At 65.8% G+C, this 57671-nt stretch carries 41 protein-coding genes and 17 pseudogenes (2 of these 58 only partly in view); 37 read left to right on the top strand and 21 right to left on the bottom strand.

The window, feature by feature from the left end:
- From G6N41_RS26130 to G6N41_RS26110, 5 genes and pseudogenes are all read right to left on the bottom strand, one after another.
- A protein-coding gene (locus G6N41_RS26130; RefSeq protein WP_259593338.1) for a PE family protein crosses the window boundary here: on the bottom strand, positions 1-1260 show its 5' portion. 432 nt of this gene lie to the left of the window's left edge; 1260 of the gene's 1692 nt are visible here — the first part of the coding sequence; it begins with the start codon at positions 1258-1260; its stop codon lies off the left edge, out of view.
- A 297-nt stretch (positions 1261-1557) separates the two neighbouring features.
- Positions 1558-2839: pseudogene (locus tag G6N41_RS26125) on the bottom strand (amidohydrolase family protein).
- A gap of 13 nt (positions 2840-2852) precedes the next feature.
- A pseudogene (locus G6N41_RS26120) lies at positions 2853-4066 on the bottom strand (amidohydrolase family protein).
- A gap of 2 nt (positions 4067-4068) precedes the next feature.
- Entirely contained in the window at positions 4069-4884 is an 816-nt protein-coding gene (locus G6N41_RS26115; protein ID WP_198966089.1) for an acetoacetate decarboxylase family protein, read from the bottom strand.
- Positions 4881-5818: pseudogene (locus tag G6N41_RS26110) on the bottom strand (SDR family oxidoreductase). Before G6N41_RS26110 ends, G6N41_RS26115 begins: the two are co-directional and overlap by 4 nt.
- Before the next feature lie 187 nt (positions 5819-6005).
- Here G6N41_RS26110 and G6N41_RS26105 point away from each other — a divergent pair.
- From G6N41_RS26105 to fni, 6 genes are all read left to right on the top strand, one after another.
- Positions 6006-6614 carry an AAA family ATPase gene (locus G6N41_RS26105; protein ID WP_198966087.1) on the top strand — a complete coding sequence of 203 codons (609 nt, stop codon included), beginning with the start codon at positions 6006-6008 and terminating at the stop codon, positions 6612-6614.
- Positions 6615-6755: 141 nt separating this feature from the next.
- Positions 6756-6998: a hypothetical protein gene (locus tag G6N41_RS26100; protein WP_198966086.1), complete on the top strand. Its 243-nt coding sequence runs from the start codon at positions 6756-6758 to the stop codon at positions 6996-6998.
- 43 nt (positions 6999-7041) lie between these two features.
- The gene (locus tag G6N41_RS26095) at positions 7042-8526 is read left to right on the top strand and encodes an amino acid permease (RefSeq protein ID WP_198966085.1); all 1485 of its coding nucleotides are present in this window, start codon (positions 7042-7044) and stop codon (positions 8524-8526) included.
- Between the two features lie 81 nt (positions 8527-8607).
- On the top strand, positions 8608-9210 hold the full coding sequence (locus tag G6N41_RS26090) for a helix-turn-helix domain-containing protein (protein WP_198966084.1): 603 nt from the start codon (positions 8608-8610) through the stop codon (positions 9208-9210).
- Positions 9204-9911, top strand: coding sequence for an RES family NAD+ phosphorylase (locus G6N41_RS26085; protein WP_198966083.1), 708 nt, complete (start codon positions 9204-9206; stop codon positions 9909-9911). The genes G6N41_RS26090 and G6N41_RS26085 overlap by 7 nt, the downstream gene beginning before the upstream one ends.
- A 116-nt stretch (positions 9912-10027) precedes the next feature.
- Positions 10028-11074: a type 2 isopentenyl-diphosphate Delta-isomerase gene (gene fni, locus G6N41_RS26080; protein WP_198966082.1), complete on the top strand. Its 1047-nt coding sequence runs from the start codon at positions 10028-10030 to the stop codon at positions 11072-11074.
- Between the two features lie 9 nt (positions 11075-11083).
- On the opposite strand, the gene G6N41_RS26075 is transcribed toward fni, so the two are convergent.
- The 7 genes and pseudogenes from G6N41_RS26075 to G6N41_RS26045 all read right to left on the bottom strand — a co-directional run bounded on the left by G6N41_RS26075 (position 11084) and on the right by G6N41_RS26045 (position 18385).
- Positions 11084-11635 carry a MarR family winged helix-turn-helix transcriptional regulator gene (locus tag G6N41_RS26075; protein WP_198966081.1) on the bottom strand — a complete coding sequence of 184 codons (552 nt, stop codon included), beginning with the start codon at positions 11633-11635 and terminating at the stop codon, positions 11084-11086.
- A gap of 45 nt (positions 11636-11680) precedes the next feature.
- The gene (locus tag G6N41_RS26070) at positions 11681-13990 is read right to left on the bottom strand and encodes an MMPL family transporter (protein WP_198966080.1); all 2310 of its coding nucleotides are present in this window, start codon (positions 13988-13990) and stop codon (positions 11681-11683) included.
- Positions 13984-14358: a lycopene cyclase domain-containing protein gene (locus G6N41_RS26065; RefSeq protein WP_198966079.1), complete on the bottom strand. Its 375-nt coding sequence runs from the start codon at positions 14356-14358 to the stop codon at positions 13984-13986. Before G6N41_RS26065 ends, G6N41_RS26070 begins: the two co-directional genes overlap by 7 nt.
- Positions 14355-14678, bottom strand: a complete 324-nt coding sequence (locus G6N41_RS26060; RefSeq protein ID WP_198966078.1) for a lycopene cyclase domain-containing protein — start codon at positions 14676-14678, stop codon at positions 14355-14357. The genes G6N41_RS26065 and G6N41_RS26060 overlap by 4 nt, the downstream gene beginning before the upstream one ends.
- Entirely contained in the window at positions 14675-15634 is a 960-nt protein-coding gene (locus G6N41_RS26055) for a phytoene/squalene synthase family protein (protein ID WP_198966077.1), read from the bottom strand. The genes G6N41_RS26060 and G6N41_RS26055 overlap by 4 nt, the downstream gene beginning before the upstream one ends.
- Positions 15631-17161, bottom strand: a pseudogene (gene crtI, locus G6N41_RS26050) (phytoene desaturase family protein). The gene G6N41_RS26055 and the pseudogene crtI overlap by 4 nt, the downstream one beginning before the upstream one ends.
- A 24-nt stretch (positions 17162-17185) precedes the next feature.
- On the bottom strand, positions 17186-18385 hold the full coding sequence (locus G6N41_RS26045; RefSeq protein WP_198966076.1) for a polyprenyl synthetase family protein: 1200 nt from the start codon (positions 18383-18385) through the stop codon (positions 17186-17188).
- 648 nt (positions 18386-19033) lie between these two features.
- Here G6N41_RS26045 and G6N41_RS26035 point away from each other — a divergent pair.
- From G6N41_RS26035 to G6N41_RS26030, 3 genes and pseudogenes are all read left to right on the top strand, one after another.
- Positions 19034-19905: pseudogene (locus G6N41_RS26035) on the top strand (IS5 family transposase).
- On the top strand, positions 19859-19987 hold the full coding sequence (locus G6N41_RS29670) for a hypothetical protein (protein WP_259593337.1): 129 nt from the start codon (positions 19859-19861) through the stop codon (positions 19985-19987). The pseudogene G6N41_RS26035 and the gene G6N41_RS29670 overlap by 47 nt, the downstream one beginning before the upstream one ends.
- Positions 19984-20274 carry a hypothetical protein gene (locus tag G6N41_RS26030; protein WP_198966075.1) on the top strand — a complete coding sequence of 97 codons (291 nt, stop codon included), beginning with the start codon at positions 19984-19986 and terminating at the stop codon, positions 20272-20274. The genes G6N41_RS29670 and G6N41_RS26030 overlap by 4 nt, the downstream gene beginning before the upstream one ends.
- A gap of 19 nt (positions 20275-20293) precedes the next feature.
- Here G6N41_RS26030 and G6N41_RS29295 read toward each other — a convergent pair.
- A pseudogene (locus G6N41_RS29295) lies at positions 20294-20620 on the bottom strand (cellulose binding domain-containing protein); the annotation flags it as partial.
- A 78-nt stretch (positions 20621-20698) separates the two neighbouring features.
- Positions 20699-21112, bottom strand: a pseudogene (locus tag G6N41_RS29290) (cellulose-binding domain-containing protein); the annotation flags it as partial.
- A 306-nt stretch (positions 21113-21418) separates the two neighbouring features.
- Here G6N41_RS29290 and G6N41_RS29285 point away from each other — a divergent pair.
- The 7 genes and pseudogenes from G6N41_RS29285 (at position 21419) to G6N41_RS25990 (ending at position 27607) form a co-directional block, all read left to right on the top strand.
- Positions 21419-21721, top strand: a complete 303-nt coding sequence (locus G6N41_RS29285) for a hypothetical protein (RefSeq protein ID WP_231608716.1) — start codon at positions 21419-21421, stop codon at positions 21719-21721.
- A gap of 107 nt (positions 21722-21828) precedes the next feature.
- The gene (locus tag G6N41_RS26015) at positions 21829-22614 is read left to right on the top strand and encodes a M15 family metallopeptidase (RefSeq protein WP_407663704.1); all 786 of its coding nucleotides are present in this window, start codon (positions 21829-21831) and stop codon (positions 22612-22614) included.
- Between the two features lie 60 nt (positions 22615-22674).
- Positions 22675-23487 carry a class I SAM-dependent methyltransferase gene (locus G6N41_RS26010; protein WP_198966072.1) on the top strand — a complete coding sequence of 271 codons (813 nt, stop codon included), beginning with the start codon at positions 22675-22677 and terminating at the stop codon, positions 23485-23487.
- A gap of 125 nt (positions 23488-23612) precedes the next feature.
- Positions 23613-25190, top strand: coding sequence for a methylmalonyl-CoA mutase family protein (locus G6N41_RS26005; RefSeq protein ID WP_198966071.1), 1578 nt, complete (start codon positions 23613-23615; stop codon positions 25188-25190).
- Positions 25191-25628 carry a cobalamin B12-binding domain-containing protein gene (locus tag G6N41_RS26000; RefSeq protein ID WP_198966070.1) on the top strand — a complete coding sequence of 146 codons (438 nt, stop codon included), beginning with the start codon at positions 25191-25193 and terminating at the stop codon, positions 25626-25628.
- A pseudogene (locus G6N41_RS25995) lies at positions 25613-26570 on the top strand (TIGR03564 family F420-dependent LLM class oxidoreductase). Before G6N41_RS26000 ends, G6N41_RS25995 begins: the two are co-directional and overlap by 16 nt.
- A gap of 47 nt (positions 26571-26617) precedes the next feature.
- The gene (locus G6N41_RS25990; protein ID WP_231609052.1) at positions 26618-27607 is read left to right on the top strand and encodes a CaiB/BaiF CoA transferase family protein; all 990 of its coding nucleotides are present in this window, start codon (positions 26618-26620) and stop codon (positions 27605-27607) included.
- A gap of 29 nt (positions 27608-27636) precedes the next feature.
- Here G6N41_RS25990 and G6N41_RS25985 read toward each other — a convergent pair whose 3' ends face one another.
- A complete protein-coding gene (locus G6N41_RS25985) occupies positions 27637-27918 on the bottom strand; it encodes a 2Fe-2S iron-sulfur cluster-binding protein (protein WP_198966068.1) in 282 nt (93 codons plus the stop codon).
- A 115-nt stretch (positions 27919-28033) separates the two neighbouring features.
- Between G6N41_RS25985 and G6N41_RS25980 the strand changes: the two are divergent.
- The 4 genes and pseudogenes from G6N41_RS25980 to G6N41_RS25965 all read left to right on the top strand — a co-directional run bounded on the left by G6N41_RS25980 (position 28034) and on the right by G6N41_RS25965 (position 32169).
- Positions 28034-29436, top strand: a pseudogene (locus G6N41_RS25980) (class I adenylate-forming enzyme family protein).
- Positions 29414-30319: an acyl-CoA dehydrogenase family protein gene (locus G6N41_RS25975; RefSeq protein ID WP_198966067.1), complete on the top strand. Its 906-nt coding sequence runs from the start codon at positions 29414-29416 to the stop codon at positions 30317-30319. The pseudogene G6N41_RS25980 and the gene G6N41_RS25975 overlap by 23 nt, the downstream one beginning before the upstream one ends.
- Positions 30306-31402 (top strand): annotated as a pseudogene (locus G6N41_RS25970) (acyl-CoA dehydrogenase family protein). The gene G6N41_RS25975 and the pseudogene G6N41_RS25970 overlap by 14 nt, the downstream one beginning before the upstream one ends.
- A gap of 1 nt (position 31403) precedes the next feature.
- Positions 31404-32169, top strand: a pseudogene (locus G6N41_RS25965) (enoyl-CoA hydratase/isomerase family protein).
- Positions 32170-32179: 10 nt separating this feature from the next.
- Here G6N41_RS25965 and G6N41_RS25960 read toward each other — a convergent pair.
- Together G6N41_RS25960 and G6N41_RS25955 are read right to left on the bottom strand one after the other, a co-directional pair.
- Positions 32180-33050 (bottom strand): annotated as a pseudogene (locus tag G6N41_RS25960) (IS5 family transposase).
- 78 nt (positions 33051-33128) lie between these two features.
- A complete protein-coding gene (locus tag G6N41_RS25955; protein WP_198966066.1) occupies positions 33129-33995 on the bottom strand; it encodes a proline iminopeptidase-family hydrolase in 867 nt (288 codons plus the stop codon).
- A gap of 114 nt (positions 33996-34109) precedes the next feature.
- Between G6N41_RS25955 and G6N41_RS25950 the strand changes: the two genes are divergently transcribed.
- The 6 genes and pseudogenes from G6N41_RS25950 (at position 34110) to G6N41_RS25925 (ending at position 40897) form a co-directional block, all read left to right on the top strand.
- A complete protein-coding gene (locus G6N41_RS25950; RefSeq protein WP_198966065.1) occupies positions 34110-35261 on the top strand; it encodes a thiolase family protein in 1152 nt (383 codons plus the stop codon).
- Positions 35262-35282: 21 nt separating this feature from the next.
- Entirely contained in the window at positions 35283-36161 is an 879-nt protein-coding gene (locus tag G6N41_RS25945; protein WP_198966064.1) for an ArgK/MeaB family GTPase, read from the top strand.
- A gap of 88 nt (positions 36162-36249) precedes the next feature.
- Positions 36250-36550, top strand: a pseudogene (locus tag G6N41_RS25940) (PE family protein).
- A gap of 130 nt (positions 36551-36680) precedes the next feature.
- The gene (locus G6N41_RS25935; RefSeq protein ID WP_231608715.1) at positions 36681-38213 is read left to right on the top strand and encodes an MFS transporter; all 1533 of its coding nucleotides are present in this window, start codon (positions 36681-36683) and stop codon (positions 38211-38213) included.
- A gap of 244 nt (positions 38214-38457) precedes the next feature.
- Positions 38458-39372, top strand: a complete 915-nt coding sequence (locus G6N41_RS25930) for a thiamine pyrophosphate-dependent enzyme (protein ID WP_198966063.1) — start codon at positions 38458-38460, stop codon at positions 39370-39372.
- A gap of 214 nt (positions 39373-39586) precedes the next feature.
- Positions 39587-40897, top strand: coding sequence for a sensor histidine kinase (locus tag G6N41_RS25925; protein WP_198966062.1), 1311 nt, complete (start codon positions 39587-39589; stop codon positions 40895-40897).
- On the opposite strand, the gene G6N41_RS25920 is transcribed toward G6N41_RS25925, so the two are convergent.
- Complete coding sequence (locus G6N41_RS25920; RefSeq protein ID WP_198966061.1) at positions 40842-41492, bottom strand: response regulator; 651 nt, start codon at positions 41490-41492, stop codon at positions 40842-40844. The genes G6N41_RS25925 and G6N41_RS25920 overlap by 56 nt on opposite strands.
- A gap of 221 nt (positions 41493-41713) precedes the next feature.
- Here G6N41_RS25920 and G6N41_RS25915 point away from each other — a divergent pair, with 221 nt between their 5' ends.
- A complete protein-coding gene (locus tag G6N41_RS25915; RefSeq protein ID WP_198966060.1) occupies positions 41714-42934 on the top strand; it encodes a sensor histidine kinase in 1221 nt (406 codons plus the stop codon).
- 6 nt (positions 42935-42940) lie between these two features.
- Here G6N41_RS25915 and G6N41_RS25910 read toward each other — a convergent pair.
- A pseudogene (locus tag G6N41_RS25910) lies at positions 42941-44555 on the bottom strand (FAD-dependent oxidoreductase).
- A gap of 14 nt (positions 44556-44569) precedes the next feature.
- Positions 44570-45247 carry an IclR family transcriptional regulator gene (locus G6N41_RS25905; protein WP_198966059.1) on the bottom strand — a complete coding sequence of 226 codons (678 nt, stop codon included), beginning with the start codon at positions 45245-45247 and terminating at the stop codon, positions 44570-44572.
- A 128-nt stretch (positions 45248-45375) separates the two neighbouring features.
- On the opposite strand from G6N41_RS25905, the pseudogene G6N41_RS25900 reads away from it, so the two are divergent.
- From G6N41_RS25900 to G6N41_RS25865, 8 genes and pseudogenes are all read left to right on the top strand, one after another.
- Positions 45376-46242 (top strand): annotated as a pseudogene (locus G6N41_RS25900) (alpha/beta fold hydrolase).
- The gene (locus G6N41_RS25895) at positions 46242-47876 is read left to right on the top strand and encodes a bifunctional 3-(3-hydroxy-phenyl)propionate/3-hydroxycinnamic acid hydroxylase (RefSeq protein WP_407663702.1); all 1635 of its coding nucleotides are present in this window, start codon (positions 46242-46244) and stop codon (positions 47874-47876) included. The pseudogene G6N41_RS25900 and the gene G6N41_RS25895 overlap by 1 nt, the downstream one beginning before the upstream one ends.
- A gap of 29 nt (positions 47877-47905) precedes the next feature.
- Positions 47906-48826: a 3-carboxyethylcatechol 2,3-dioxygenase gene (locus G6N41_RS25890; RefSeq protein ID WP_231608714.1), complete on the top strand. Its 921-nt coding sequence runs from the start codon at positions 47906-47908 to the stop codon at positions 48824-48826.
- A pseudogene (locus tag G6N41_RS25885) lies at positions 48823-50578 on the top strand (FAD-binding protein). The gene G6N41_RS25890 and the pseudogene G6N41_RS25885 overlap by 4 nt, the downstream one beginning before the upstream one ends.
- A gap of 2 nt (positions 50579-50580) precedes the next feature.
- A complete protein-coding gene (locus G6N41_RS25880) occupies positions 50581-51882 on the top strand; it encodes an LLM class flavin-dependent oxidoreductase (protein ID WP_198966057.1) in 1302 nt (433 codons plus the stop codon).
- A 34-nt stretch (positions 51883-51916) separates the two neighbouring features.
- Positions 51917-52739: pseudogene (locus G6N41_RS25875) on the top strand (coniferyl-alcohol dehydrogenase).
- Positions 52739-53728, top strand: coding sequence for a cyclase family protein (locus G6N41_RS25870; RefSeq protein ID WP_198966056.1), 990 nt, complete (start codon positions 52739-52741; stop codon positions 53726-53728). Before G6N41_RS25875 ends, G6N41_RS25870 begins: the two are co-directional and overlap by 1 nt.
- Complete coding sequence (locus tag G6N41_RS25865; RefSeq protein WP_198966055.1) at positions 53728-54546, top strand: alpha/beta fold hydrolase; 819 nt, start codon at positions 53728-53730, stop codon at positions 54544-54546. The genes G6N41_RS25870 and G6N41_RS25865 overlap by 1 nt, the downstream gene beginning before the upstream one ends.
- 30 nt (positions 54547-54576) lie before the next feature.
- Here the strand turns inward: G6N41_RS25865 and G6N41_RS25860 are convergent, their stop codons facing one another.
- A complete protein-coding gene (locus G6N41_RS25860; RefSeq protein ID WP_198966054.1) occupies positions 54577-56235 on the bottom strand; it encodes a multicopper oxidase family protein in 1659 nt (552 codons plus the stop codon).
- 129 nt (positions 56236-56364) lie between these two features.
- Here G6N41_RS25860 and lpqS point away from each other — a divergent pair, with 129 nt between their 5' ends.
- Both lpqS and G6N41_RS25850 read left to right on the top strand, forming a co-directional pair.
- Complete coding sequence (gene lpqS / locus G6N41_RS25855) at positions 56365-56772, top strand: putative copper homeostasis (lipo)protein LpqS (protein ID WP_269469270.1); 408 nt, start codon at positions 56365-56367, stop codon at positions 56770-56772.
- Positions 56773-56973: 201 nt separating this feature from the next.
- Positions 56974-57671 carry the 5' portion of a PLP-dependent cysteine synthase family protein gene (locus G6N41_RS25850; RefSeq protein WP_198968026.1) on the top strand. 424 nt of this gene lie beyond the right edge of the window, so only the first 698 of its 1122 coding nucleotides appear in the window; its start codon is at positions 56974-56976; the stop codon falls past the right edge of the window.

Raw genomic sequence — 57671 nt, 5'->3', positions numbered from 1 at the left:
GCCATCCCCGCCGGAGCGCCACGACGGGTCACCGGAATGGCCGTCACCTCCGTCGGCGCCGTTGCCGCCGTCGCCGCCGTTGCCACCCACACCTCCGGTACCGGCGGCGCCGTCGTGGAATCCCTCGGCGAGGGCATGACCGCCGGCGCCGCCGTTGCCGCCGCGCGCACCGGCCCCGCCGGAACCACCGCGGTCTCCCGGAAACTCCCCGTTCGCCCCGGCTTGGCCGTCGCCGCCGGTGCCGCCGTGGCCGCCGTGGCCGCCGATTCCGCCGGCGCCGCCGCTGCCGCTGAGTTGTCCACCGTCGCCGCCGATTCCGCCCGCACCGCCCCAGCCGCCAAGGCCACCCTGCGACCCAGGGTCACCCCAAGATTGGCCGGGTGAGCCGATGCCGCCGGTTCCGCCGGTACCGCCGTTGCCGTAGTCCCCGGCATTGCCGCCCTTGCCGCCGGGCCCGCCATCGCTGCCCCGCCCGCCGGGCGCTTCGGTGGCCCCGGGGCCACCATCGCCGCCACGGTCACCGTCACCGATCCCGCGGGCATCCCCACCCGGACCACCCGCGCCACCGGCCACGGTGGGGTCAAACGAGGCCGCCCCGGGACTACCCGGCCCGCCATCACCGAACACCAAACCCCCATCACCACCGGCCCCGCTGGCCATCATGGCCGCACCCGAGTTAGCCCACCCGGCCCCACCGACACCACCAGCACCGATCAGCCCGGCATCACCACCACGACCGGCCGCCGCCCCGGGGCCGCCATCACCGAACAACCAGCCCCCGGCCTGCCCGCCACCACCATCGACACCCGCGACCCCCGCCGCCCCGTTGCCGATCAACTCCCGGCCGGTCAACGACGCAAACGGCGCATTGACCAGCGGATCGAGCAGCTCACCCGCCGGACTGGCCAGCCAGGCCTGCCCCAGCGTTTGCACCGGCTCCGCCAACACCTGATACTGCCCATCGGCCACCGCCGCCGCCGCGGCGGTCTCGGTCTCCAGATAGGCGGTCTTGGCCGCATCCAGGATCTGCACGAAACGCTGATGGAACTGCTCCAACTGGGCGCCGAAGAGCTGGTAATCCTGCCCCAGACCGCGAAACAACCCCACCACCGCCACCGACACCTCATCACCGCCGGCGGGCACCATCGTGGTGGTCGCCACGGCCGCGGCCGCGTTGGCCACCCCGATCGAGGACCCGATACGCGCTAAATTCCCCACCCCGTCGCCCACCACCTGCGGGGCCACCCTGACCAACGACACCACACCCACCGCCCCTTCAGCCCACCACACCCAACACCGATCGGCCGACGATATCGACGCAGGTCAACGACCTATCCACGAATCACCAAGATCACCACAACACGAAAAACACCCACCCCGCCACTACCCCGACCCCCGTCGCAGCCCACCCACGACCGACTGCACCACCACCCCCCAACCACACCCCACAACGTCTCACCCATGAGAAAACGTGTGCGCTCGATGAGGCGCGCCCGGTCAGCGCGCGGCGACTAATGGCTGGACGACACCGCCTAAACCGGTGTCCCGTGAGGGGCCCTAGTTCTGCACCAGGTCAGCCAGCGGCTCGGCACCCGTAAGCCAGTGCCGGCCGGCCGGCCTGGCGGGCCGCCTCCCACTTGGGGACGCTCACCGCATCGTCTTGGCCCAGGTCCGCCGGGGTAGGACCGATGCGCCCGGCCAGCGGAGCCAGCGCGTCCAGATCGAAGTTGTACACCTCGGCCGCCGCCAGGCCCAGGATCTGGCGGGTCTCGTCGATGGGGATGTCCCAAAACGATCGCCGCAGCCATTCCCGGGTGTGCGGCCAGGTCCCTTCCGGATGCGGAAAGTCGTTGCCCCACAGCATGTTGGACACCCCGATCTCGTAGCGCCGCGCCAGCTCCCGGCGCTCGGTGGTGGTGGCCCCGATAAAACAGTTGCGGTCGAAGTAAGCCGAAGGGGGCATCGTCAGGTCGCCCTCCAGCAGATGGCTCATCTTCTTGGCCGAGTGCTCCCGCAGGTACCGCGTGTCCATCAGCCACAGCAGGTCGTTGGCCCAAAACGCGCCACACTCGGTGGCGCCCCAGCGCAGCCCGGGGAAGCGCTCGAACACCCCCGACCGCAACGCGAACCACAGCGGCCGGACTCCCCACCAGCGCACCTCGGTGACATAGATGCCCAGGTGCTCGCCGTATTCCTGCTGCGGGGCGGCGCCGACGTGTGTGTGTACCGGCATCTGCAGGTCCTGGCAGGCGGCCCAGACCTTGTCATAGCGACGGTCGTGGTAGGGCGGGTAGCTGGCCCACAGGGCGGGGATCATGATCCCGCCCCGCAGCCCCGACTCCGCCGCCCGGGTGATCTCGGCGACCGCCGCGTCGACGTCGGCCAGGATCGGCACCACCGCGACCCCCGCGCGGCGCTCGGGGCTGTGGCTGCACAGCTCGGCCAACCAGCGGTTGTGGGCCCGTGCCCCGGCCATGGCCCGCCCCGGGTCGAGCGAGCCCGACTGGGCCAGACCGGCGCCGAAGGGCGCGCCGGCGACCCCGGACACGGCGTCGGCGTCGGGGAAGATGACCTCGCCGACCACCCCGTCGCTGTCGAGCTCCTTGTCGCGCAGGCCCACATCCCAGCCACCGGCGATGCCCTCGCCATGCTCGGAGAACCAGTCCTGCGCGAACTGTTCGTCGATGAACCCGCCGACCTGCGACGCGGCGGCCTTCTCGGCCAGGTAGACCTCGAAGTCCTCCCGGTACTCAGGGTCGACGTACTCGCGGTACTGATCGGTCGGCAGCTCGGCATGGCAGTCCGCAGAGATGATCACGTAAGGGGCCAGGGGAGTCACGAGTGTCCTTTCGCTACCAGGCGCGGATGGGGTCGGGCTCGAACGCGGTGCTGCTCGCGTCGGCGGGGATGGCTGCCAGTGGCTCGGCGACTTCGGTGACGGTTGGGCCGATGCGGGCGGCCAGCGGCGCGAGGGCCTGCAGATCGAAGCCGTAGACGGCCGCCGCATTCCCGCCCACCATGGCCGCCACCTGGTCGGGTTCGACGTCGCTGAAGGTGTGGCGCAGCGCTTCTCGGCTGTAGGGAGCGGTCCCTTCCATGTGCGGGTAGTCGCTGCCCCACATGATGCGGTCGACACCGATTCGGTGGCGCTGTGCACACTCGACCGGGCGCAGGAAGCTGGCGCCGACGTAGCACTGGCGGGCCAGTACTGGCTGGGCTGCAGCGGCAGCGAGCCGGCGGTGGGCCCGGCGAAGCGGGCGATGGCCGAATTGGGCCGCCGGTAACGGGCTGCCGCTACGTCCAGTGAGTCGAGGGTCGCCGGTATCCATCCGGTGCCTTGCTCGGTCAGGACCACGGTGAGATCCGGATAGCGATCGAGCACGCCGCTGAAGATCAGATGCCAGAGTGCGCGATGTGCCCACCAGTGCGACTCGTATACCCACACCGCCAGCGAGCTACCCCATCCGTCGATCGGGCTGGGTCCGGCGTTGCCGCCGTGGTGGTTGATCACCAGGCCCGCCTGCGCGCACGCCGCCCAGAGCGGCTCCCAGTGCTCGGCATAAAGCGCGGGGATGCCGGTGCCGGGGACAACCCCGGGCAGCAACACGCCGCCGCGCAGCCCCAGCTTGGCGATCTGTGCCACTTCGGCGACGGCCTCGTCAACGTCCCCGAGCAGGATCTGGCCCACTCCGGCGCGCCGTTCGGGGGACAACGAGCAGAAGTCCGCCAGCCAGCGATTGTGTGCACGCAGGCCGGCCCACCGCAGTTCGAGGTCCCGGGCGGTACTCGGTGGGGGAGCGGCCAAGCTGCCCTGCGGGAAGAACGGCGGCACCGTATTGGGGAAGATGACCTCTCCCGCAACGCCATCGGAGTCCAGTTCTGCGTTACGACGATCGCTGTCCCAGTTGTGTTCGGCGTCCGGCTCGCTGAGGTCCCCGAACGGATTCACAAACGTCTTGGCCAAGCCGTCGAACTCGTTTCGGTACTTCGCCTCGAGATACTCGCGGTAGTCGAGCAGGTCCGCCCCGGCGTGGCAGTCAGCCGAAATAACCGTGTACCGGTCCATGGCTATGCCCGGGCCGGCTCAGGGCTGGGGGGTGTGGCCGGGGACGGGGCGTCATGGGGTTCGTCATAGCGCTGGTGCACATAGGGCAGCAGCCATTCCTGGGGTACCCGGGTGGCGATCCGCCCCACCTGGACGGTGCGCCGGCGGCACCAGGTAATCGACCTGATCTGGCGAATCGCGATGTCGGCCAACGGGTCCAGCGGAGACTCTCCGAGCTCGAGGCTGCCGTCGATGTTCTCCAGCAGCTCGTAGTGGCGGTGATATTCGCCGTAGACCAAGTGTGGGTCGGTGATGCCATTGCCGTCGGGGGAGCGCAGGAACTTGAAGTAGAACTCGGTGTTGACCTGGTCGGGCGGCAACGGCGCGCCGCCGCTCACCTGACCGCTGACGGTGATCAGCCGATAGCCCATCCGGTCAACGCTGGCGCTGACTCGGCTACCGTCATGGTCGACCTCGATGTTGGCCAATTTCTTTGGTTCACCGAATGTTTCGCGCCCACCTGTGACCGACTGTTCGGTGGACTGGGGCATGAAAAGGGGGTAGTCCCCCTGCAATTCGCCGTGCCGTGCGGTCACCGCAAACACCGCCGACCCGAATGGCGTCCGGCCCGCTATCCGGACCCGCTGCAGCTGGACCCGCACCAGCGGCTCGTCGGCCGGCTGCAGCGGTTTGGGCAGCACGGCCGCGACGATCTGCGGATCGGTGAGGTAGGTGACGGTCACCGCCTCGGTGGCGATGGGCGCCTTGGTGGCATCGATCTCATGGTCGACTTGCGCCTCGGGTGGGCGGGGACCATAGCGAAATGCGTTGGTAATCAACGCTTTCCTCCTTCGGTTTCCGGCTCCTTGGCGGCGCTGCGGCCGAGGACATCCACCAGGTAGTCGGGGTCGGCGCGAGCCACGATCGATGCCGCCTTGCGGGTGACCACCTCATCGGCCGGTGTGGGGGGCCCATCATCCAGAAGCGGTCGGCTCTTATTCCCTCCACCACTTGGTCGGCGACCGTGGCGAGCGGGGTGAACTCGACGCGGGCGCCGGCGGCCTCGAAGCGACCCACGACGTCGGCCAGGGTGTGCTCGGGTGTGCGGCGCGTTTGGGTCGCGGCGTAGCGCTGTGGTCGGTGCCGCCACGACTCCCAGATGCCGGTGTTGAGGAAACCGCCGGGGAAAAGGGCATGCGCCCGAACCCGCGTCCCGGTCAACTCCAGGTGGGTGTAGAGGCTCTCGGTCAGGCAGAGCACGGCGGCCTTGGTCATCGGATAGACCGCCATGGCGGGCCCGCCCATGGCCCCCCGGGCGATCGGCGCGAACCCGCCGTTGCCCGAGCAGGTGTTGACCACGTGTCCCTCGCCGTGCTCGAGCAGGATGGGCACGAAGGCTTTGATGCCGTGGATGACGCCCACGACGTTGACATCTATCCCCCAGTGCCAGTCGGCTAGGTCGTGTTCCCACATGTAGCCCTCGGAGACTCCGCCGGTGCCGGCGTTGTTGCACACCACGTGCACCGCGCCGAATCGGCGCAACGTCTCCTTGGCCAATGCCTCGACCGAGGAATAGTCGGTAACGTCGGTAACCACGCCGACCGCCTCGATGCCCTCGTCCGTGAGTGCGCGGGTGGCCTGGTCCAGCGGTTCGGCGAGGACGTCGGCGAGCACCACCTTCATGCCTTCCAGACCGAAGCGCTTCCCCAGGGCTCGGCCTATGCCTCCGGCCCCGCCGGTCACCACGGCCACCTTGCCTTGAAGGTCCCGCACTGAGGCTTTCACTGAGGCATCCATTGAGGCAATCGTCACATCTTGCAGATGTTGCCTCAAGGGGTTGAATCGGGAATGATCTCGGCTCCGGCCGCGGGGTCTCCCGTCGACGCCACCACCCCGTTGGGTCGCGTCCAGCCGCGCCCGCGGCAATTGTCGTCCACCGACACCGAGGAAACCAACGAAATTGACGCGCCGATACATTCTCACCGGCACGCCTGGAGCGGGTAAGACGTCGATCGTGCGGCGGCTCGCAGAGCTCGGACACGCCGTCGTGGCGGAAGCCGTCACCGACGTCGTCCTCGGTCGGCAGGCGCGCGGCGAAGACGAACCCTGGACGGGTGCGACCAATGCGTCGTTTATCGACGAGGTTGTGCAGACACAGCGCCGGCGCCAAGTTGCGGCCGACACGACGGGCCCCGGCGTTTGCTTCTTCGACCGCTCGCCGGTGTGCACTCACGCGCTCGCCGTCTATCTCGGGCTGCCCGTTTGCGCGGCGCTGACGGCCGAGCTTGACCGGATTGCCGCCGAACACACCTATCAGCGACAGGTCTTTTTCGTCCGCAACTTGGGCTTCTGCCAGCCCACCACGACCCGCCGAATCGACATAGCGGAGGCGTTGAGGTTCGAACGGATCCACGAAGACAGCTACCGCGAATTCGGTTATCAGCTCATCGATATCCCGGCCGACCGGCTCGACCGTCGGGTCGCGACGATCAGCCGGATGATCTCGCCGCTCGCGCCGTCACCGGCCCGCGGCCGACGCGAGCCGAAAGGCGACGCAGCTGATCGGTGACCATTGTCGCGGCAAAGGCGCAGCGGATTGGTCTTATAGCACAAGGGGTGGGTTGGCGGGCCGGTCGCCCAACAGGACATGATCGTCCACACCGTGTTTACTTAGTCCACATTCGTTCGCCACCCGACGAGGTTGTTATCCATGCGCTTTGTTGATTTCAAGGCCAAGACGCCGCTTATCGGAATGTCGATGGTCTTTGGTGCCATGGCACTCGTCGCGGTTACCGCATACCTGCACGCAGGTTGGTATTCGATCATCGGCTACGCGATCGCCGCCGCGGTGGCGGCGTTCGGCTTCATCTTTACGTTTCGTGATATTCCGACACCACCACACACTCCGGGCCCGGATGATCCCGTGGGCTCGGAACCTGCCCCCGGCGGCTGACCCCCACAGCCAGCGACCGAACTGGGAAAGAGGCATCTGAGCGTTGAGAACCCCGTCGAGCCCGACCCATCCCGATGACATCGCTCTCGCGAGCGAAGATGCCGGCTATCACAAGAGCCTTAAGCCGCGCCAGCTACAGATGATCGCGATCGGCGGTGCGATTGGCACCGGCCTGTTTCTTGGCGCCGGTGGACGGCTGGCCAGCGCCGGTCCAGCACTGTTTCTGGTCTACGCGGTCTGTGGAGTGTTCGTCTTCCTGATCTTGCGGGCATTGGGTGAGCTCGTGCTGCACCGGCCGTCGTCGGGGTCGTTCGTCTCCTATGCGCGCGAATTCTTCGGCGAAAAGGCGGCCTATGTCGCGGGCTGGATGTATTTCCTGAACTGGGCGATGACCTCGATTGTCGACTCGACTGCGATCGCCACCTACTTCCATTTCTGGCGGGTTTTCGAGGGCATCCCGCAGTGGGCGCTGGCGTTGTTCGCGCTGGGTATCGCGTTGAGCATGAACCTGATCTCGGTGACCCTGTTCGGTGAGATCGAGTTCTGGGCGGCCCTGATCAAGGTGGTGTCGCTGCTGACCTTCCTGGTCGTGGGCACCATATTCCTGGCCGGCCGTTACCCCGTCGATGGTCATTCCACCGGTCTCGGCCTGCTCGCCCACGGCGGCGCACTCTTCCCGTATGGCGTGCTGCCCCTGGTCGTCGTCACCTCGGGCGTGGTCTTCGCCTATGCGGCGGTCGAGCTGGTTGGAACGGCAGCGGGGGAGACGGCGGAGCCGGAGAAGGTGATGCCGCGTGCCATCAACTCGGTGATCGCGCGTATTGCCCTGTTCTACGTTGGATCGTTGTTTTTGCTCGGCCTGTTGCTGCCCTACACCGACTACAAGGCCGGTGAGAGCCCGTTTGTCACCTTCTTCGACAAGATCGGGGTGACCGGCGCCGGCTCGATCATGAACGTAGTGGTGATGACCGCGGCGTTCTCCAGTCTCAACGCAGGTTTGTATTCGACCGGGCGCATCCTGCGCTCGATGGCGATGAACGGCAGTGCACCGAGTTTCACCGCACGGATGTCGCAACGAGGAGTCCCTTATGGCGGGATCTGTCTGACGGCCGCCATCGGCCTGATCGGGGTGTTGCTCAACGGCGTCGTTCCCGAGATGGCTTTCGAGATCGTCCTCAATATCGCGGCGCTGGGCATTCTCGCGTCCTGGGCGACCATTGTTTGCTGCCAGATTCAGCTGTTCCGCTGGTCGAAGCAGGGCATCGTGTACCGGCCGTCGTTTCGCATGTGGGGTGCGCCCTACACCGGTTATCTCACCTTGGTGTTTCTGGTCGCGGTGCTGGTTTTGATGGGGTTCTCCTACCCAATCGGCACCTGGACCGTAGCGACCCTGGGACTCATCATTCCGATGCTGATCGGCGGTTGGTTCCTGGTCCGCGACCAAGTGCTGGAGATTGCGCGCAGACGTATCGGCTATACCGGCGAGTTTCCCGTGGTCGCCAACCCAGGGCCGATGGACAAGAAATAGGGAGATCGGATCGCACCCGCCGGGCCCGATCGGGCGCGACGAGGCCGTGTTTGCTTGGTTATCTTGGTATAGCCTCGAGGTATGGTCACCCGCACCCCAACGCGTAATGCGGCGTCGCGACGGCGTCAGCGGGCCAGCGCGTCGGCCGCACAGCTGAGTTCTGCGGTGCACGCGGTGTTGGACGCGGCGCCCGCGTCGGTCAAAGCGGGCTTTGTCGAAGCAGTCGCGGCACGGGACACGGACGGTCTGGACGAATCGTTGTGGGGTAGTGCGCCAACCGCCAAGGAAATGAGCGGCGCTGCGCTGCAGGCATTGCAGGAAGACTTCGTCGCCCGCCGAGAATTGCTGACCATGTCGCTGTCGACGGCGGAGGTTGCCGAGTTGCTCGACATCTCCAGCCAGGCCGTGCTTGACCGGATCACCAGTGGCGACCTGATCGGTCTCAAGGACGGTCGCCAGTGGCGAATACCCATGTGGCAGCTCAACGCCGGGGCACAACGCGGCTTTCTGCCGGGAATCGCGCAACTGCGACACGCCTTTCCGGGGGGAATCGTCGCCTTGAGCAAGTGGGCCGCCACGCCGAATCCGGAACTGGGCGACATCACACCGGCTGATGCCCTGGTCGACGCGCGCATCGACGATGTGATCGCGGTGGTGGCGAAGTCGACCGCGGCGGCGTGGTAGCCGACCTCGGCGAACCGAATCGTCCGCTCTCAGGTGGTCGGGTCTGGACGTGGAAGTGGCCGGAAACGCTGAGCGCCCGCGGCTGGCAGTGGTGCCGGGTCTACCACCTGTCCACGCACACCCCGGACGCCATCACCCATCGCGCTTTCGGGCCGCTGCACCGCCTCGACCACCACACGCCGCCGGCAGCTCATCCGGCGATCTGTCCTGAGGGAAGATCTGTGCTCTACGTTGCCGGCACCCTGGCCACCGCGCTGGGCGAGGTCTTTGGTGACCTAGGAGAGGCCGCCGTCTGTCCCCGGTTTCGGGTCGGGCTGTTGCGTCCGCGCACCGAGATCGTGGTGCTGGATCTGCGATCCGAGGGCGCCGCGATGCGCATCGGCGCGTTGCCGTCGCTGGCCACCGGCGCCTATCCGCGGGTTCTCACTCAAGCCTGGGCACGGGCCATCTACGAAGATCAGCCGGCGCGCCGCCCGGTACACGGTGTCTACTACCACGCCGCGCACAGCAACGGTCGCGCGCTGGCGTTGTGGGACACCGACGGTGCTGTTGACCATGTGCGGATTCGCGCGCGCCAGCGCCAGGACTTCGCGCTGGCCGACGCGGCTATCTGGCCGCGGGTTCTGGTGGCCGCCGCCGAGCTCGCAATGACCGCCGCACGGGTCGATTCCTGCCCGTTGTGTGACATTTCGGCAACTTGACCAAACCGCGCGCGCGGTAGGCTCTGTGGCATCAGTGACGGCGTCGTTGAACCCCAAGAAGGACTTGCATTGCTTGCCGCGACGAGGACCATGATGGCGACGGCCGGTGCTGCCCGATGACCAACGACCCGGCCGAGATCTCCAGCCGCAAGCGCCGGCACATCGACGTGTGCCTCAACGACGATGTCAACTACGTCGGCGTGACGACCGGGCTCGAACGCTACCGCCTGCCCTTCAACGCACTGACCCAAACCAGCCTCGCCGACATCGACTTGTCGACCGAGTTTTTCGGCGTGCCATTGCGTGCCCCGGTCCTGATCGGCGCGATGACCGGCGGTGCCGAGCTGTCCGCGACGATCAACCGCAATTTGGCCACCGCCGCGCAGCGCCTCGGTATCGGAATGATGCTGGGCTCGCACCGGATCATGCTCGACGATGCCCGCGGGCAGCGGGCGGCGTCGAGTTTCGCGGTGCGTGAGGTAGCACCCGACGTGCTGTTGATCGGCAACATCGGTCTGGCTCAGTTGACCAAGGACGCGGTTGGGGCCGTGGCTGCCGCGCTGCGCCGGGTTGGTGCGAATGCACTTGCGGTGCACGCTAACTCACTGCAGGAAGCGATGCAGCACGGTGGTGATACCGACTTCTCCGGGTCACTGGGTCGGCTGCGCGACGCAGCCGACTTGCTGGACTATCCGTTGCTGCTCAAGGAGGTTGGCCACGGCATCGGGGCCGCGGCCGTCGCGCAACTGCTGCGGCTGCCCGGCGGGCTGCCGGTATCGGGTATCGACGTGGCCGGCGCCGGAGGAACCTCGTGGTCGCGGGTGGAGCAGTTGGCTCGCTACGGCGAGCTGCGCTACCCGGAACTGGCTGACTGGGGTATCCCCACCGCTGAGGCGATTGTCGAGGTGCGCCAAGCGTTGCCGGCTGTCCCGCTGGTCGCCTCCGGCGGCATCCGCACCGGAATGGATGCGGCCAAAGCGATCGCCCTGGGCGCCGATGTGGTCGCGATTGCTCGCCCGTTGCTTGCGCCGGCGATCGAATCCGCCACGGCGGTGCAGGATTGGTTGCAGCTGTTCCTCGACGAACTCCGAGTCTGCCTGCACTGTTGCGGCGCGCCGGATCTCACGTCGCTGCGCAACATCGGTGTGACAGCCATCCGGTAGCCGCGCGGTTTAGGAGTTTTCCGCCTGCGCCGGCGTTGTGCGGGCGCGCTCCGATTTCTGCGGGGGTGACTCGAAGAGCTCCTTTTCGAAGGTCGCCATCCCGTCCATCATCGCCGTGAGCACCCGGTGTGCGGCCCGCAGATCACGGTCGGACAGATCAGCCATCGCCTCGCGCATGTGGTCGCCGAGCGGCATGAAGAACTTGTGTGCGAGCTCCAGGCTGCTTTGCTCGAAGCGAAGGTGTGATTTGCGCCGGTCCTCGGGATCGGCTTCGCGGCGGATGTGCCCGGCATGGATCATCCGATCGGCAAGATAGGTGATCGCCGCGGCCGAGACGTCCAATCGCTGGCTGAGCTGGGCCGGTGTCACGGGTGTCCCCGCGGTCTCGGCGACCATGATGTACAGCAATGCCTGGAAGTCGCCGTGGCTGAGATCGTTGTGTCGGGCGTAGTAGCGGCCGACCCGGTCGGAATGAGCGGTGATGGCGCGCAGATCAGCCGATAACAGCCGCTCCAGCTCGGCTCGACTCGGCTGTCGATTCACAGCGACGCGCTTGGTCACCTGCCTGCATCCTTTTCGGGCGATAGAGCGACTAGCTTATCGCCCTTACCGCCGCGACCGGTGCACGTGGTCGTCGACGCGGCGATTGCTGTCGAATTTGCTGGAGTTGCCGCCGACGGCATCGTTGCTGCGGGCGGTTTGGCCTGCGGATCCGCCGCCAGCGCTGCGGCTGTGCCACCGTTCCAGTGGTTTGGGTGCCCACCAGTTCAATCCGCCAAACACATGCATGAACGCGGGCACCAGCAGTACCCGCACCAACGTGGCGTCGACCAGCACAGCAATCGTCAGATCCACCCCGAACATCCGCATGAAAGACACCTCTGCGGAAATCAGGCCGGCAAACGAGATCGACATCAGCAATGCCGCGGCGGTGATGACCCGGCCGGTATGGGCTAGGCCCAGGGCGATGCTCTCATCGTTGTCGGCACTTTCCCGAGGTGATGCAAGCCAGAATTCGCGGATGCGGGACAGCAGGAAGACTTCGTAATCCATCGACAAGCCGAAGGCGATGCAGAACATCAGCACCGGGATATTGGCGACCAACGTGCCGGTTGGGGTGGTACCCAGCGCACCCAGATGGCCGTCCTGAAAGATCCAGACCAGGGCGCCGAAAGCCGCTGTAAGCGAGAGCATTTTGAGTACCACCGCCTTGATCGGTAGCAGCACACTGCCGGTGAGCAAGAACAGCAGCACCAGTGTCACGATCGCGATGAAGCCGAACACCATGGGTAACCGCGAGGTAATCCCATTGACGGAGTCGCGGTTCATCTGTGCGACGCCGGTCATTTGCACCGCGGTGTCGCCGGGCAGCGCCACGGCGTGCAGACGATCCAGCTGGTTCGCCGAGGCCTTGGTGTACAGCGGCGCGGTGCTCTCCACGGTCAGATACGCGCTGCCGGCGGCCATCGCGGTCGGTGCGGAGGGCGGGCCCCGCAACTCTCCGGCAACGAAGGTGCCCGTCGGCGCCGAGACCGCCGACACATCGGATACCTCAGACAATTGGGCGGCGTAGTGATTGAGATCCGGTTTGGTCAGGCCGGCGGTGTCGGTGAGGACGACGGTGACTCTGCTCGCCGAGTTCGAGCTGAAATCGCTGCGGATTCGATCGCTGACCATGCGTGCCGACGCGGACGGCGGTAACACGCGGTCGTCCGGATAGCCCCACTTGATGTTGAGGAACGGGATTCCCAGCGCGATCAACAACACGATGATGGCCAGGCCGACCGGAATCGCTTGGCGGGTGACCAGTTTGGCCGTACGGTACCAGAAACTCTGCGCAACGGGCCGCGGCGGCGGTTCCGGACGCCCGAGCAGCCGCCGGCCCAGTTTCCAGACGTTGAGCGCGTCGAGCCGGTCGCCGAGCAGCACGATCACCGTTGGTGCGACCACCATCGCCGCCAGGGCCGAAAACGCCACGACCGCAACCCCCGCGTAGGCGAAGGACTTCAGGAAGTACATCGGGAACAGCGCCATCGCGACGAGCGAGAGCCCAACCGTTACCGCCGAGAACAGGACGGTGCGGCCGGCGGTTGACATTGTGCGAACCAGGGCCTCCTCGTGGCTGCGCCCCTCGCCCAGCTCGTCACGGTACCGGCTGATGATCAGCAGGGTGTAGTCGATCGCGAGGGCCATGCCCAGGGCAACCGTGACATTTAGCGCGAAGATCGACACGTCGGTCACCATCGCAACACCGCGCAGCACCGCGAGGGACCCCAGGATGGCGAATCCGCCCACGGCCACCGGTAGGGCCGCTGCCAGCAAGCCCCCGAACACCCACACCAGCGCGGCGAAACTGACCGGGACCGCGATGAACTCCATTCGCAGCAAGTCTTTCTCGGTCTGCTGGTTGACCTGTGCATAGACCATCGCGGACCCACCGGCCTGCACCGTCACCCCACCACGGTTGTGCGCCAACCGCTGCGCAAGCGCCTGTGCATGCCGGGGTGCGCTGTTTTCGTCGCCCTTGAGCGCCACCAGAGTCAGCGCCGATTTCCCGTCGGCGCTGACCATGTCCGGCGGCGGTTGCGGTGTGTCCCAAGGCGATGCCACCTGCGCCACGAAGGGTGATTGCGCGAGTTGCCGCGCGATATCGGTGCCGACGATGCGTGCCGGACCATCGCGGACACCGTCGTCCGAACTCACCAGCAGCACCATCTCCATGTCGCCTCGATGGAACTTGTCGGCGAGCACCGCCGCGGCACGCGCGGATTCCGCTGATGGATCCAGAAATCCCCCGGCCGCCAAGCTATTTGCCGCCGGGATGCCGAAGATGGCGGTGCCGACCATGACCAGGATTACCACCGCGATGACCCGGCGTGGTGCGGTGAGGGAGAGTCGGGCCATTCTGGTCAACATGTCTTGTCCTCGAAGCTGTGCTTCTCGTGGTTGCCTGCCTGGCTCGGCGGTGCGGGCTCACCGGGTTCCCGTTGTCGCTCCCACAGCAGTAGAACGGCAGCGACCATCGCGAAGCCGAACAGGAAGTCTTCAATCGGGATGTCGAACGGGAACCGCAGGCCGGTGATCTGCCGCTCGTCGTAGCTGACGATGGGAGCGCTGAGCTTGGTGAGCCAGCCGTCGACCGGAACCTGAAAGACCAGCACTATCAACATCGATAGCCAGTACGCGGGGCGCCGGAACAACCCGGTCCGTAGTACCAATAGCTCCAGGGCGCCGACGCCAGCCACGGCCAGCACGGCCGGCAGGGTGTACCCCAACCCGGTCATCGTCGGCGGACCCGCTCGAGAATGGTGCTGACCGCGTTGAGGGTCAACAGGGCGCAGATGGGGATCACCAGAAAGAACAGCACCTCTTCGATCGGGACCCGAAACGGGATGTCCAGCCCGCTGATGTAGCGCGGATCGTAAGTCCACACCCGGGCGGCCACGGCCAACTCGTCCCAGAACAGGAATGCCGCGGCCACCGGTAGCACCGACCGCAGTAGCCTTCGCGGGCGCCGATATACGCCGGCGCCGAACACTTCCAGCGGCGCGGTGATTGCCAGGCATGCGACCAGCACCAGCAGGTATTGCCAGCGGTCGGTCATGCGGCACCGTATTCGGAGCGATCGGGGATGGCGCCGCTGGTTCGGGCGCGCCACGCTCGTATCAATCCGGCACCGGCCACCCGCAGACGGCGGGCGGTCTGGACGGTGGCGCGCCGGCCGAACACCGCGAAGTCGTCGTCTTCGATGCGGCCCAGGATTTCCGAATACAGCGTCAAAGCCGTCGCGACGCAAGGCCGCGACCGCGGCGCCAGCAGTTGGATCCCGGCGGCGGCGAACCGGTAGGTCTCTCTGGTGATCTCGTGTTGGGCGGCCAGAGCTTCGCGTACCCGGCCATCGCTGCGCTGGTTGTGGTGACACCACATCAGCACATCCCGATCAACCCCATATGCGGCGAGTTCGTCGGCGGGCAGATAGACGCGGTTGCGGGCCAGGTCCTCGTCGACGTCGCGAATGAAGTTGGTGAGCTGAAATGCGCGTCCTAGGGCGGCCGCGTAGGGTATGGCCTCTTGCGCCGGAACGACGGTGCCCAAGATCGGGAGTAACTGTAAGCCAATGGCTTCCGCTGAACTGCGCATGTAGGTGTTGAGCGCATCCCGGTCGGGGTAGTCGGTGATGGTGAGGTCCATGCGCATCGATTCCAGAAAATCTTCGAACAGATCGGCGCCGATGCCGTAGCGGCGTGCGGTGTGGCTGACCGCGGCAAGCACCGGGTTGTCGGGATGGTCTGCGCCGGAAAAGAACTGCTGCGCCAGCTGCTGCAGTCGCCGGGCGCGGGTGTCAGTGTCCAGCAGCGGATCGAAGGAGTCCAGAATGTCGTCGGCGTACCGGGCGAAACCGTACAAGGCGTGTACGGGTGGTCGCTGATCCGGTGCCAGCAGTCTGGTGGCCAAAAAGAAGGTACGCTCGCTGGCGGCGTTGATTCGGCGGCTTTGCTGATAGGCCTCGCGCAACCGGGGATCACCGATCCCGGCGGCGTCCAATTCACTGCGAATCATGACAACTGTGCTTTCAGGTCGAGGTGTCGGATTGATCGGTTGGTGTTTCCCGTTATGCGGTCGGCGGCCAGCCGCCCGGAGATCAACGTCGTCGGAACGCCCACACCCGGAACCGTCGACGATCCCGCCAGCACCGCGTTGTCGATGCCGCGCACCGTGCTGGCCGGGCGGAAGGGGCCGGTTTTGCCGAACGTATGCGCCAGCGCGAACGGAGTACCTGCCGCCATGCCCTGCCGGGCCCAGTCCAGGGGGGTGACGACGTCGAGTAGTTCCACGCTGTCGCGAAGGTCCGGAAGCAGCCGGGAGGCGACGGTGTCGATCATGGATTGCGCGTAGCTAGCACCGGCACTGTCCCAATCGACCCGGCCCGCGGTCAGGTTGGGCGCCGGCGCGAGTAGATAGAGCAGATCTCGGCCTGGCGGTGCGAGGGCGGGATCGCCCGCGGTCGGTCGGGTGACCAACAACGATGGATCCCGCATCAGCCGGCCGTCGCGAATGATGTCGGTGAACGTCTGTTCCCATGCCTGTCCGAAAAGAATCGTGTGATGGGCCGCCGGCTAACCCGTAATCGTGGCGCTGCGGCAGCCGGCGTGCACGACGACCGCCGACGGTGCCGCCTGTAACCGGCGAAGCCGGCGGGGGGTTCGGCCCAATAGTCGGTATGTGGTGGGTAACTCGGTGGTCAACACCACTGCATCGCAGGCAATGCGCTCACCCTTGTCGGCGCGGACAGCGGTTATCCGCGCGCCGTCGCGCTCGAGTTCGCTTACCTGCGAACCGTAATGAAACTGCACGCCGGCGCAGGCCGCGGCGGCCGCCAGCGCGTCAGGCAGGGCACGAACCCCGCCGCGCGGAAAGAACACCCCCGATATGGTGTCCATATAGGCGATAACGGCATAGGCCGCCAGCGCATCCTGCGGCGCCACCCCGGCATAGAGGGACTGGAAGGTGAACACGCGACGCAGCCTCGGGTCGGTGATGTGGCGCTTGACCATGCTGTCCCAGTTGCGAAATCCACCGGCAGCCGCCAGTCGCGCCAGCTGCGGGGTGAGCAGTGATAGGGGCGAGTCGAAGTTCGAGGCAATGAAGCCCGGCGAATTCGATTCGGTATAGCCGGGTCAACCAATCGCGCAGCTGAAGATAACCGGTAGCTTGCTCACGACCGGCGAAGTTGTCGATCGCCGCCACCATCCGATCCGCGTCGCAGTGCACATCGATCGAACTTCCGTCGGCGAACATGGCGGTGTAGGCCGGATCGACGGGAAGCAATTCCAGCCGATCCGAGATCGTCTCACCCACGGCCGCAAAGACCTCGTCGATAAGGTCGGTCATGGTGAGAACAGTTGGGCCGGTATCGATTCGGTATCCATTGATGTCGAGTCGGCCGGCGCGTCCACCCGGCCAAGCCTCGCGTTCAACGACCGTGACGGCGCGGCCGCGGCCCGCCAGGTGCAGCGCCGTGGCCAACCCCGCTAGTCCCGCACCGATCACCACCACGTGATCGGCAGTGCCTTCAATGGTTCGCATCGCGGGTCCCTACTTTGCGTGATCTCACGTGCTGCGCTGCACGCAGGCTGCTGCCAGATCGCCCAGCGCGGCTCGGGTTTGCTGACCGATCGTCATGTCGGCCAATAGTGTTCGAACGCGATCGACACGGCGGTCGATCATGTCCTCGATTCGCTGCGCAGCTCCGGTCGCGGTGACCAGTCGTTTACAGTGATCAACCGCCGCGTCGTCGAGCTCAGCCCGATTCATCAGCTCGCGAAGCTGCCGACGCGTCGGCGGATCGGCCATCTCGTAGGCGGCGACCACGACGCTGGTTGCCTTGCGTTCGCGGAGATCGTCGCCACTGGGTTTGCCGGTGATCGCCGGTGTGCCAAACACTCCCAGCATGTCGTCGCGCAGTTGGAACGCTTCTCCGACGGCGTCGCCGTATCGCGCGAGCTGTTCCAGCGTGCGCTCATCGCAATCGGCCATCGCGGCTCCCATCTCGAGTGGCCGGCGCACCTTGTAGTTACCCGACTTGCGCCGCGCCACGTCCAAGACGGCATCCAGCGTCGGCAGGTTGCGGATATCGTTGGACAGGTCGCAAAGCTGGCCCACCGCGAGTTCGATGCGCATGGCGTCGTAGCGGGGCCATACCTGCCGGAGACGGCGGTCCTCGACTCCGCTTTCCCGCAGCATCTGCTCGGCCCAGACCAGGCAGATGTCTCCGAGCAGTACGGCCGCCGATTCGCCGAAACGTGCTGCGGCCCCGGATAGCCCGCGCCGCTGGTGGCACCGGGCCAGCCGGACATGGACAGCTGGACTGCCTCGTCGTTGCGGGGATTGGTCCATCACGTCGTCCTGCAGGAGTGCAAAGGCGTGCAGCAGCTCCAGGCTTGCCGCGGCCGATAATGCCGCATTGTTGGGACCGGCGCCGCACAACCAGCCCAGGTACATGAAGGTCGATCTCAAGCATTTGGCCTCGGAGACAAACCGCAGAAGTATGTCGCCGGCGACCTCCCACCCCGACCCGCCAAGCGCGCTGGCGTTGCGGTCGGAGACGAAGTCGGCGACCTGGGCTAGTGCCGCGGTGCGCAGCCGTGAGCGCCAATCTGCGTCGCCGAGGGTGACCGCGTCGCGGGTGGACGCCAGTCGCCCGGAATCGGGTGAATCGACGGCTGTGGCCAAGGACAGGGTTGGTCGTTGTCTGGTCGACACCATTTCGTCAGGTCCGCTCAGCCGTTGGCCGCGGGCGCTAGAAGACACCGGCGCACACCCCCCTCGTAGGTGCAGAGAGTCTCGGGTTCATCTCTGATTGGCTATTTTGCTGCTCCCAGGCTAACCAACATGCTTCATTCATTTAATGATTAACTAATTGAAGTTCTTCTGAGGTTTGGCTGGCGCTGGCGGCGCCGAGCTGGCCCTCGGCGTGAACCGAACGTCTGATAGACAGGTATGCCGGTAGCCGCGGCGCGATGCGCCAGGTTCGAGCTGGTGCCGGCGGGTTAGGTTTCCAGCGCACGGATGCCGGCCAGGGCGGGGCTGCCGACAGTGGTGTGGCATGCCGATCGAGGAGAGTGACGCGACGCGTCAAGGGGGGTGCCGATGTCGTTTCTAGCTCGTATTCGTGACATGGATGCCACCGCCTGGCGGTCGGCCACTTGGTCGGCGCCGGTGGTCATTCAATTCTGTTTGCTGTTGTTGCTTGCCGCCATGTGGCTGTTGGGGAATTGGGCATTTCCGACGGAAAGCGGGCGAAGCGAACGTACGCTGCTGCTGACCGCGACGGCCCTGGCGACGCTCGCTTCGCTGGGGGCCGGTGCGGTGTTGCTCAACTCGAGTTCCTCGCAGCGGCGCGGTCTGCCTAGGGCGTGTCTGCTTAATGTGAATGGTGTTTTGGCTGATGCGGTTTGGGTGATGCGGACGCATGCGATTTCTGATGATTTGTGGTCGCTGATCGTGGCGGTGTTGCCTGCGGGGCGGCGGCGTGGCCGGCCGTGGAACGATCATCGACGTACTCTGGAGGGCATTATCTGGCGTTACCGTACGTGATCTCCGTGGTGTGACCTGCCCGAGCACTTCGGTCCCTGGCAATCGGTGGCCGAGAGGCATCTACGCTGGTCGGTCGATGGCATCTACGCGCGGATCTTCGCGGCGATCGCCTCTGACCTCGACGCCGAGGACGCCGACCTGGGCGCACTGTTGTCGGTCGATTCGACCAGTGTGCGCGCCCACCAACACGCAGCCGGAGCGCCCCGGGCGCCGCACAGGGGGATCTGTCGAATTACAAGAAATATCTCGATGAGCCCGATGACCACGCCATTGGGCATTCCCGCGGCGGGCTGACTACCAAGATCCACGCCTTGACCGACCAGCTGTGCAGTCCGGTCACCCTGGCACTGTCGGCCGGTCAAGCCGGTGATAATCCGATGCTTTGGCCATTGCTGGCCGCCCGGTGCAGCAACTCATACGCCCCGTTTCACCTGCTGGCGGACAAGGCGTACTCCCATGACTCGACGCGGGCACAGCTGCGCCGGCTCAAGATCGCCCATACCATCCCCGAGCGCAGCGACCAGATCACCCGCCGCAAAGCCAAAGGCCGCAACAGAGGACGGCCTCCGGGGTTCTCAGGCCGAATCTACAAGCACCGCAACACCGTCGAGCGAAGCTTCAACCGGCTCAAACACTGGCGCGCGGTCGCCACCTGCTACGACAAATACGCCCTGACCTACCTCAGCGGTGCCACCCTGGCCGCCATCATCACCTACCACCGCGTCCGCAATTAGCAGACAGGACCTAGGCGTCACCGGCGCCGCCGCGGTTGTCCTGATCGGTAGCATCGCCTTCGCCTTCTTGGTGTTGCGTTGACCGCGGCGACCGGCCGTTATGGACCGATCAGCTTCGCGGTGGCGCTGGCCCACATCCTGGTGGTGGAGTTCGTGGCCTGGCTCTGTGTTCTCTCAGTTCCGCCGCTGGCGGTCTTCGTACTCCTGGTGTCGCTGACCTACCTGTCGATTTCCCCCGTTGTTGCCAAGAGCCCAGGCAAACTAGGCCAGGTTGGGCGGGGAATGTTGATTGGCACCGTGGCGGCGCCGCTGTCGCTTGCGATCCTTATCGCGGCCATTCTGGTGGCTCGTCTCTTCCCGGCCGGTTAGCGCCCGCGACCGGTGTCGTTCAGTGGCGCACGCTGGCGGTAGGGGCCGGGCCGTCGCCGCAAGTTTTGCCATTGAGCTGACAATTCGCCGGCGCCGAATACGTGCTCGTCTGGGCGGCCTGGAAACCGACGGTGCCCGAGCTGCCGGGGGCGATGGTGGTGTTGTAGGACTCCGGTGTCAGGACGTAGTGGGTGCCGGTCTTGGAGAGTTTGCTGCTCCACGCTCGGGTGACAGATTCGTCTGCGGGCAGATCGAATTCGAGCTTCCAGCCATCCAGGGCTGTGGATCCGGTATTGGCGATTTCGTAGTTGGCGACAAAGCCGGTATTCCATTGTGAAATCACCGCCAGTGTTGCCGCCGCATCGTCGGCGGACGGGGGAGGCGGCGCGCTGGCCGGCGCTAGGTCCGGCGCACTGGTGCAGGACTCGCCGTTGAGCACACAGTTCTGTGGGGCCGAGAAATCGCCGTCCAGCGTGGCCTGAAAGCCAATGCTGATGGAGTGCTCCGCCGCGATGGTGCGGTTGTACTCTTCGGGTGTCAGGACGTAATGCGTTCCCGATTGGGCCAGCTTGCTGCTCCACGAATTTGTCACAGATTCTTCGGCGGGCAGGTCGAATTCGAGCTTCCAGTCCGCCAACTCGGTCGCGCCGGGATTGGCGATCCGGTAGTTGGCGACGAAGCCGGTGTCCCATTGTGACGTCACCGCCAGCGTGGCGGTTATCGCTGCCGCGTGTGCGGTGGGGGCGGCGAGAAAAGCGGAGCAGGCCAGGACAAATGCCGCGACGGCAGCGTGAAGCGCGGGGCGCCGGTGGCGCTCGTTGCGATTCTCGTCGGACACCGCGCCAACGGTATAGTTCGATTAGCAACATATGTAATGGCGGTGTTTGAAAGCTGCGGTATCTTCGCCCAACCGAAACCCCGACGAAATCTTGCGCCGTTGTTGGCTGGCCGGTGGCGTGCGATGTCCGTTGGCTCGAAGACACTCGATCCAAGAGTTTTCGGTGACTTTCTGCTCTTGTCCCCCGTGATGGCTGGTTGAGGATTGAATGGTGGTGTCGACAGCTCGACCGCCGATCGACAACTCCGCTGACGCGCCCAACATGTCGACATTCCCGGCCCGCTCAACAATCACAAGGAGAAAGAGATGAACGCGATAGCGCACCGGCAGCACGCGGGGCACGACCATTCGCATGGCGACGGTTGCGGACATGTCGCGATTCCGCATGGTGATCACGTCGACTATCTGCACGACGGTCATCTGCACCGGCGCCACGGCGATCACTTTGACGAATGTGAACCCGCCGACGGCCACTGCGTGCATGACGGGCACGATCACACTCACGGCGATGGCTGCGGCCACGTCGCCGTTCCCCACGGCGATCACGTCGACTACATCCATGACGGATGCCGGCATACCGCCCACGATGGGCACTACGACGAACATTGATCGGCCGCTGATCGCCGAACACCGTCGGCGATAAACGTGAGAACGGGCTGACCCGACGTAGCCTCGGTGCGGTGAGTAGTATTGCCGATGCACTCCATAGCGGCCCATTGCGAAGGGTTGGCGCCGCCGCTGCCCTCGTCGCCTGCGGTGTGGCCTGCGGTATCACCGCCGCGCCGTCGGGTGTGTGGACGAGTCCCGACGGGTCATCGATCCCATCGCCTCCGGTGGTCACCTCGGTCGTGCGAGCCGTCGCGACAACGGCCAGCGTGCCGGCCGGGTCCGTCCCGCCCGTCAGTGCCGCCGCGGCTGCGGCCGGCCTTGTCGATGTGCGCAGTGTCGTTCCCGACGCCATCATCGACCTGCGCTACGCGACCACCAATAACTTCACCCGCACGCAGCTGTATCCCGCCAATGCCCGATGTCTGGTGCACGAATCGATGGCGCCGGGGTTGACGGCCGCCGCGGCGGCGCTGCGCCCGCAAGGGCAGGCGCTGGTGTTCTGGGACTGCTACCGACCGCACGATGTCCAGGTCAAGATGTTCCAGGTGGTCCCGAACCCGGCCTGGTTGGCGCGTCCGGGCCAATACGCCCGCAGCCACGAGGCGGGTCGCTCGGTTGACGTGACCTATGCCAGCGTGTCGCCACAATGCCCGTCCCAGCGGCAGATCAGCGGAATCTGCCTGGCCGACATGGGCACCGACTTCGATGACTTCTCGGCGTGGGCCAAGGCATTCGCCACCGAAGGGGTGAGTGAGGCGGACCAAGCCGGCCGTAAACGGCTGCGCGACGCGATGAACTACGGCGGGTTGAGCGTGTACTCCGGTGAGTGGTGGCACTTCGATGGCTCGGGGGCGGGGGTCGACCGGCCGATCCTCAATGCTCCGGTCGACTGACTGTCTCATATAGTGAGATGTCTGTCTCACTTTTTGATTTGGGCGGGTAGGCTCCGGTTCATGAACGACGAACGCCGAGCCGTCTATACCCATGGGCATCACGAGTCGGTGCTGCGTGGGCACCGTCAGCGCACGGTGGCCAACTCCGCCGGCTACCTATCGCCGCATCTTCGTGCGGGGTTGTCCGTGCTCGACATCGGTTGCGGCCCTGGGACTATCACCGTCGACCTCGCGGCGCGCGTGGTGCCCGCTACGGTGACGGCGGTAGAGCCCACCGATGCGGCGCTGAACCTGGCCCGTGCCGAGGCGCAGCGATGCGACGTGTCCAATGTCGCGTTCGTGACCTCCGATGTGCATGCCCTGGACTTTCCCGATGACGTGTTCGACGTAGTCCATGCCCACCAGGTGTTGCAGCACGTGGCCGATCCGGTGCAGGCACTGCGGGAGATGAAGCGCGTCTGTGCGCCCGGCGGGCTGGTCGCCGCGCGTGACGCCGACTACGCGGGGTTCATCTGGTACCCGCAACTTCCGGCCTTGGACCATTGGCTACAGCTCTATCAGCGGGCGGCGCGCGCCAACGGCGGTGAGCCCGATGACGGCCGGCGGCTGCTGTCGTGGGCCCGTCAGGCGGGCTTTGCCGACATCACGCCGACCGGCAGCATGTGGTGCTACGCGACCGACGAGATGCGTGCCTGGTGGGGCGGAATTTGGGCCGATCGGATTCTGCGTTCGGATCTGTCTGCCCAACTGCTGGGTTCCGGGATGGCCAGTGCCGCAGATCTGGAGGCGATTTCGCAGGCTTGGCGGGACTGGGCCGCGGCACCGGATGGTTGGTTAGGGATTCCCAACGGCGAAATTCTCTGCCGGGTGTAGCCGCCGCGCCCCGTCGAAGCCGCGCACCCCGGCCGGCTCTGGAACCCCTCTCGCTCCGAGCCTGTTTATGCTGGTCAACTGGGTGGTATTAGCATTCTATTTTTTTGCAAGTACGTTATTCATCGATGGATGATGTGACCCAGACTGCATTGGGTATCCCAGTTGCGCCGGTCTACGGCCCTGGGGACCGCACGGCGGAGCCGCCTCCTCCGGGGGAGTATCCTTTCACTCGCGGTAACTTCGCGTCGGGATACCGGGGCAAGTTGTGGACGTTTCGGCAGTACTCCGGGTTCGGCACCGCCGAGGAGTCCAACCGTCGCTACCGCTATCTGCTGGACCAGGGCGGGACCGGGTTATCGGTGGCGCTCGACCTGCCCACCCAATGCGGATTCGACTCCGACGACCCAGACGTCGCCGAGGAAGTCGGCCGCGTTGGCGTCGCGGTCGACACCCTGGCCGACGCCGAAATCCTGTTCGAGGACATCCCAGTGGACAAGATTAGCACCAGTTTCACCATCAATGGCACGTCGGCGATTCTGCTGGCGTTCTACGTGGCCGCCGCCGAGCGAAAGGGAGTTCCGCGCGCCAAGCTCACCGGGACGATCCAGAACGACATCCTCAAGGAGTACGCGTCGCGCGGGACCTGGATCTGGCCGCCGGAGCCCTCGCTGCGGCTGATCGCCGACACGATCGAGTTCTGTGCGGCCGAGGTCCCGAAATTCAACGCCATATCGGTGGCGGGAGCCCATTTTCGTGACGCCAGGGCCACCGCGGTACAGGAGATGGCATTCACCCTCGCCGACGGAATCACCTACTGCGACAACGTCGTTGCGCGCGGTCGGATGTCCATCGATCAGTTCGCCCCACAGATCTCGTTCTTCTTCTACACCCACGGCGACTTTTTCGAGGAGATCGCCAAATACCCTGCGGGACGACGGCGCTGGGCGACGCTGGTGCGCGAGCGATACGGCGCCAAGACGGACAAAGCGGCGATGTTCCGGTTCGGCTGCGTGTGCGGCGGCGCGTCGCTGTATGCACCGCAAGCGCAGAACAACCTGATCCGCGTCGCTTACGAGGCGATGGCCGCGGTGTTGGGCGGGGTGCAGTCGATGTTCACTGCGGCCTGGGACGAGCCGTTTGCCCTGCCGACCGAGGAGTCCACCACTTTGGCGCTGCGCACCCAGCAGATCCTGGCCTATGAAAGCGGCGTGACCCGCGTCGCCGACCCGCTTGGCGGCTCCTACTTCGTAGAGGCGCTCACCGATGCCACCGAGGCTCGGATCATCGAGATCATGGACGACCTGCAGCGACACGGCGGGATGGTCAGCGCCATCGAGGATGGATATCTGCAGGGCCTGATCGCCGACGAGGCCTTCCGAATGCACAAGGACGTCGAAGCGAGCGTTCGACCCGTCGTGGGGGTCAACAGGTTTGTCTCCGGGGACGCCGAACCCGACATCGTCACCTACGAACTCGACGCCGAAGGCCGTGACCTTCAGCTCAAGCGGCTCGCCAAGGTCAAGGCTGAAAGAGACAGCGACGCGGTGCAGTCCAGCCTCGCCGCGCTCGCGCGAGGCGCCGAAGGAGCCGACAATCTGATGCACAGGCTGATCGACTGCGCCAACGCATACTGCAAGGTCGGTGAAATGGTCCGCGCCCTCAAGGCGGTGTGGGGTGAATTCCAGCAACCGGTGGTGTTCTAGATGGCCGCCCGGATCCTGGTCGCCAAGCCCGGTCTCGACGATCATGACCGCGGCGCCAAGATCGTGGCCCGCACGCTGCGCGACGCCGGCTTCGAGGTGATCTACACCGGCATCCGGCAACGTATCGAAGACATCGCCTCGATCGCCGTTCAAGAAGATGTGGCCGTGGTCGGCTTGAGCATTTTGTCGGGTGCCCATCTGGCGCTGACCGCACGCACCATCGAGGCCCTGCGCGACGCCGATGCCGCCGACATCGCCGTCGTCGTCGGCGGGACCATCCCGCACTCCGACGTGCCCACGCTGCTGGCCGCCGGTGCGGCGGCGGTGTTTCCTACCGGAACACCGCTGGATGACCTGGTGCGCGACATCCGCGCGCTGACCGGCGCCGCGCCCACCGCACCGCAACCGTCCATGGAGGAACCGTGCGTGTCGGAGTGATGATCGGCCCCGAGCGCGGGGATTCGGGCCGCAAGGTGGGCCGGATGCTGGCCGATATCGACTGGGCGGAAACAGCCGGCTTGGATAGCGCGTGGATTCCCCAGATTCCCAATGACTTTGACGCACTGATCGCCGTGACCCTGATGGGAACGCGGAGCAGCCGCATCGAGCTGGGTACCGCCGTTGTGCCCCTGCAGACGCAGCACCCGATCGCGTTGGCCCGGCAAGCTCTGTCGGTGCATGCGGCCACCGGTGGTCGCCTGGTGCTGGGCGTCTGGACCGTCGCACCATTGGATCGTCGACGACATGCTCGGGCTGCCCTACCAGCGGCCCGCCGCCTACACCCGGGACTACCTCGAGGTCCTGGCCGCGGCCTTGGCCAACCCCGGGCTCGTCGACGTGGAGAACGACAGCTTCCGGGTGCACAACCCGCTGTATCTGGCCGCGGTGGCGCCCCTGCCGGTGCTGGTCGCTGCGCTCGGGCCGGTGATGTTGACCCTGGCCGGCGAGCGAGCGGACGGCACCGTGCTGTGGATGGCCGACGAACGTGCGGTGGCCGAGCATGTGGTGCCCAGAATCTCCAAGGCCGCTGACAATGCCGGTCGCCCGGCTCCGCGCATCGTTGCCGGCATCCCCGTTTGCCTTTGCGGCTCTAGTGAAGTCGAGGTAGCGCGTGATCGCGCCAACCGGATTCTGGGGGAGGCCGAGGTTTCGCCGAACTATCAACGACTGCTCGGATACGGCGATGCCAGAGATGTCGGTGATATCTGTGCGGCCGGCGACGAGGACGCGATCCTGGCTCGATTCCGTCGATTCGCCGAGGCCGGCGTGACCGATCTGTCGGTGCGGCTGCTGCCGATCGGCGACAATCGTGAAGAGCTGGTTGCCTCCAAGCGTCGCACCCGAGACATGATTGCCACGCTGGCGACGGAGGTGCGGTGACCGCCGCGGGCCCGCTGACCGGCATTCGGGTCATCGAGGTCGGTACCATGCTGGCCGGCCCGTACGCCACATTGCTGCTCGCCGACCTCGGCGCCGAGGTCGTCAAGATCGAACCGCCCGGCGGTGAGATCTCACGCACGGTCGGTGAGAGCTACTTCGCCAGCCTCAACCGCAACAAGTCCGGCCTCTGTCTGGATCTGAATTCCGAAGTGGGACAGCACCGGCTCGCCGAGCTGGCGGCCGAATCTGATGCGCTGGTGGTCAACCCGCGACCGTCGTCGATCCGCCGACTGGGGTTGACCTACGAAGCGCTGCGGCGGTTCAACGAACGCATCGTTTGCGTGGCGATCACCGGTTATGGGTTGCATGGCGGCGACGATCCGGCCTTCGACTACGTGATCCAGGCCGCCGCCGGAAGTGCCGCGCTGACCGGTGAACCCGGCGGTCCGCCGACCCTGCCCGGGTATTCCTCGGCGGACAACTCCACCGGGATGTGTGCAGCGCTTGGGTTGTTGGCGGCGATCATCTCGGGCCGTGGCGGGCAGGTGGACGTGTCGCTGTTCGACGTCATGGTCTCCCAGCTGAACTACCACGCCGCCGCGTACCTCAACGACGGCACCGAGCCACAGCGCAGGCCGCACGTCGCTCACCCGTATTACGTTCCCGCGCAGCTATTTCCGACTGCCGACGGCTACCTCGGGCTGTTCGTCACACATGACGGCTTCTGGAAGGCCTTTGCGGCCGAGGCCGGCATCGATGGATTCGAGACCATGGCGGAGCGAGCGTCCCGGCGTGCGGAGGTGCTCACCGTGGTCGCCTCAGCGTTGGCGACCGACACCGCCGCCGGTTGGGAGCGACGGCTGCGGCCGCTGGGGGTGCCCGCGGCAGCCGTTCGGACGCTGCCCGAGGCCCTCGCGGAGAATCCCCAAGTGATCGTGCGCGCAGGCGAATTGCGCCTCGTCGGTAATCCGATTCGGGTTTCCGGCTATCGGCCCGAATACCGGCCGGCGCCGCTCCTGGGCGAACACTGCCGATAGCGGCACGCCGATCCTGGTGCTGCGCGGGTCTACTCGTAGCGCACCGTGATCGGTGCGGTATCGGGTATGCCCTGACAGGTCAAGATGTAGCCGTCGGCCACCTCGCTGTCGTCAAGCGCGTCGTTGACCAGCATTGTCGCGCTGCCCTCCGTGAGTCGGGCCAGGCAGGTCCCGCAGTTGCCGGCCTCGCAGTTGAACGGCGGGTCCAGCCCCGCTCGTCGTGCGCTTTCCAGCAGGGTCTCGCCATGCACCAGCGGCACCGATGCCCGCCTACGGGCGAGGTAGATCGTCACCATGCCCGGTTCCGCCATGACCGCCCTTCCTGCGCCCCCACTGATGCACTTGCGTTTTTCCATGTTGCGAATACTATTCTCATAAGAAGATAGGGTATTCTCAGGCTGTCGTGACCGCCGGGAAGGACGAGACGTGACCGAGCCGGCCGCGCTCGTGTTCGAGGATCGGGGCTTTAGCCTGCCCGGGCTGGGGGCGATGGCCGACGGCCTGGCCGCGGCACTACGCAAGCAAGGCGTCGTCGCGGGCGATCGGGTGGCGGTGATGTCGTCCAACCGGCCGGAGTTTGTCGCCGTGCTGAACGCCATCTGGTGTCTGGGCGCCTCGGCGGTGCTCATCAGCCCCGCCTGGAAGCGCGCCGAGGTGGATCATGCCCTCGCCCTGACCGGCCCCGCCCATGCCGCGGGGGATCACCCGGTGCTGGCCGGTCTGATGCCGATGCTGCACCTGGACGAGCCGATCACTCCCGCGGCACCGCTACCGGGCCCGCCGCGCCGCGCTGGCGATGCGCTGTTGGTGTTCAGCTCGGGCACCACCGGCCTGCCCAAGGCGGTCCGGCACACCCACGCGTCGCTGAACGCGGCCATTGGCCACTGGCGTGACGCGCTGGGGCTGACCGAGCGCGATCGCATTCAGATCGTCACGCCGCCCTCGCACATCCTTGGCTTGCTCAACATCGTCACCGCGTTGCGGACCGGCGTTCGGGTGCGTCTGCATCGCCGGTTCGACATCGACCAGATGCTGGCACACATCGAAAGCGACCGGATTACCGTGGAAATGGCGGTTGCCCCATAGCTTTGGCGATGGCGTCGCATCCCAACCTCGAGTCCTACGATTTGTCGTCGCTGAGGTTCATCATGTGGGGCGCCACGCCGGTGAGTGCGGGCATCGCCGAGACGGTGACGAACCGGACCGGCATTGGCTGGATGCCCGCCTACGGCACCACCGAGTTACCCGTGATCGCCTGCAGCCCGCTGCAGGGTGCCCGGCTCGACGCCGTCGGACGTGTGCTGCCGGGCGTGGACCTGCGGGTGGTATCGACCGAAACCGGTGAGCGGGTGGGCCCCGGTGAGGTCGGCGAAATCCAGGCGCGATCGCATTCACTGATGGCGGGCTATCTGCCGGCGGCCGCCACGGCCGAGGTCATGTCGCAGGGGCGGTATCGGACCGGAGACATCGGCTTACTGGATTCCGCCGGCTGGCTGCGCATCACCGACCGGCTCAAGGAGATGATCAAGGTTCGCGGTTTCCAGGTTGCCCCCGCCGAGATCGAGGCGGTTCTGCACGGTCATCCCGCGGTCCGGGATTGTGCGGTATTCGGGGTGCCGGACGGAGCCAACGGCGAAGCAGTAGTTGCCGCTGTCGCGGCCCGAACACCCGTCGACGACGCCGAGCTACGCGCCCGGGTGGCCGCCACGCTCGCGTCTTACAAGCGGCTCTCGCGGATCGTCTTCGTGCCGGATATCCCTCGACTGCCCTCCGGAAAGGTCTTGCGCCGAGCGCTCAAGAAGCTCTATGGGTGTCCGTCTGACAGCTGAACAACGGCAACTGCGTGACTCGGCGGCGAAAATGGCCGACGATCTCGGTCCGGCAGCTGTGCAGGATCTGGCCGACGAAGCCCGAATCGCCAAGCTGGATAGGCAGATCGAGGCGGCCGGGTGGAGAGCGTTAAGTTCCGACGGCGCCTCCGGTGTCGAGGTCGCGATTGTGGCAGAAGAATTCGGGCGCGGGCTCGCCGATGCGCCATTCCTGGGCCCCGTGCTCGCCGATGACCTGGCCCGGCAACTGAACTCAGACTCCGGGCGTGCGACGACGGGCGTCGGCGGCCGGGCGATAGATGCGCGCGGACATCGGCGCGCACTGGTGCTCTCGGGTACCGCCGTGCTGTCCGCAGATCTGGATGTTGCGGGAGCGGGCGTGGACCTGACGCGACTGGACGCGGGGTTGCTGGGACAGCCGGTCGCGGTCGGTGAGGTATCCGCCGATGCCGCGCAGCGCTGGTATGCACTGGCTTTGGTCGCCACCACCGCAGACCTGGTCGGAGACGCCCGCGGCGCGCACGCCCTCGCCTGTGACTACGCGAAGATTCGCGAGCAGTACGGCAAAGCGATCGGGTCCCATCAAGCGATCGCTCATCTGCTGGCGGAGAACCTGGCGTCGATCGAGGGTTCGGTGAGCGTGCTGCGCCATGCCGCTTGGGCGTTGGACGAACTCGAGCCGGCGCAAGCCGTGCAGGCCGCCCGGATGGCAAAGGTTTACTGCGCGCGTGCCAGTCGAACCGTCTGCGAAACCGCGGTACAGGTGCACGGTGGCATCGGCAATACCTCGGACTGCCTGGTGCACGTTTACCTGCGCCGGGCGTTGACATCAACCGAGTTGTGGCCGGTGAGCTTGCAGGAGGTCGGTCGTGGACTTTCGTGATTCACCGCAGGAGGCGGTCTTCCGGCAACGCCTGCGAAACTGGCTTTCGGTAAACGCCGATGACTTTCGCGGATCGGGGGACCAATATTGGGCCCGGCAGGCGCACTGGCACCAGGCCCTCTACCGCGAGGGATTCTTCGGGCTGTCGTGGCCACGCGAATACGGGGGCAGGGAGCTGGCACCGGTCTATGACGTGATCGTCGACGAAGAGTTGGCCCGTGCCGGTGCGCCACCGCGCCCCAGCGTCGGTACCTGGTCTTCGGCATCGGCCGACACGGCAGCGACGCACTGCGGCAACGGTTTCTGCCCGGCATCATCGACGGGACCGAGCGCTGGTGTCAGGGGTTCAGTGAGCCCGGTGCGGGTTCGGACCTGGCCGCGCTGACCACCACCGCCACTCGTGTCGGTGACGATTATGTGGTGCATGGTCACAAGATCTGGACCAGTTACTCCGACGTGGCCGACTGGTGTCTGCTGCTGGCCCGAACCGAACCCGGTGCTAGCCGGCACCGAGGCTTGTCGGCATTTGTGGTCGACATGAAACAGCCTGGTGTGCAGCAACGTCCGTTGCGGATGATGAACGGAGTCACCAAGGAGTTCGGCCAGGTGTTCTTCGACGGCGCCACGGTGGCGGCCGACCGGATGGTCGGCGCCCCAGGGGATGGCTGGGCGGTGGCGATGACCGTGGTCGGGCACGAACGTGAACCGTCGACCCTCGGCTACGCCGCCCGCTACAACAAGCTCGTCGCAGAGCTGTTGGCGCGCAACCATGCCCAGGGGCATCCGGTCAGCGACGAGCTTGCCTGGGCCGCGGTCCAAGCCGAGATGCTGACTCATCACGTGCGGCGCCGGTTGTCCGAACAGCTCGACGGGGTGTTGCACGGACCCGAAGGCTCGCTGGACAAATTGCTGATGACGTGGGTGGAACAGTCTGTCGGGCATGCCGCGCTGGGCATTGGTGGCACGCATGATCCCGAGCTGTTCGGCGCCTACCTGTACAGCCGTGCGCAAAGCGTGATGGGAGGCACTTCACAGATACAGAAGAACATTATCGCATCGCGCATCTTGGGACTGGGAGTCTGACATGTATGACATGCCAACAGAAATCGACGTTCGCGCCGAGGGGGCGCTGCGCATCATCACCCTGAACCGGCCCGATGCGCTCAATGCGGTCAACGACAATCTGCATGTTGGGCTCGCAGGGCTGTGGCGGCGGTTGAGCGAGGATCGCAGCGCGCGCGGCGGTGCTCACGGGCGCCGGGCGAGCCTTCTCGGCCGGCGGCGATTTCGCATATCTGGCCGAACTCGCCCAAGACGCCGACCTGCTGGCGAAGACCATCGCGCATGGCCGAGACATCGTGCTGGGCATGGCCCGCTGCCGGGTGCCGGTGGTGGCGGCGGTCAACGGCCCGGCGGTGGGGCTCGGCTGCAGCCTGGTCGCCCTGAGCGACATCGTCTACATCGCGCCGGATGCCTATCTTGCCGACCCACATGTGCAAGTGGTTCTGGTCGCCGCCGACGGCGGTCCGTTGACCTGGCCATTGCACATCAGCCTGATGCTGGCCAAGGAATACGCGTTGACCGGTCAGCGGATTGCCGCGCAGCGCGCCGTCGAGCTCGGCCTGGCCAACCATGTGGCCGCCGATCCGGTGGCCGAGGCGGTGGCGTGCGCCCAGCGGATCATGAAATTGCCTCAGCAGGCGGTCGAAAGCACCAAACGGGTGCTCAATATTCACCTCGAGCGGGCCGTGCTCGCCAGTCTGGACTACGCGCTGTCGGCCGAGCACCAGTCGTTCACCACCGAGGACTTCCGCTCAATCGTGACCAGGTTGACCGCTCCGAAGGGCTAGGTCCTGTCTGCTAATTGCGGACGCGGTGGTAGGTGATGATGGCGGCCAGGGTGGCACCGCCGAGGTAGGTCAGGGCGTATTTGTCGTAGCAGGTGGCGACCGCGCGCCAGTGTTTGAGCCGGTTGAAGCTTCGCTCGACGGTGTTGCGGTGCTTGTAGATTCGGCCTGAGAACCCCGGAGGCCGTCCTCTGTTGCGGCCTTTGGCTTTGCGGCGGGTGATCTGGTCGCTGCGCTCGGGGATGGTATGGGCGATCTTGAGCCGGCGCAGCTGTGCCCGCGTCGAGTCATGGGAGTACGCCTTGTCCGCCAGCAGGTGAAACGGGGCGTATGAGTTGCTGCACCGGGCGGCCAGCAGTGGCCAAAGCATCGGATTATCACCGGCTTGACCGGCCGACAGTGCCAGGGTGACCGGACTGCACAGCTGGTCGGTCAAGGCGTGGATCTTGGTAGTCAGCCCGCCGCGGGAACGCCCAATGGCGTGGTCATCGGGCTCATCGAGATATTTCTTGTAATTCGACAGATCCCCTGTGCGGCGCCCGGCGCGCTCCGGCTGCGTGTTGGTGGGCGCGCACACTGGTCGAATCGACCGACAACAGTGCGCCCAGGTCGGCGTCCTCGGCGTCGAGGTCAGAGGCGATCGCCGCGAAGATCCGCGCGTAGATGCCATCGACCGACCAGCGTAGATGCCTCTCGGCCACCGATTGCCAGGGACCGAAGTGCTCGGGCAGGTCACGCCACGGAGATCCCGTACGGTAACGCCAGATAATGCCCTCCAGAGTACGTCGATGATCGTTCCACGGCCGGCCACGCCGCCGCCCCGCAGGCAACACCGCCACGATCAGCGACCACAAATCATCAGAAATCGCATGCGTCCGCATCACCCAAACAGCATCAGCCAAAACACCATTCACATTAAGTAGACACGCCCTAGCCGGACCCGCCCAGCGTGGCCAACCCAATCAGTCGTTGCTGCGCAGGAAGTCGCGCATCACCCGGTCAAACCGGTCTGGTTCTTCGATGAAGGGCATGTGCGCGCTGCACTCGAAGAACTCGAATCGTGAGCCGGCAATCCGTTGATGCATCTCGCGCATGTCTTCCGGCGAGCATTCGTCGTACTTGCCCGCGAGCAGGAGTGTCGGCAGGGCGATTTCGGCCAACCGATCGACCACATGCCAATCGCGAATGGTCCCGACGATCCGAAAATCGCTGGGCCCGAACATCGTTTCGAAGATCTCGGGACCCAGATTCTGGAATGCTTCAGTGAGGTAGGCAGGCCAGGGGAGAGTGCGGCACAGATACGTTTCGTTCCAGGTCGTGATTGCGGACTGATATTCGGCCGAATGTGCGGTGCCGGCGGCTTCGTGGCGGTCAATGGTGGCTCGGGTGCCAGGATTCAGCTCCGCCTTGAGCCGAATCACGTTGTCGGCGAACCGGGGAATGGACGCGGTGCTGTTGGAGATGGTCAGGCTGACGGCTCCCGATGGCACGTCCAGGACATACTGCTGGGCGAGCATTCCGCCCCAGGAATTGCCGAAGATGTGAAAGGCTTCCAGCCCGAGTCCGCGCACCACGGCGTCCATCTCGGCCACCGAGCGCCCCATTGTCCACAGATCCACGTCGGACGGGCGTTCGGAGTTTCCGCAGCCAAGTTGATCCCAGAAGATGACTTCCCGTTCGCCGGCCAGTCGTTGCAGCGCTGACAGGTAATAGTGCGGCAGGACCGGGCCGCCATGCACCACCAGAAGGGGAAGGCCGGAGCCGCCGCCGACGAGCTTGCTCCACACCTTGCCGCCCGGGACCGCGATTGTCGCCTCCGGTTGTGTCACACCAGCAGTGTAAGGAGTCCTTTTTGCAACTGTTGCTCTCAAATTGAGAGAATCAGGGTCTCGTGAATGTGCGGTCGGCTTCTGGCCTCCGCGCCGCCGAAGTGGAGAAAGCCCGTGCCTGAAGCCGTCATCGTCGCTGCCCTGCGTACCCCGATCGGAACCGCCCGCAAGGGAACCTTGCGCGACACCAACGCATTCGACCTGGCCCACCATGTGGTCAGTGAGGCCACCGCGGATCTGGATCCGGTGCAGATCGACGACGTAATCCTGGGCGAAGGTCTCTACGGCGGCGGCGTCATCGCCTGCCACGCGGCCATCACGGCGGGGCTTGGTCATGTGCCCGGTCTTGCCCAGAATCGGCACTGTGCCGCCGGACAGGCGGCGGTGCAGGGCGCGGCCGCAAGCGTGCGGGCGGGGATGGACCAGCTCATCATCGCCGGGGGCGTGAACTCGGCCTCCACCTCGCCGCGGCCCCGGATGCAGATCGATGGCGAGTGGGTCGACTGGTTCCCGCCGACTCACCCGGACCGGCCGGATGCGCCGAACATGGACATGTCGATCACGGTCGGCTGGAATGCGGCGGTGGCCGCCGGAGTGAGTCGCGCCGAGATGGACGCCTGGGCCCTGCGCTCGCATCGCAACGCGATCGCCGCGATCGACGAGGGCCGGTTCAAGGAGGAGATTGTTCCGATCCCGACGCCGCACGGCCTGTTCTGTGTCGACGAACATCCGCGCCGGGACACGACGATGGAGAAACTGGCCGCGCTCAAGCCGCTGCATCCCGAGATCGACGGCTTCTCGATCACCGCCGGCAACGCCTGCGGCGCCAATGACGGCGCCGCGGTGCTGACCATCGCAAGCGACCGGATGGCCCAGGGGATGGGCATGCCGGCGCTGGCGCGGGTGCTCAGCTGGGCGTCGGTGGGTGTCGATCCGGCCGCCACCGGCCTGGCCCCGGTCGAAGCTATTCCGAAAGCGCTTGCACGGGGCCATCTATCAATCTCCGACGTTGATCTGTTCGAGATCAACGAAGCGTTCGCGTCAATGTGCGTGGCGACCGTCAAACTGCTGGAAATGGACGCCGATCGGGTCAACGTGAGCGGCAGCGGATGCTCGTTGGGGCACCCGGTGGCCGCGACCGGGGCCAGGATGCTGGTGACGCTGGTGCACGAACTGCGCCGACGCGGCGGCGGGATTGGGCTGGCGGCGATGTGTGCCGGTGGCGGCATGGGATCGGCGACGGTCATCGAGGTTGCGGCGCCATAGCTGCAAAAAAAATAGGAAGCGATGAGCATCGATGATCTGATTGCCGCTGCGCGCAACGGATCTCAACGCGCCGCGGGCCGGCTCCTCAGTCTCGTCGAGGGGGACCGCCGCGATGAAGTGCTGGCGGCTATCGAGGACTGGTCGCAGCGGCCCGCGCGAGTCATCGGCATCACCGGGCCGCCAGGGGCGGGCAAATCGACGACGATCACCGGGCTGGTCGGCGCCTACCGGGAGCGCGGAGCCCGGGTGGCCGTGCTAGCCGTGGACCCGTCGTCCCCGTTCAGTGGTGGTGCGTTGCTCGGCGATCGCATCCGAATGACCGCGCATGTCAACGACTCCGAGGTGCTGATCCGCTCGGTGGCCAGTCGGGGCCATCTTGGCGGTCTGGCCGCCTCCGCGCCCGCCGCCATCCGGCTGCTGGGGGCGCTGCGTTACGACGTCGTTCTGCTGGAAACGGTCGGGGTGGGACAGTCCGAGATCGAGGTGGCGGCGGTGGCAGACCCGACCGTCGTCGTGCTCAATCCGGGAACCGGCGATGCGGTCCAGGCCGCCAAGGCCGGTCTGTTGGAAATCGCCGACATTGTGGCGGTCAACAAGGCCGACCGCGTCGGTGCCGAACAGACCGTGCGAGACTTGCGGGCCGAAACCAATGCCCCGATCCTCAGCCTGGTGGCGGTCAAGTCGGAGGGCATTGGTGAGCTGTTGGCCCTGATCGACGCGCATCAGCGCGGCGATAGTCGCGATCGGCGGTTGGCCCGTGCTCGGGCGCAGATTCTGTCGCTGGCGCAGACTCGGCTGCGCGGCCGTACCGACCTGGACCGGCTCGCCGAGGCGGTGGTCGACGGCCTCGACGATCCTTATGCTGCGGCTGACCGGCTGTTGGCCCCGCCGCCGCACTAGGTCCGCCAATTGGGGGACACGCAGTTCCTCTTGACGAATAGCTTTCCGGCCGACAGACAACGGCCTGGCGGAGTGTCAATCTTGTCCCATGGCATTTGTGACCAGTGCACCCGAAGCGTTGACCGCCGCAGCTTTGAACCTACATTCGGTTGGGGCCCGGGATGAGCGCGGGCAATGCCGCCGCCATGGCCCCCATCACCGGGGTGGTCCCAGCTGCGGCCGACGAGGTGTCGGCGCTGACCGCGGCCCACTTTGCCGCCCACGGGGCGATGTACCAAACGCTGAGCGTGCAGGCGCAGGCGATTCACGAGATGTTCGTGACCACCTTGCAGGCCAGCGGCGGTTCCTACGCCGAGACCGAGGCGGCCAACGCTATCGCCGCTCAGTAGCGGCCCACGGGCGGTTATTCGCCCGCTGTAGTCGATCGGCGGTGTCCCCCGATCAGCGGACAAGATTCTTGCCGCGTGGTGAGTTGATCGGAGGAGCCTCCCAGGTGCGATCATGCTTACCTCTTGATCGATGACGACCACTTCGACCATCGCCTCCGGCGAGGCGATGCGTGTCTCTTCTAGTTCTTCCCCGGATCTCCCCGATGCCGGGGACACCACGAAATTCCTGCGGTCCCGCAACGCCGCTTTGCGCTCCAATGCCCGTGGCAGCAACGGATCGGCTGCCCGCCTGGCCAACACAAAGACCAACACAAAGCCCCGGTCGGCAGGGGTGCTCTGCGCTCGCCCGGTGGCGGCCCCACTCGGCGGTGCCCGCCCGTCGGGCGAACGCGCTGGTGGACGGCACCGGCCGGTCAGGGAGGGCTACCCGGCGGTCATTTGGCTGCTACTGGGCGGAAACCTGGTGGTGCGTGCCGCCGGATTCGCCTATCCGTTCATGGCGTTTCACTTGGCAGGACGAGGATTTGCCGCTGGCGCGGTGGGCGCGGTGCTGGCCGCGTTCGGCGTGGGCTGGGCCGTGGGGCAGCTGGTCTGCGGATGGCTGGTGGACTCTCTGGGCCCACGGGCGACGCTGGCTTGGACCATGACCATCGCGGCGGCCGTGCTGGTGGGAATGGCCGAAGCACGCAGCGTGGCTGCCTTGCTGGTCGGCGCCATGATCACCGGTGTGGTCTACGACGCGCCGCGTCCGGTGATAGGTGCCGCGATCGCCGAACTCATCCCAGACCCGAGCCGGCGGGCCGAGCTCGATGCTTGGCGTTTCGGCTGGATCGTCAGCATCGGACGAGCGATCACCGGTGGTGTGGGCGGACTGCTCGCCGCCTGGTCCGGCGTGCCGGTGCTGTTCTGGATCAACGCGGTGGCGTGCGCGCTGCTTGCGCTGGTGGCGGCCCGCTGCATTCCGGCAACGGCGCATCGGCCGCCGGTGGCACCGGCTGTGCATGTCAGGGCCGCACGCATCAGCTACCGCCGGGCATTTTCGGATGGTCGGCTGGTGCTGTTGTTCGCGTCCAGCCTTGCGACGCTGACCGCAGTGCGGGGGCTATACGCCACCGTGCCCATGCTCATGGCCGACAGCGGTCTGGGCGCGGGTGAATTCGGCTGGACCCAGGTGGCCAATGCCGCCGCCGGAATCGGCCTAACCCCGGTGATAACGCCCTGGCTGGGCCGAAAAGTCGCGGCCCGCATCAACCCGCGATTGGACATCCTGGCGATTGCCGGCGGATGGACGGCGTTGACCATGGCCGGTGCGGCGCTCGCACACACGACTTTCGGCTTCGCCATCGCCGTGGCCGCGTCCGCTCCCGGGGAAATCGCCTGGTTCGTGATCGCGGCTGGGATAGTTCACCGAATTGCTCCGCCCGCCAGTGGCGGGCGCTACCACGGAATCTGGTCGATGACCCTGGCCATCGCGTCGGTCGTGGCCCCCATCGTGTCCTCCTGCAGTCTGACGCACGGCGGCCATCGCTTGGTCGCGCTGGTCACCGTGACATTGGGTTTGGCCGGGGCCGCGCTGTGCCTGCCGCTGGGCCGGGCGCTGAACAGGTCCGGTGACGTCGGGGTCCGGGGCTCACAATACACCGCCGCGGCAGGGGCCGCTTGAGCCGCTACGCGCGAGGTACCGCGCTACGACTCGCGCCGGCGACTTCCCCCGATCGGGGGAACGGCGTTCGTCAGTTTGTCCGGCCGATCGGCGGTACCACGGCCGGGCCGGCCCGGCTAGCTTCAAACTTGCGCTGAGGTGCCGTCGAACCGCCATCCCCAAGCCCGCGACGTATCCGGGGTTGGCGCCGCGGAGCTCGGCGCTGACCCGCCGACGCCTCCGCTGACGAATGAGGAGCCGACAGATGACTCATGCCAGTGCACGCCCGGCCGCGCTCCTGCCCGACCACCTCGAAATGTATCGGCGGATGTGGGTGCTGCGGCTGCTCGACATGGCGCTGGAGGAGATGCGTGCCGACGGTCTGATGGAGTCACCGGTATCGACCGCGTTGGGCCAGGAGGCCGTGAGTATCGGTGCGACGGCGGCACTGACTGAGGGTGATCTGGTGCTGGCCAGCCGTCGCGCATATGCCCTGCACGTCGGTGTGGATCTTCCGCTGGGGCCGCTGATCGCCGAGCTGATTGGCCAAGACAGCACCTGCGACCACGCTGACCAGCTGAACTCGCCGGAGCGATCGGGTGCCGCCGACCAGTGCCCGCTGCTGGAGGTCGGGCATGCATACTCGCAGTGGCTGGACAACAGCGACCGGGTCACGCTCTGCATCACCGGTCCTGACGATGTCAATTCCGGCGCGTTTGTCCAGGCCGCAAACATGGCGGTGCTGTGGCACCTTCCGGTGGTGATCGTGGTTGAAAGCGTTCCCGGTGTCGGTGTTGCCGGCCGTTTGCGCGGCGCCCCCGGCCATGGTGGAGATGCGTGCCAGCGGATTCCCAGCGTCACCGTGGATGGTCACGACGTCCAGGCGGTTCGACGCTGTGTGGCCACAGCGGTGCAGCGGGCGCGTGCTGGCGCCGGCCCCACCGTGGTACGCGCCATCACCTACCGGAGCAGCGATTTTCCCTCATTCGATGGTGATTACGACGCGGCCGCTACCGAACCTTTCCTGGATCCGCTGGTATTCACCGGCGGCCGGCTGAAGGCCGGTGGAGCCGATGCGGCGCAGCTCTGCGATGTGGAGCGCACGGCACGCAAACTGGTCGCCGACGCCGTTGCCTTGGCCAAGTCGGGGACCTGTCCCGGTCATGATGGGCGTAGTTAAGCAGCGCGCAGACCAGCTGGGCAGACCGGACGTCGCCGCTGAAACCTGGCAGCAGTGCCAGTTGGCGCACCGGCCCCGCCTGTGCTGGTCGCAGCCCGCACGACTCGCATTTTGGTCCGGAGGTGGACCGGTGCGTGCCTGGCATGGCAGAGCCGGGGTGCGCTGGGCGACTCCGAGTCTGGCAGGTGTCTGCCGCTGTGAGTACGGTGTTCCGGTGGGTATGACCGGCGATTTTGAGCTGGAGCGGGTGCACAAGCTGCATCAACTGCGCTCCTACCGGCTTGTCTCGGTGCTTCGCCTCGGGGTCTTGGTGTTCCTGATCGGCGCAATGCTCATCGGCACTCCCCAGCACGAATGGGCCCAGCAAATCACGTTGGTCGTGGTGTACGTGCTGGCCGCGGCGGGCGCCCTACTGCTCGCGTTTTCACCGCGGCGAGTGGCGGCCAGCGGAGCGGTCACCATTCGGTCCTGGGAACCGCTGGCCTTCACTGCCGTCGACATAGCGGTGCTGACCGCGTTTCAGCTCTTGTCGGCCGATGGGATCTATCCGCTATTGATGATGACCTTGCTGCCGATTTTGGTGGGCGTCGACGTTTCTTCACGACGGGCGATGGTGGTGCTGGCATTCACCATTGTCGGGTTCACCATCGCCGGGGTTCACGCCAATGTGCTGCTCGACGACGCGGGGTGGCCCGCTTCCGTGTTTGTGTTCTCGCTCTACGCGTTTTTGTGCGCCACCGCATTGGTGGTGGTCCGCACCGAGGAGCGCCGTGTTCGCTCGGTCGCGGGTTTGAGCGCGTTGCGAGAGGCATTGCTGGCCCAGACGATGACGGCCTCGGAGGTGTTGCAGCGCCGGATCTCGGAGTCCATTCACGACGGCCCGCTGCAGGACGTGCTGGTCGCGCGCCAGGAACTCGTCGAGTTGCAGAGCGTCTGGCCCGGCGACGATCGGGTGGATCGCGCACTGGCCGGCCTGCAAAGTGCCTCCGAACGGTTGCGGCAGGCCACTTTTGAGCTGCACCCGGCCGTCCTCGAACAGGTTGGCCTGGGTGCGGCCGTGGAACAGTTGGCGACCTTCACCGCGCGCCGATCGGGCATCGAGGTCAGCACCGACATCGACTACCCCATCCGCAACGAGATCGACCCGATCATGTTCGGTGTGGCACGCGAGTTGCTGTCCAACGTGGTGCACCATGCACAGGCCAAACATGTGTCGGTCAGCCTTGGGATCACCGACGGAGCTTGCGTTTTGGACGTGGCTGACGACGGGGTGGGCATCGCCGGCGGTACCGCGGCGCGCCGTCTCGGTGAGGGACATATCGGCCTGGCTTCGCATCGGGCGCGGGTCGACGCGGCTGGCGGAACGTTCGTCTTTCTCGATGCCCCGGCGGGCACCCATGTGTGCGTCGAACTGCCCTTGAAGTCGGTGTCTTCGCCGGAACCGGATCGGCACCCGCCCGCCGGCGCAACTAGTCGAGAAGCCCTTGCCGCATCGCCTCGGCGACGGCGGCCGCTCGGTCACTGACGCCGAGCTTCTCGTATAGCCGTTGCACGTGGGTCTTGACCGTTGACGGCGCGACGTAGAGTTCGCCGGCGATCGCGGGGATGCTCTGGCCCTTGGCGATGCGATGAAGCACCTCGCGCTCCCGGGCGCTGAGCACCGGAGCCATGGGTGCCGCACGCTGGCGGATCTCTCCGGCAAGCCCGCCGACCAGCGACGGCGCCACCACGTCGCGGCCCTTCGCGCAGTCGAGTACCGCCTTGACGATCTCGGTACGCGTCGAGTCTTTCAGCAAGAAACCGGCGGCCCCCTGCTGCAGCGCCTGGTACACGATCGCCGATTCGTCGTGCGCCGAGATCAGCAACACCCGAGTGGGCAGCTCATTGCTGCGCACCGCCGCAGCGACCTGCGCGCCGTCCATCCGCGGCACCCGGTAGTCGAGCAAGGCCACGTCGGGTAAGTGAGTCTTGATCAGTTCCAGCGCCGCCGCGCCATCATCGGCCTCGCCGACGACGTTGACCGAACCGCTCAACGACAGCGCGCGTACCACACCCTCACGAAAGAGCGGGTGGTCGTCACCAACTACCACTCGCACTTTCTCGGTTTTAGTCACATCCATGGCGCGCCGACCATGGCCTGAGTTTAGCGGGTGGTTCAGCAGGATCGATGACGAATTCCAGGCAACGCCAAGCCGACCGCCGACAGTTTGCTCCTAGCTGCCGGCGCCAGGACAAATCTGCTGGTCAGAGCCTCGGGTAGCGGCGCACCGAAAGGTCGCCGAACCCGTCGTGTGCAAATTATGGCCAGCTGGTCGGTTCGTGCCGTCTGTACGGTGTTCCTGTGGTGGTCACCAGCGACGCAGAACTGGCTCGGGTGCGCCGGACACACCAGCTGCGCGCTTACCGCATCGGCTCCGTGCTTCGGATCGGGGTTGTGTTGTTCATGGTTGCCGCCATGTTGGTCGGTACGCCGCGCCGGGAATGGGGCGCGCAGACGGCCTTGATCTGTGTCTACGCGTTTGCCGCACTGTGGGCGCTGGCGTTGGCGTTTCGACGGTCGCGGCCGATGGTCAGCCTGGACCGATTTGCCAACATCGCCAGATACGAACCGCTCGCCTTCACCGCCGTCGATGTGTTGGCGCTGACCGGCTTTCAGTTGCTGTCCACCGACGGCATCTATTCGCTGCTGATCATGACGCTGTTGCCGGTGCTGGTTGCCCTCGACATTTCGTCGCGGCGGGCCGCGGTGGTGCTGGCATTGACGCTGGTTGGATTCGCCCTGGCGTTGGCTCAGGATCCGGTGGTGATTCGGATGAATGGCTGGCCCGAGGCGGTCTTTCGGTTCGGGCTCTACGCATTCCTCTGTGCCACCGCATTGATGGTGGTCCGCAGCGAGGAACGGCACGCCCGTTCGGTGGCGACGTTGAGCGTGATACGTGAAGAGTTGCTCGCACAGACCATGACGGCTTCGGAAGTGCTGCAACGCCGGATTTCGGAATCCATTCACGATGGGCCGCTGCAGGACGTGCTGGCCGCGCGCCAGGAACTGATCGAATTGCGGGCCGCCGCGCCCCACGACCAACGAGTGAGCACCGCACTGGCAGGTCTGCAGAGTGCGTCGGATCTGCTGCGGCAGGCAACCTTCGAGCTGCATCCGGCCGTTCTCGAACAGGTCGGCTTGGGTGCGGCGGTCGAACAGTTGGCCTCTTTTCACGCCCAACGTTCGGGCATCAGGATCACCGACGATGTCGACTATCCGATACGTGACGAGATCGATCCCATCCTCTTCGGTGTGGCCCGGGAGTTGCTGTCCAATGTGGTGCAGCATTCGCGGGCGCGTAATGCTTCGGTGGCTCTGGGCATCTCCGACGGCGTGTGCGTGCTGGATGTGGCCGACGACGGCGTCGGCGTCAGCGGAGAAACGATGGCGCGCCGCCTCGGCCAGGGGCATATCGGTCTGGCCTCGCATCGGGCCCGTGTCGACGCCGCCGGTGGATCGCTGGTCTTCCTCAATACGCCGACCGGCACCCACGTTTGTGTACGCGTTCCGCTGAAGGGCTAAACGGCACTAGGGCGCATCGGCCGACTCGCCGGTGGCGGCCGCGCGGCCGGCCCGATAGCCGAAAACCATTGCCGGACAAATTGTTCCACCCGCCCCGCCGTATGCCCGCCCGGTCACTCCCGCCATAGCATTGCCGGCGGCGAACAGTCCCGGTACGGGTCCTCCGCTGACGTGCCGGACACGTCCGTCGCGATCGGTGCGCGGTCCGCCCTTGGTGCCCATGGCGCCCACCCGGATCGGCACCGCGTAGAAGGGCGCGCTGTCGATGGGGCCAAGTGTCTTGCCGGCAAGGGTGGTTGCCTGGTCGTCACCCCAATATCCGTCGTATGCGCTGGCGCCGCGACCGAAGTCGGGATCGGCACCGGAGGCGACGTTTTGGTTCCATCGCGTTATCGTTCGCCCCAAGCCGTCGGCGTCGATACCGGTCTTGGCGGCCAGCTCGGTGAGGTCGGTCGACTCACAGAACCAGTCCGGAACCGGTTGGCCGGGGTCGATCCCGAGGAACCCGTAGCGTTGCAGATGGGCCGAGTCGAACACGATCCAGGCGGGATCGTTCACGTAGCCACCCCTTGGATCGAGGTAGTGGAAGGCGCCGGCCATCGAGTTGTAGTCACACGCCTCGTTGACAAAGCGTTGCCCGGCCGGGTTCACGATGATGCTGCGCGGGCGGGTTCGCTCCAGCCGCACGCTGCGGCTGCGCTGCTTGCCATCGATGGTGTCGTTGGGGATCTGCACGATGGGAACCCACCAGGCTTCACCCATGTTGGCCAGCTCGGCGCCGTGTGCCATCGCCATCCGCAGCCCGTCGCCGGTGTTGTTGGGCGGTGAGACCGCACCGTGCATGGGGCCCCGCAGGAAGACCCGCACCAGGACGGGATCCCATTCGAATCCACCTGTTGCCAGGACAACACCGCGGCGGGCACGCACGCTGATGCTGCGGCCGGACTGGGCAATCCGGACCCCGACGACCGCCCCGTCTTCGACCACCAGTTCCTCGGCCGCGGCGTCGGTGCGCGGTGTCACCCCGACGTCCAGCAATCCCTGTAATAGCCCGGCTACCAGGGCGGTACCGGCCACGCACAGGTCTTCGGATTCCTCGACGCCGGCGTGCAGCCGGGCCCGGGTTTCGGCGTCGAAGCCGACATTGGACCAATCCGGGGGGAAAGAGGTGATTCGGCTGGCCCATTCGCCGAGTCGGCTTGGTTCAAAGGGCGCCGGGCCGAGCGACCAGCCGCCCGCCGGTTGTCCGCCCGGCAACTCGGGCCGGTAGTCGGGGAAGCCGGCGGCGATCTAGAAACGCACGCCGCTGTGCTTTTCGACGAAATCGAGCATTTCCGCCCCGGTTCGGACAAACGTTTCGACCAGGGTGTCGTCCATCGAGTGCAGGGACTGTGCGCGCAGGTAGCGCAACGCATCGTCGACCGTGAGGGTCCCGGTCGGGCGATCGCTGATGGGCGGGGATCCAGGCGATTCCGCCCGAGACGGCGGTGGTCCCGCCGACGGTCGGCGCCTTCTCGAACACCGCCACCGAGGCGCCGGCGACTGCCGCGCTCAGGGTCGCCGTGAGTCCAGCGCCGCCGCTGCCGAGCACGACGACATCGAATGTCTGACTCCACAATATGATTGGGTATCCCTTCAGCTCAGCTGCGTGGACAGCTGCCGCGCGGCGTCGATGACGGCGCCCTTCGCGCGCATCACCACGTCTTCTCGATGCGAGATGAGGTTGATGCAGGTTGGTGGGGCTGGTGCCGGCCGGCTGACCGGCACGGCCAGGCCATAGGTATTCGGTTCGATCTCGCCGAAGGTCGTCACCCAGCCACGCCGGCGCGTCGCGGCGACCAGCTCCCGCTCCCCGGGGCGCGCGGCCATGCTGGCTAGCAGCGCGATGCCGGCCGCGCCGCGGTCCAGGGGATATCTGCTGCCCTCGTGGAAGGCGAGTTGATAGGCGACCTGGGTGGGCACGATCACCGCGAGGGCGACTTGTTCGTCGCCCTCGGCAACCAGCAATGAAACGGTGGTGCCCAGATCATCGGCCAGTGCGCGCAGCGTTGGCAGACTGAGCTGGCGCACGTTGTGGTCGAAGGACGCGCCGAGCACCGCGAGGCCGGCTGCCGGCCGGAAGCGCCCATCTTCGCCCTTAGCCACCAGCCGGAACTGGGTCAACGTCAGCAGCAATCGGTAGGCGATGGTCCGGTGCACCCCGACCCGATCGGCAACTTCCTGCATCGACAGGCCCGCCGGAGCCGCGGCGACCAACTGCAGCGCGGTGAGCCCCCGCGCCAACGTCTGCGACCCCGCTCCCGAGTCCGTCACAGTCTTGACACATTCCTATGCGAGAGCGAAGCTCCATATATATCGCACATCAATGTGCGATATTAGCACAACATGATTCTGGAAAACGAGACCATTATTTCCGCAAGTGGCAGGCCCGGAGAGGAACCGTGACGGACTTCGAGAGCGTGTGGAGCGACCTGCAGGGCGTCACGTTCGAGCAGGGCTACCTCACCACCGCGCAGGGAGTTCGGACTCGCTACCTGCGCGCCGGCGAACCGGACCGGCCGCTGCTGATGCTGTTGCACGGATCTGGTGGTCACGCCGAGGCATACGTCCGAAATCTGGCCGCGCACGCCGAGCACTTCTGGACCTGGGCAATCGACATGCTGGGCCATGGCTACACCGACAAGCCGGGTCACCCACTGGAAATCCGCCACTACGTCGAGCATCTGATGGCGGTGCTGTGTGCCATCGGTGCTCAACGCGCAAGCATCAGCGGTGAGTCGCTGGGCGGCTGGGTAGCGGCCCGTGCGGCCGTCTAGCATCCCGAAGCGGTTGAACGCCTCGTACTCAATACCGCTAGTGGTTCTCAGGCGGATCCCGAGGTGATGGCGCGCATCGTTACGTTATCGATGGCCGCCGCCGAGAATCCGACCTGGGAGACCGTGCAGGCGCGGATCAAGTGGCTGATGGCGGACAAGTCCAAGGACTACGACGATTTGGTGGCCAGCCGCCAACGGATATACCGCCAGCCGGGATTCGTTGCCGCGATGTGCGACATCATGGCCTTGCAGGATCCGCAGATCCGGGCCCGCAACCTGCTGGGACCGGCCGAGTACGGGGCCATCAAAGCGCCGACGCTGGTGCTCTGGACCAGCCATGACCCGACGGCCGACGTGACAGAGGGGCGCCGGATCGCATCGATGATTCCCGGCGCACGCTTTGAGGTGATGTCGGGTTGTGGCCATTGGCCGCAGTACGAAGACGCCAAATCCTTCAATCGCCGCCATCTCGACTTCCTGATGGGGCACTGATGTCTGGGAAGCGACGGCAGAACGACTTTGATGTTCTAGTGGTCGGTGCCGGACCGGTTGGCCTTACCCTGGCCAATATCCTTGGCTTGCAGGGTGTCCGGACGCTGGTCATCGAGGAGCGCGCGACGCTGATCGACTATCCGCGCGGCGTCGGGCTCGACGACGAGGCGTTGCGTACCTTCCAGTCGATCGGCCTGGTCGAGGGCATCCTGCCGCACACGGTGCCCAACCAGATTCTGCGGTTCTTCGATGCCAAGCGCCGGATCCTTGCCGAGATGGCCCGGCCGGACGCGCGTTTCGGCTGGCCGAAGCGCAACGGATTCGTGCAGCCGCTGGTCGATGCGGAATTGCTTCGTGGTCTGGACAGGTTCGACCACGTCGAGGTGTGGTGGGGTCGGCCGGTGACCTCATGCGTGCAGACCGAAACCGCGGTAGCGGTCGAGTGCGGTACCGCAGCAGACGACTCTGGCAAATCGCGGCGGGTGCGGGTCGGCTATGTCGTTGGCTGCGACGGCGGCCGCAGCATCACCCGCCGGATGATGGGTGTGTCTTTCGACGGCACGACCTCGCCCACCCGATGGCTGGTGGTTGATATCGCGAACGACCCGCTGGGGCATCCGAACAGCGAGGTGGGTGCGGACCCGAGCCGCCCGTATGCCTCGATTTCGATCGCTCACGGGATACGACGGTTCGAGTTCATGATTCACGCCGATGAGTCTGACGAGCAGGCCGACGATCCGGCCTTCCTGACCAGAATGCTGGCCCGGCTGGTACCGCACCCCGAACGGGTCGAGGTGATCCGGCGCCGCGTCTACACCCGTCATTCGCGAATCGCCGGTGCCTTCCGCAGCGGGCGTCTGCTGCTGGCCGGCGACGCGGCACATCTGATGCCGGTCTGGCAAGGGCAGGGCTACAACAGCGGCATCCGCGACGCGGCAAATCTGGGGTGGAAACTGGCCGCGGTGGTTCGGGGCCAGGCCGGCGAAGCGCTGCTCGACAGTTACGATTTGGAGCGGCGCAAGCACGCGCGGGCGATGATCGACCTGTCCACCATGGTGGGTCGGGTGATTTCGCCGACCGACCGCAGAATCGCGGCCGTGCGCAACGCGGTGGTGCGCTCCGCATCGGTGCTGCGTTCGCTCAAGCGCTATGTACTCGAGATGCGGTTCAAGCCGATGCCGCGATACGAGGTTGGGGCCGTCGTGCATGACCGGCCTCGGCGCCCTCGGTCGCCGGTCGGCACGTTGTTCATCCAGCCTCGAGTCGACACACGCGGCCAGCACAACATCCTGCTGGACGACGTGCTGGGTGGCTGGTTCGCCGTGCTGTGCTGGAACAACAACCCGCGAAAGATCCTCGGGGATGCCGCATTTGCTACGTGGAAAGCGTTGGGCGCCAAATTTGTTGCCGCGCGTCCAGCGGTCCAGCTGCACTGGACCGGCGACGATGACCCAGGCGTGGTGATCGTCGGCGACCGTACGGGTGAAATCAAGGCCTGGTTCGACTCGCACGACGAATCGGTGTTGTTCGTGCGTCCCGACCGTTGCATCGCCGGCGCCTGCATTGCCCAGCTGGCCCCCGACCTGAGCCGATCGCTGGTCGCAGCCCTCTCGCTTTGCTTCGGGAGGGGGTGACGCCGAAAATGCCTCTGGCTCTGTGCTGTATGTCCCACAGCCCGCTGCTGAATCTACCGGGGCCGCGGCTCGACCTACTTGACGAGGTCCATGCCGCCATTGCCGAGGCCGCCGAGTTCGTGCGTGCCTATGACCCGGACCTGGTGGTCATCTTTTCCCCGGATCACTACAACGGCTTCTTCTACCGGGCGATGCCCCCGTTTTGTATTGGTATGTACGCCAGTGCGGTTGGGGACTACGGTACCCACATCGGTGCGCTTGATGTTCCTGCCGACCTGGCAGCGGACTGCGCCAAGGCCGTGCTCGGCGCGGATGTCGACGTGGCCGTATCGGCCAGCATGGACGTGGACCACGGGACCGTGCAGCCGCTGGAAAAGTTGTTCGGAACCGCGACCGCCCGCCCGGTGATACCGATCTTCATCAACGCGATAGCCGCCCCGCTGGGCCCCCTGCGGCGGTGCCGAGCGCTGGGCACCGCGGTAGGAACTTTCTTGTCAACCCTGGACATGCGGGTGTTGGTGATTGGATCGGGCGGGCTCTCCCATAGTCCGCCGGTGCCGACGTTGCACAGCGCAGATCCGCAGGTCCGGGAGCGCATCGTGCACGGCCAGCCCCTGACTCCCGCACAGCGGCAAGCCCGGCAGACCGTCGTGATGGAAGCGGCCAAGAGCTTCGCGGCGGGAAACAGTGACCTACAGCCGCTCAATCCGGCTTGGGACCAGCGCTTCCTGGAAATCATCGACAACGGACACCTCAGCGACCTCGATCGCTTGTCGGACTCGTTCGTCACCCACGAAGGCGGCAGCTCGGCGCATGAAATACGCACCTGGATCTCGGCGTTCGCCGCCATGGCGGTGGCCGGGCCGTATCAGATGAAAGTCCGCTACTACAAGCAGGCGGCCGACCTGATCGCCGGATTCGCCATCAGGACGGCGGTACCGATGCCATGACTGTCGGATCTTGGGGTGACGTCGACCGCATGGTCGACGTGCTCGTGGTCGGATCCGGTGGTGGGGGCATGACCGCCGCCCTGACCGCGGCGTCGAGTGGACTCGACACCCTGGTCATCGAAAAATCCTCGTGCTTTGGCGGTTCCACGGCGCTGTCGGGGGGCGGCATCTGGGTTCCCGGGGCCCCCGCACAACGCCGGGCGGGCTACCCGCCCAACCCCGATGACGTGGTCAGCTATCTGCGACGGATTACCGATGGCTTGGTGAGCGAGGCGCGCATTCGGCAGTATGTCTACTCGGCCCCACAAATGTTGGAGTTCTTGGAAGGCCTGTCTGCCTGGCTGGAGTTCGTCTGGAAGCCCGGCTACGCCGACTACTATCCGGAACTGCCGGGAGGCTCGGTGCTGGGCAGCACGATCAACGTGCCACCCATCGATCTGCGCAAGCTGGGCGACGACCAACCTCGCCTGCTCACACCGCTGTCGCTGGCCCCCAAGGGAATTTAGCTGGGCCCCAAGGAACTACGGTCCTTCTATCGCATCCGGCAGTCCTGGGCAGGCAAGGCCGTCCTACTCAAACTGGTGACCCGGATGATCCGGGCCAGAGTCTTCGGTGAGCAGATTGCGGCGATCGGACAGTCGCTGGCGGCACGGCTGCGGCTGGCGATGAAGGAGCTAGGTGTCGCGCTGTGGCTCGATGCGCCGCTGGTGGAGCTGCTCACCGACGCCGGGGGAGCGGTGACAGGTGCGGTGGTGCAAACGGAGGGCGGCCGAGAACGGATCGGCGTGCGCGGCGGCGTGATCCTGGCGTCCGGAGGCTTTGACCACGATCTGGCCTGGCGCAATGAGCATCAACCCCTGGTGGAGCAGGACTGGAGTTTCGGCAACCCCGCGGCACTCGGAGACGGTATCCGCGCGGGCCAACGGGTGGGTGCGGCCGCCGACCTCCTGGACGAGGCGTGGTGGTTCCCGGCGATCCAATGGCCTTATGGCCGAATGCAATTCATGCTCAACGAGCGAATGATGCCGGCTCAGTTCATCATCAACGGAGCGGGCAAGCGCTTCATCAATGAGGCGGCGCCATACATGGACTTCGGTCACGCCATGATCGCGGGCCAGAAATCCGGTGTCACCCATATACCGTGCTGGCTGGTCACCGATCACCGCTCCTTTAACCGCTACGTCGTGGCCGGTCATCTACCGATACCGAAGATCCCCGGGGCCCCGGTACCCACCGGCCGCAAGATCCCAACCGCCTGGCTGGAGTCGGGTGTGGTCAAAGCCGCAACGAGTTGGGCAGAGCTGGCAACCAAGATCGGTGTTCCGGGCGGGCAGCTGCAGGCGACTGCCGTGCGGTTCAACGAACTCGCCGTCAAGGGCCACGACGACGACTTCAACCGCGGCGACAGCGTCTATGACAACTATTACGGCGATCCAACGCTGCCCAACCCCAACCTGTATCCGCTGGGAGATCAGCCCTACTACGCATTTCGCATCGTTCTCGGGGATCTGGGGACCTCCGGCGGTCTGCACACCGACGAGTATGCCCGAGTGCTGCGGCCCGATGACACCACGGTGGGCGGACTCTATGCGGTGGGTAACACCTCCGCCCCGGTGATGGGCCGCAGCTACGCCGGCGCGGGGGGCAACCATCGGGCCGGCAATGACCTTTGGCTTTGTAGCGGCCAAACACCTTGCCGCGCAGCTAGCTGCGCGGCGCGCGACACCGACCACCCATTTCCACGGAAGGTAGCAATGAAAATCTCACTGTTCTATGAATTCGCTTTACCGCGTCCTTGGGCGCCTGACGACGAGCGGATCATGCTGCAGGACTGCCTCGATGAGGTCGAAGCCGCGGACAAGGCCGGATTCTCCACCGTCTGGCTCACCGAACATCACTTTCTCGAGGAATACTGTCATTCCACCGCGCCGGAGATCTTCTTGGCCGCGGCCAGCCAGCGAACCAAGAACATCCGGCTGGGATTTGGGATCATACACCTGCCGCCCGCGGTCAATCACCCGGCCCGGGTGGCCGAACGCATCGCGACCCTGGATCTGCTGTCCAACGGACGAGTCGAGTTCGGCACCGGAGAGTCGTCCTCGATTGGGGAACTCGGCGGATTCAACATCGATCCGGCCGACAAGCGTGGGCAATGGGAAGAGGCCCTCGAGGTGGCGATCCGGTGCATGATCGAGGAGCCGTTCGTCGGATTCACCGGCGACCACATCCAGATGCCGGCTCGCAATTTGATCCCCAAGCCGATGCAAAAGCCGCATCCACCAGTGTGGGTCGCGTGCACCCGCCCGGCCACCGTGCAGATGGCCGCCCAAAAGTGCATCGGTGCGCTGAGTTTCGCTTACACCGGACCGGGGCTGCTCACCGAGCGGGTCAACGGGTACTACAAGGAGTTCGAAGAGAACGGCACGCCGGTGACTCCCGCGATCAACCCCAACATCCTGGCCATCGGGGGTGACCTGTCGATGATGGTGGCCAAGACCGATGAGCAGGCACTGCAACGGCTGGGGCAGGGCGGCGGTTTCTTCTCCTTCGGGATCATGCACTACTACATGACCGGGATTCACACGCCCGGGCGTACCGGAGTGTGGACCCGGTATCTCGAAGAGATCGAGAAGGACCCGACATTGGCTTACGGCTCCGGACGCGGCGCCATTGGATCCCCGGCTACCGTGCGCGAATTCCTGCGTGGCTATGAGGAAAGCGGCGTGGACGAAATCATCCTGCTGCTCAACCCGCGCAGTCATGAGGGAACCATGGAATCCATCGAGTTGATGGGCAAGGAGGTGCTGCCCGAGTTCATCGAGCGCGACGCGAAGGCGGTGGCGGACAAGGCCGCGAGACTGGCTCCTGTCATCGAGAAGGTGCAAGCGCGGCGCCAGGAATCGAATGCGCCACAGTTCGACGAGGCCTACTCGTTCGGCGGGTTGCCCACCGGTCGCGGTGGCAAGTTCACTGCCAGCGAGATTCCCGAGGCCATGGCGGAGATCAACGAAGGCCGGGTGCAAGCGGCGCAGCGCCTGAAGGAACAACGCAAGTAGCCGACCAGCACGGTAAGCGGATCGGGAAAGGCCGGTGGCCCAGATCGAGCAGCTATGGCGCTATGACGGCCGTCGTGCCGTGGTCACCGGATGCGCATCGGGCATCGGGCATCGGCGAGCGGGCCGTGCATCAGCTGACCGGACTCGGGGCGCAAGTCGTCGGACTCGACCAGCGCCAACCCGGATATGAGATCAGCGAGTTTCACCAGCTCGATCTCGCCGACCCCGGGTCCATCGATCGAGCCGTCGATGCCGTCGGCGGGCCCGTCGATGCGTTGTTCAACATCGCCGGTGTTTCGTCCGGAATTGGTGACCCGCTGCTGGTCGTCACGATCAACTTCCTGGGGTTACGCCATCTCACCGAGGCACTGCTGCCGATGATGGGCCCGGGTTCGGCGATTGTGAGCGTGTCGTCACTGGCAGCCGCCGGCTACCGCGAACACCATCGCGCCGTGGCGCCGCTGTTGAACACCACGACGATGGTCGAGGGGATCGATTGGTGCAAAGGCCACCTGGAGGTGCTGGGCGCCGGCTATCAACTCTCCAAAGAAGCGTTGATCCTCTACACGATGCGAAGTGCGGTTGGTCTCGGTGCGCGGGGCATCCGCATCAACTGCACCGGGCCGGGGGTGACCGAGACGCCGATTCTGGATCAGCTCACAACCGCCTACGGAGCCGAGTTTCTCGACGATATCGCCAAGCCGCTGGGCCGGGTCGCAACTCCGGGTGAACAGGCTTCGGTTTTGGTGTTCCTGAATGGTCATGCAGCCAGTTATATTTCGGGTCAGGTCGTATGGGTTGACGGTGGAAACGTGGCGGCATCGATCGCTGGAGAACTCGGGGAAGGACGGGCCTGATGGCAGGTTTGACTGAGTTCCGACGTGTGGCACGGGAGCTCAGCAACTGGGGGAGGTGGGGCGACGCTGACGAGTTGGGCACGCTGAACTTCATCACCGCCGAGAAGGTCCAGCGGGCGGCGAGCTTGGTCCGGCACGGGAAGGTGTTTGCGCTCGGCGTCGACTTCGGGTCATCGGGGCCTCAGGGCGCTTTCGGCTTCCGGCACAATCCAATACATCTGATGACGATCGACGGCGGCGACGCCAGTTCGTTGGCGCAGTACGGGCCGGGGTGGGAGCAGAACCCGACCGCGAGGCAGATGGGCAAGTATCTGGTCGACAACCCATTCCGCTTCAACGACGACATGATCATCATGCCGCTACAGGCGGCCACCCAGTGGGATGCGCCGTCCCACGTGTACTACTACGACCAGCTCTACAACGGCTTCCCCGCCGACTCGGTGACCAGCCAGGGCGCCTATCACTGCGGTATCGACAAGGTCGATGTCAAAGGCATCACCTCGCGCGGAGTGTTGCTCGACCTGGTGCGTCATCGCGGAGCCGAGGTCTTTTTGGAGCACGGAAACCCGATCACTCCCGAGGAACTGGACGACGTGGCGCGCTCTCAGGGCGTCACCATCGAGTCCGGCGATATCGTGCTTATCCGGACTGGTTGGTGGACAAGATTTCTCATGACCGCAAACAAGACCGAGCCTTACTCGGGGCTGGACTGGCGATGCGCGCAGTGGCTGCACGATCACGAGGTTGCCGCGGTCGCTTCCGACAATCTGCAAGTCGAAGATCCGGTATCTGGCGTCGATGGTCTGTTTCTGCCGTTGCATCTGCTGTGCCTGCGTGACATGGGACTGATGCTCGGCGAATACTGGGACCTGACCGCGCTGGCCGCCGATTGCGCCGCCGACGGGGTTTATGAGTTCCAGCTCGTTGCGCCGCCGCTGCGATTTGTCGGCGCGGTAGGCTCGCCGGTCAACCCGATCGCAATAAAGTAGTGCGGATTCATCGTCGCGCGGTCGCGGTCGACGGCTTGCCTACCAGCTATCTGGAGGCGGGTGACGGGGACCGGGTGGTCTTGCTGCACGGCGGTGAGTTCGGGGCCAGCGCCGAAATTGCCTGGGAACACAACATCGGCGTGCTCGGCGCCCGATTCCGGGTGCTGGCGCCCGACCTCCTGGGCTTCGGGCAGTCGGCCAAGGTGGTTGATTTCGTCGACGGCCGCGCAATGCGCATTCGCCATGTGGCGAGGTTCTGCGATGTGCTCGGCGTTGACTCCGCGCACTTCGTGGGCAATTCGATGGGGGCCATCATGCTGCTGACCGACACGACCTCAGACGCGCCGATGCTGCCCGTGCGGACCATGGCGATCATCTGCGGCGGCGGGCAGATTCAGCAGAACCGCCACTTTGACGCACTACAGAGCTACGACGCGACCCTGCCGGCAATGCGGCGCATCGTGGCAGCGCTATTTCACGACGCCCGCTATCCGGCCGACATGGACTATGTGCAGCGCCGATGCGATTCGAGTATCGCGCCGGGGGCGTGGGAAGCCGTGGCGGCAGCCCGCTTTCGTCGCCCCGGTGCACCCCCCTCGGCTACCCCGTCCAGCAGTCGCCGCTATGACCGCATCACGGTGCCCACGATGGTGGTGGAGGGGCGCAACGACAAGCTGCTTCCCAGCGGCTGGGCCGAGCAGATCGCCGGGCAGATCCGGAACGGACACTCGCGGGTTGTCGACCGTGCCGGGCACTGTCCGCAGATCGAACGGGCCGGTACCGTCAACGAGCTGATGCTGGATTTTCTCGGTCGCTGAACCCACCGGGTGCCGCGTCGGGGCCGGCCTTTAGAAGATGTAGTCCAGCAGCGTCATCATGCCGGCCTCGCGGTGGTAGCTGTTGTGGCAGTGCAGAACCCAATATCCGGGGTTGTCCGCAACCAGCACCGCCCGCAGCTGTTGCCCCGGCAGCACGATAACGGTGTCCTTGCGTGCCCCGGGCGTGCCGTCGGGTTTGATCATCTGAAATGTGTGGCCGTGCAGATGGATCGGGTGGTACATCATCGTGGGGTTGTCGAACATCAGGGTTGGCCGTTCGCCGAGCCGCACGGTCAGCGGATGCGTCTTGCTGTAAGGCTCCCCGTTGATGGTCCAGTCGTATTTCGCCATCGTGCCGCCCAGCGTGATCGGCAGGCTCATCTGGGGGTCGGGCCGGCCCAGATTGACAGCCGTTGTGGCGGTGAACATTTCCACGGTTCCCACCCGCTTGTTGAGTTCGGCGGGCCGAAACTGTGGTTCGGGTGCGGTGCCGGAGCCGGTGGACAGCAGGGCACGCGCCAGCGCGTTCTTTCCCTCCGCGGAGGCGACCAGCGGGAAGACGCCGTCGGCCGCGGTGACGATCACGTCGTAGCGTTCGGCCATTCCGATCAGCAGCGCGTCGACCTGGGTCGGAATCACCGGGTAGCCGTCGGTGTGGGTGACGGTCATCGTATGCCCGGCCAATGCGACACGGAACGCGGTGTCGGAGGCGACGTTGATGATGCGGATCCGGATTCGCTGACCAGGCTTGGCCTTGAACGAAGTGGGTGCCGCCGGAATTCGCCCGTTGACCAGGTAGTACGGGTAGGCGATGTCCCCGGCATCTCCGCCGAGCAGGTCGCTCGACCCGACTTCGCCGCTTTCTTCATCCGGCTTACCCGTCGCCGATGTGGTTGTGGTGGGAGATGTCTTACTGGTTCCGGTGGTTGTCGTTGTCGTGCTGGTTTTTGTGGTCGGAGTTGTCGTGGTGGTCGTCGTACTGGTGGACGTGCTTGGAGCGGTCGATGACCCCGGGAGTTCTTGCATGCGGGGCTTGTTCGGATCCACCAAGGCGTCGAAAAGCTGTTGCGGGCTCTTGCCGACACCGTCGGTCCAGTCGTCGAGGACAACAATCCATTCGGCGTCGTAGCGGTTGGGTTCGGTCGGATCGTCGACGATGAACGGCAGGTACAGGCCGTGGTCGTCCTCGAGGCCGACATGCGGGTGTGCCCAGTAGGTGCCCGCATTCGGGACCGAGAACCGATAGGTGAAGTCCTGGTCTGCGCCGATGTTGGGGGTCGCGGGCTCGGCGCCATCCATGTCGTTGCGTAGCGCGATGCCGTGCCAGTGCACGGAGGTGGCGCGGTCGAGCCGGTTGGACACCGCGACCACCACCTCGTCGCCGACGCTGGCCCGGATCAGCGGTCCCGGAACCGTGTTGCCGAAGGCCAACGTTTGCACCACCGGCCCGCCCAGATCGATCTGTGCCTGTTGCGGGGTGAGGCTGGCGGTAACCGTTCGCCCGGTGTGCGGACGGGCTCGCTCGGCGGCCGCGATCGCATCGGCCATGGCCGTTTCGCCGGTCTGCGTGGTCTGCGAGTGGCCGCAACCGGCCAACGCCAGGCCGCCGGCGATGCCGGCGCCGATGAAGCCGCGCCTACTGAGCTGTGCGCTCCCGAATGGGTGGCCGCCCGTTGGCAGTACCGGCATTAACCGCTCCTCGTCTCGATCGATTCGGCTGTGCGCATATACTCTGTTTACCCTGCTAGGACATCAGGCATCCCGCAACCCGGAGCTCACCCTTTACGCTATACCGGTAGGGGGTATATAGTTAGCCGCATGAAAGGCCGCCGCGTGGTGTGGACGCGATCCGCGATCGTCGCGCTGGCCTTGGCGTGGGCCGCCGCGGTGGTCGCGGCGCAGTGCTGGTTGCCGCAGGTGCACTTGCAGCCGGCGCATTCCGATCACCCCTTGGCGACATCGGTGGGTAGTGAGTTCGTGCTCAGCGCCGACCACGCGCACCTCGTGGACAATTCGACCCCTCCATGCCCGGAACAATTCGCGACGGCGGTGTTGCCCCGGACGGCCACGATGTCGTTCGAATCCGTTCCGGTGGCCGCCGCGGCGGGGATTCCGGGCATTCTCACCTATCTCGTGGTGCCGGCCGGGCGTGGCCCGCCATCGGTGCCAGTCTATGTTCGCGCGGGTCAAGATCTGCTGACCCGGTACTGCCGCGCTCGTCGCTGACTGGTCAGCGCCAGGTCATGGGGACAAACCCGGGCCGGGGACCGCTGACCCACATCAAATTGCCGCAGCGCCATCGCGGCCAAATGCAGAAGCGACGAGACAATGAACCCCAATTTGCCCTTGGTAAACGCAGCAAATTCCGCTGGCGACAATCTGAACATTTCACCCACAACGCTTCCCGGCCGCTCACACCTGACCTCGATGCGGCCGCGGCAGACTCGGGATCGGTACCGTGTTGTTCCCGAGGGATACCACCCCATTCCCGGTCGTAACCGGCACCCGGGCACCATGGTCGGCAACACCCCGGTGCTCTGGGTGTCGGGGGACGCGAGTCCAGTCGGCAGCGCCGATCGTGGATTCTGGGCCAAGCTGGAAGGCTTCAACCCCGGCGGCATGAAAGACCGCCCTGCCATGCACATGGTCGAACGGGCCCGCGCCCGCGGTGATCTGGCCCCCGGAGCGGCCATCGTCGAGTCAACGAGCGGCACGCTGGGGTTGGGCCTGGCGCTGGCCGGTTCCGTCTACGGCCACCCGGTCACGCTGGTCACCGATCCGGGGCCGGAGCCGATCATCGCGCGCATGCTGACCGCCTACGGTGCCCGCGTCGACATGGTGACCGAACCGCACCCGGTCGGGGGCTGGCAACAAGCCCGCAAGGACCGAGTCGCTCAGTTGTTGGCCGCTGACCCCAGTGCCTGGAATCCCGACCAATACAGCAACCCCGACAACGTCGACGCCTACCGGCCGCTGGCGCTCGAGATGGCGGCTCAACTCGGTCGAGTCGACGTGTTGGTGTGCTCGGTGGGAACTGGTGGACATTCATCGGGTGTTGCGCGGGTGCTCCGCGAGTTCAATCCCGCCATGCGACTGATCGGTGTGGACACCATCGGCTCCACAAT

It is taken from the genome of Mycobacterium shottsii (assembly GCF_010728525.1).
GTDB classification, from domain to species: domain Bacteria; phylum Actinomycetota; class Actinomycetes; order Mycobacteriales; family Mycobacteriaceae; genus Mycobacterium; species Mycobacterium marinum.
The sequence above is the reverse complement of the archived record's forward strand: the minus strand, read 5'-3'. Positions and strand labels throughout refer to the sequence as shown.

What these genes read in the sequence shown, in the direction of transcription:
- G6N41_RS26060 (WP_198966078.1), bottom strand. Translation starts at nt 14,678, where the DNA reads ATGACCGACCGCTGGCAATACCTGCTGGTGCTGGTCGCATGCCTGGCA.
- G6N41_RS25935 (WP_231608715.1), top strand. Translation starts at nt 36,681, where the DNA reads ATGACGACCACTTCGACCATCGCCTCCGGCGAGGCGATGCGTGTCTCT.
- G6N41_RS26000 (WP_198966070.1), top strand. Translation starts at nt 25,191, where the DNA reads ATGGCCGCCCGGATCCTGGTCGCCAAGCCCGGTCTCGACGATCATGAC.
- G6N41_RS25945 (WP_198966064.1), top strand. Translation starts at nt 35,283, where the DNA reads ATGAGCATCGATGATCTGATTGCCGCTGCGCGCAACGGATCTCAACGC.
- G6N41_RS26090 (WP_198966084.1), top strand. Translation starts at nt 8,608, where the DNA reads ATGGTCACCCGCACCCCAACGCGTAATGCGGCGTCGCGACGGCGTCAG.
- G6N41_RS26070 (WP_198966080.1), bottom strand. Translation starts at nt 13,990, where the DNA reads ATGTTGACCAGAATGGCCCGACTCTCCCTCACCGCACCACGCCGGGTC.
- G6N41_RS25985 (WP_198966068.1), bottom strand. Translation starts at nt 27,918, where the DNA reads ATGGCGGAACCGGGCATGGTGACGATCTACCTCGCCCGTAGGCGGGCA.
- G6N41_RS25920 (WP_198966061.1), bottom strand. Translation starts at nt 41,492, where the DNA reads ATGGATGTGACTAAAACCGAGAAAGTGCGAGTGGTAGTTGGTGACGAC.
- lpqS (WP_269469270.1), top strand. Translation starts at nt 56,365, where the DNA reads ATGAAAGGCCGCCGCGTGGTGTGGACGCGATCCGCGATCGTCGCGCTG.
- G6N41_RS26005 (WP_198966071.1), top strand. Translation starts at nt 23,613, where the DNA reads ATGGATGATGTGACCCAGACTGCATTGGGTATCCCAGTTGCGCCGGTC.
- G6N41_RS25890 (WP_231608714.1), top strand. Translation starts at nt 47,906, where the DNA reads ATGTCCCACAGCCCGCTGCTGAATCTACCGGGGCCGCGGCTCGACCTA.
- G6N41_RS25860 (WP_198966054.1), bottom strand. Translation starts at nt 56,235, where the DNA reads ATGCCGGTACTGCCAACGGGCGGCCACCCATTCGGGAGCGCACAGCTC.
- G6N41_RS25895 (WP_407663702.1), top strand. Translation starts at nt 46,242, where the DNA reads ATGTCTGGGAAGCGACGGCAGAACGACTTTGATGTTCTAGTGGTCGGT.
- G6N41_RS26065 (WP_198966079.1), bottom strand. Translation starts at nt 14,358, where the DNA reads ATGACCGGGTTGGGGTACACCCTGCCGGCCGTGCTGGCCGTGGCTGGC.
- G6N41_RS25880 (WP_198966057.1), top strand. Translation starts at nt 50,581, where the DNA reads ATGAAAATCTCACTGTTCTATGAATTCGCTTTACCGCGTCCTTGGGCG.
- G6N41_RS25870 (WP_198966056.1), top strand. Translation starts at nt 52,739, where the DNA reads ATGGCAGGTTTGACTGAGTTCCGACGTGTGGCACGGGAGCTCAGCAAC.
- G6N41_RS26055 (WP_198966077.1), bottom strand. Translation starts at nt 15,634, where the DNA reads ATGATTCGCAGTGAATTGGACGCCGCCGGGATCGGTGATCCCCGGTTG.
- G6N41_RS25930 (WP_198966063.1), top strand. Translation starts at nt 38,458, where the DNA reads ATGACTCATGCCAGTGCACGCCCGGCCGCGCTCCTGCCCGACCACCTC.
- G6N41_RS26100 (WP_198966086.1), top strand. Translation starts at nt 6,756, where the DNA reads ATGCGCTTTGTTGATTTCAAGGCCAAGACGCCGCTTATCGGAATGTCG.
- G6N41_RS25990 (WP_231609052.1), top strand. Translation starts at nt 26,618, where the DNA reads ATGCTGGCCGGCCCGTACGCCACATTGCTGCTCGCCGACCTCGGCGCC.
- G6N41_RS25975 (WP_198966067.1), top strand. Translation starts at nt 29,414, where the DNA reads ATGGGTGTCCGTCTGACAGCTGAACAACGGCAACTGCGTGACTCGGCG.
- fni (WP_198966082.1), top strand. Translation starts at nt 10,028, where the DNA reads ATGACCAACGACCCGGCCGAGATCTCCAGCCGCAAGCGCCGGCACATC.
- G6N41_RS26010 (WP_198966072.1), top strand. Translation starts at nt 22,675, where the DNA reads ATGAACGACGAACGCCGAGCCGTCTATACCCATGGGCATCACGAGTCG.
- G6N41_RS29285 (WP_231608716.1), top strand. Translation starts at nt 21,419, where the DNA reads ATGAACGCGATAGCGCACCGGCAGCACGCGGGGCACGACCATTCGCAT.